The following is a 57,671-nucleotide window of genomic DNA, read 5'->3' as shown; positions in this document are numbered from 1 at the left end:
CAAAACAAAAAAAAGAAGGGGGTTATTTTTCAATAGCTATATTTTAAGGTATTGATTTTTACGTTTTTAGCATTGTTTTTAGCAAAACGATCCCCTAAATTTAAGTTCTGCTAAAAACTCAACTAACATGGAAACAACCAACATCAACCGAAGAGACTGGATACGAAAAAGCATGCTCACCGCAGGTGGAGCAATGGCCCTGCCCTATTTTGGCTTGGCCGAGTCCCCAAGGGCCCCATTACAATTGGATGCCAAAGGAAATGCCATCTACACACCATTTTTCAAGGAATATTTACCAAATATGGAGTCGGGCATGCCTGACCTTGTGGCAAAACTGAATGCAAACGAAAATCCTTATGGTCCTTCCCCTATGGCCTTGGAGGCATTTAAAAATTCGGCTGCCGGGGGCAATAGGTATGCTTGGAAAGAACTGTTCCAACTCGTGGGCAAGATTGCCGATTTTGAAGGTGTCCAGGGCAAGAACATCATGATGGGCCCGGGGTCCTCCGATCTTTTGGAGAAAACGGCCATGGTGCTGTTCATGAACGGCGGCAATATCGTTTCCGCAGATCCTGCTTATATGTCACTCATCAATGTAGCCGAGTCTGTGGGTGCCACATGGAAACCCGTTCCACTCAAAGATGATTGGTCGCACGACCTGAAAGCTATGGAAGAGGCCATTGATGCCGATACCAAATTGGTCTATATCTGTAACCCCAACAATCCCACCGGGACCATCACCGAACACCAAGAACTAGTGGATTTCTGTTCCCGGGTTTCCGAAAAAGTTCCTGTATTTGTGGATGAGGCCTATTTGTGGTTCTTGGAGGACAATGCCAAAAAAAGCATGGTGTCCCTTATCAACGAGGGCAAAGATGTCATCATTGCCCGTACATTTTCAAAGATCCACGGCATGGCCGGCCTTCGCGTAGGCTATATCGTTGCACAGGAATCCACTTTGAACAAGCTCCAGAACATCACCCGTGGAGGAATGGGTATTTCCTATCCTTCCGTGTATGCTGCCATCGCTGCCATGGACGATTCCGCATTTATCGACAAGTCCCGAACCCTCAACGCAGAGTGTCGGGAATATGTTTACAAAAGCTTGGACCAAATGGGCATTGAATATGTGCCCTCATACACCAGTTTCCTTATTTTCCCCATAGAGATGGAAGGAAAAGAGTTCCTTCAAAAGATGACGGAACTCCAAGTAGGTGTGCGGGCCTTTGAGTTTATGGGAAAAAATTGGTGTAGGGTGAGCATGGGTACTATGGACGAAATGAAAATGTTCACTGCCGCGCTCAATAAAGTGTTGGTATAGTGGATATTGGATTTCAAAAAACTGTCGTATTTCTTTTTTTTATCTTCATTGGCATCTTGCTCAAGAGCAAGTTCAAATCCAAGGAAGAAATTACCGGTATTAAAAAAATAATCCTCAACCTGGCCCTGCCCGCTACTATTTTTATTGCACTCTTGGGTATAAAGGTAGAGTCACATCTTTTGATATTGCCCTTGTTGGCCCTTGGGCTCAACCTATTGTTGTTCTTGGCGATGCCCTTCATATTGCCCGTAATGGGTATTGGCAGGGGCACTCCCGAGTTCCGAACGGCCAAATTGTTGGTCCCATCGCTTGCGCCCGGATTGTCCTCCTTTCCTTTCATCTTGGAATTCTTGGGAGAAGACTATTTGGCCAAGGCAGCTATGTCCGATTTGGGAAACAAGGTGTTTGTGCTCTTCTTCCTATATCTAGTCGCCATGAACTGGCATTATGGACTTCAATCCAACGGCAAAAAAAATGAGGGGAAAAAACTTGGCCCCCTGATCAAGGCCATGGTTTCCGAACCGGTGAACATCTTCATCGGAGTGGCATTGGTATTGCTCGCCTTTGGCATGTCCATGGATTCATTGCCGTTTTTCCTCAGCGAAACGTTGGAGAAACTCAGTTTGATCATGACCCCTTTGGTGTTGCTTTTCATCGGCTTGGCCGTAAAGATCAAGAGAAAACAGTTCTTTCAGATTTTTTCACTGCTTTGCACCCGTGCCGGATTGGTCCTTTTGATCTGTGGTGCCTTTGTCCTGATTTCTGGGATACAGGCCCAAAACGAGATACTGCTCATCTTGGCCTTTGGCCTGAGTGCCTGCAGTTTTTGGCCCTATGCCCATATCGCTGCAGTGGACAGTATGGAAATGGAAGTGGAACCTCAGAAAAAAACCTTCAGCAGCAGCTTTGGGGTGGCCGTTTTGGCTCTGTCGTTCCCATTGTCCACCATGCTCATCCTTGCCGTTCTGAACAGTGGTTCCTTCTTTGAGCATTCCTACACTATCTTATTGGTCGCTCTTTTGTTGCTTGCCATCGGATTGTCCATTCCGCTATGTATTGGACTGAACAAAAAATGGTCTATCCAAAGGATAGTCGGGTACAAATTAAAGTCGGCCACGGAGAATGCTTGATCCTACCCTTTCTGTTTGGTGACAAGGTAAGTCGCATTGGCAATCAGGGCTATGCTGAGCCAATAGGTCCCTAAAATAACCAAGCTGGACAGATAGAAGGGCGATTTGAACTTAGCTATGGCTATCAGGGTGTCGGAGAACATGAACAACAGCACCGCCAAGGCAATCCATTGGTAGGGTTTTCCGCGGTCCCTTAAAAAAGTTCCTATGCCCTGCCACGCCATGAACGAGATAACAAGGACATAAAGTGCTACGGGTACCATGAATGCTCCCAAATCAGGTTTCAACCAAAAAAACAGGGCCGTTGCTATTCCGAACAGGACCACAAAAGAGCCCCAATGGAGATAAAATCCCTTGTGCCTGATGAATGCAAGGGCAAAAAGTACATGACCCACCAGAAAAGTGGCCAAACCATAAACGAAATATGCCTCAAAGAGCAATAACACATCCCCCACCAAGCAGAAAAACAGCGCTACCAAAATCCCATTTCTGAAGGAAGCATTGGGAAGAAAAAAGAGATTGGACATGATCAATATAGTGGTCAGAGGTTTCAGGAAAACATAGATTTCCCTGTTTCCTGCCATCTCAAAATAGATGGCCAAACTGGCGGAAACCAGACACAATAAGTTGATGAAAACCGGTCTTTTGAGTGCTGTTACCATTCCTTGAAAGGTGTTTTGCTCAATTGGGAATTGTAATATTTTTTTTTGCCCGTGACCTCTTCCCCAAGCCATTGGGGTCTTTCAAAAGGTTCGTCCTCGTGTTCGAGTTCCACTTCCGCCACAATGAGGCCCTTGTTCTCCCCCAAAAACTCATCCACTTCAAAAATGTGTTTCCCGCAGGGCACTTCAAAACGGTATTTTTCCAATATCCCAGTTTCACATAGATCGATCAAATTGGCTGCCTCTGCCGTACTGATTTCTATTTCCCATTCAAAACGGGTGGTGCCCGAATCGTTGGAAGCTCCCTTCACCGTCAAAAAGCCCTTTTCCCCCATAATCCTGACCCGTACGGTACGGCTTGGATCGGTGTTCAAGAATCCCTGTGCTATTCGTGTCTGGGATGTGGCCTCTTGCTTATAGGCATCCGAGCTGACCAAAAATTTCCGTTCTATTTCCAGATGTTCCATCAAACTAAATATACCCTAAATTTGGGTATGGATTTGGATTTTCCCCTCAGAAAAATCATTCATGTGGACATGGATGCGTTCTATGCTTCCGTGGAACAGCTGGACAATCCAGAACTGAAGGGGAAACCTGTTGCCGTTGGCGGAGGTTCTCCTCGCGGGGTGGTCTCTGCCGCTAGTTATGAGGCCAGGAAGTTTGGGGTGCGCAGTGCCATGTCGGGCTATTTGGCCCAACGAAACTGCCCGGACCTCATCTTTGTCAAACCCCGTTTTGAGCGCTACAAAGAGGTCTCCAAACAGATCCGCCGCATTTTTTTGGAATATACGGATCTCGTGGAACCACTTTCCCTGGACGAGGCGTATTTGGATGTGACCGAAAACAAGGTCGGGAATCCGTCCGCGACCCTCATTGCCAAGGAAATCCGTCAAAAAATATGGGACAGAACAGGTTTGACGGCTTCTGCTGGAATCTCCATCAACAAATTCATCGCCAAGGTGGCCAGTGATTACAACAAGCCCAACGGCCAAAAGACCGTGAACCCCGAAGAGGTGATCCAATTTTTGGAGGAGCTCGATATCCGAAAGTTCTATGGGGTGGGAAAGGTCACTGCCGAAAAAATGTACAAACTGGGCATTTTCACGGGAAAGGACCTCAAAGAAAAGTCCTTGGAGTTTCTGGACGGGCATTTTGGCAAGAGTGGGAAATTCTACTACAACGTGGTCCGTGGCATTCACCACAGCACCGTGAAACCACACCGTATCCCAAAATCGGTGGGGGCCGAGCGTACCTTTTTCGAAAACCTGAGCAGTGAGGTCTTTATGCTGGAAAAGCTGGATCATATCGCCCAAGAGTTGGAAAGAAGGCTTCAAAAATCCAAAATAGCAGGTAAAACGGTCACTTTGAAGATCAAATACAGTGATTTCACCCTACAGACCCGTAGCAAGACACTCCTCTACTATGTGGCAAGCAAGGATCTTATCCTCGAAACGGCCAAAGAACTCCTATACCAGTCCGCTTTGGAAAACTCAGTCCGATTGTTGGGTATTTCGCTGGCCAACCTCAACACCGAAAAAAAGAAGAAGGAAGAGCCCAAAAAGGAAACGGTCTCGGTACAACTCAAATTTGACTTCTAAAAAAGAAGAGGCTGTCTAAAAAGCTGGTTCTCTGTCAGTTCGAGCGCAGTCGAGAACTTAAAATGTGTTGATAGTCAATTGGTCGACTGCGCTCAACCTGACAAAATCAAAATTTTGCCGCTTTTTAGACAGCCTCAAGTCTTTAATTTTTAATATCCTTTTCCATCGGTTTGACCGTCGGGGTCTTCGGATTCCCATCCGCATCGATTTCCACGATGTTATCAAAACCGAGTGCATCGAGTTTAGTGATGATCTCGGCCCTATCCCCCACCATGAACCAATTGACATTTTCAGGTTTCACCACTTGGTTGCTCACTTGCTTGATGTCATCCACCGAAAGATTTCTCACATTTTGATCATACTTTTGGTAATAATCATCAGGCAGGTTATATCGGACCAAATTCCTGATGGAGCCGTTCACGGAGCTATTGGTCTCCCATTGACCGGGAAGTTTCAACACTTGGTTGGTCTTTACTTTTTCAAGCTCTTCCTTCGTTGCTGGCCGTGTGGAGGTAAATTCTGAAATTTCCTTTCTGATCTCCGTCACGGATTCCGCGGTCTTATCCGTCTGTACCGGCGCATATACGATAAACGGACGCGCTTCTTTGGAACCGATCACAAAACCTCCCGCTCCATAGGACCAGTGCTTGTCTTCCCGTAAGTTCATGTTGATCCTTGAAGTGAAGTCCCCACCAAGAATGCTCACCATTTGCTCCAACGCAATCTCGGAAACATCTCCATACTTTTCGGTCAAGTGCCCTGCCAAGATCACCGATTGTTGCGACTCTGGCCTATTCATCAGGTAAAGGGTGTTCTTGGAATCGGTTTTGGGCGCATTGAAGGTAATCTTGGGCACATCGCCCTTCTTCCATTTGCCCAATGTTTTTTCCAATTTGGATTTCAACTCGTTCATCTCCACATCCCCTGTCACGATGATCGTAGAGTTGTTCGGTTTGAACCAGGTGTTGTAAAAATCAACCACATTTGCCCTGGTCAGTTTTGAAACAGTGTCCTCATACCCTGTTCCGGTATAGGGGCTGCTGTAGGGATGGTCTTCCCCATAAAGGTACTTGTTCATCACCCTCAAAGCCATGGTGATGGGTTGAGATTTTTCCTGTTTGATGTCGTTGATCTGCTCGCTGCGCAACCGTTCAAATTCCTTTTCGGGGAACACAGGGTTGAGCACCACGTCCAAAAAGAGATCCAAACTGGCATCCAAGCTGGGTTTCAGGGTGGTCATGTACACATTGGATTCGTCCTGACTGGAAAACGTATTCAACGATGCTCCCAACAATTGGAGTTGCTCATTGATCTCCAAGGCATCTTTGTCCTTGGTGCCCTCATCCATCAAGTTCATGGCCAACTTGGCCGTGCCGGGACTGGAAAGGTAATCGGTCTTGTATCCTGCATCGGCGACCAAATTGATCACAATGGTCGGTACTCCCTTGCGTTGGGCCAGGATCACATTGAGCCCATTGGAAAGTTGGGTGCGCTGCAATTCCGGGAATTGGGAATTCTTCTGGGGTCCCAATTCTGGCAATTTGCTTCTGTCCACAGAGGATTCCACAATGCCATATTCTGGGAATGGATTGCAGATCAGGACGTGTTTTCCTTTGGAAAGCCATTTGGCTGCCGTGTTCTTCAGATCGGCAATAGTGGCCTCTTCAACATATTTCAAGGTTGTTTTATAATAGGCCGGATCTTTGTGATAGGTTTGGTTGGAGGCCAGGATATCGGAAATGCCCCCAAATCCTCCTATACGCTCCATACCTTTGATGAACCCCGAAAAATAGCTGGCCTTTACCCTTTTGAGCTCTTCTTCGGTCGGGCCTTCCTTGATGAACCTGTCAATTTCTGCCCAAAGTTCCTTTTCCAATTTTGCGGGGTCTTGACCCTGCTTTACGTTCACCCATGTGATGAACTCGCTGGCTATTTCACTGGAGGATTGGAAAGAGACCGCTGCACTGGCCGACTGGTCCTTGTATATGAACTTTTGGTACAGTCTCGAATTCTTCCCACTGGAGAGAATGGAGGATATGAGATCAAAATGAAGGTCTTCCCTCGATCCAAATTGTGGGGTGTTCCATGCAAACAGCACCCTGGTTTCTGGAACACGATCCTGATATACCTGCCGGGAATCATTCACCTTATTGGGAATGTTCACTTCTTGTCGTTCCACGGTAGGGCCTGAAGGAATGTCCCCGAAATACTTGATCACTTTTTGATGGACTTCTTCCGCATCGATGTCCCCAGCTACGGCAACTACGGCATTGGCCGCCCCATAGTATGATTTGAACCAGTCTTGCACATCTTCCAGGGAAGCTGCGTTCAGATCTTCCATTTCCCCGATCACTGTCCAGGAATAGGGGTGCCCTTTTGGGTACATCGCCTTGGTCAAATAGTCCCACTGCATCCCGTAGGGTTGGTTCTCGCCCTGTCTTTTTTCATTTTGTACAACACCTCGTTGCTCATCCAGTTTTGCTTGGTCGATGGCACCTAGCAAATGTCCCATTCGGTCGGACTCCAAAAACAGTACTTGGTCTAGCGCAGATAGAGGTACATTCTGAAAATAATTGGTCCTGTCCGTGTTCGTGGTTCCATTAAGATCGGTTCCACCGATACTCTCCAAGGCTTGGAAATAGTCGGTGTTGTAGTTCTCACTTCCATTGAACATCAAATGCTCAAATAGGTGGGCAAACCCACTTTTACCCGGTTTTTCGTTCTTGGACCCCACGTGGTACCAAACGTTCACGGCCGCTATGGGCGCTTTATGGTCTTCATACACCAAAAGGGTAAGCCCATTCTCCAAGGTATACTTTTTGTAAGCGATGTCTATGTCATCCGCTTTGAACTGAAAACTCTGCCCATAGTTCATTGGACAGAACAATAGGCCCATGATCAGGGCCAGAAGTAATTTTTTCATTGAAAAAGTTTTAATTGTTTGATTGATAAAATTGAATACAACAAGATATGAAATTGTTTGCAATACACACGATTTTAATCAGTTAGCTTACCTATAAATGAAGTGAATGCCATTAGAAACCTCATTTATGGCACAATCTCCCCGGCAAACAGGTATCAACACTTTTGGTATCTTCCTTTTCGTTAAATTTGTAAACATGCAGCGTCCTGAATTGCACCAACATATCATTACCACGGCCGGCAACCTGTTCTATGTACAGGGTTACAATTCAACGGGGATCAATGAGATCATAGAGAAGTGTGGCATAGCCAAGGCCACGCTTTACGGGCACTTCAAGTCCAAGGAGGACATCTGTGTGGCCTATCTGGAGCAACGGCATGATGCCTTCATGCATTCACTGAAGAGTTTTGTGGGTAGAAAAAGTCGTGGAAAAAACCAGTTGTTGGGTATTTTCGACCTCTTGCAGGATATGTATCGCGAAGAAAACTTTCAAGGTTGTTGGGCCTTGAAAACCCTAGGGGAGCTGTCTCCCGATCAAAAAAAGATACTTGGCGTCATCCAGAAACAAAAAAAAGACCTGTTGCTGTTCCTGGGCGAAGTTGTTGGGGAGAACATTCCCAACCTGTCCCGTGCCGAAATGGAAAAGACCTCGGGAGGGCTTTATTTGCTGTACGAGAGCGCCATCACCGAAAGCCATTTGTTCAAGAACGATTGGCCCATCTACATGGCCAAGAGCATCGCTCCTTCTTTGTTCACGGAGCTGGAATAAAAAAACCCTTCCACAACACTGAAAGGGTTTTTTCTTTTTAGCTGTCCTACCTATTCTTAGGCTTCCACTTCTTCCAAAGCTTGAACTTCGGGAAAATCGATAGGCGTGTCCACCACATTGTTGATGTAGTTGGAGATGGTCTTGTCCCCCACCAATACTATGGTGTCGATCAGGTTTTCCTTGGTCCAACCCGCTGCAAAGAAATTATCCACAACTTCAGGACTGGCGATTCCCCTGTTCTCGGTGATGTTCTTGGCCAGTTTTGCCAAGGCATCCAATCTGTTGTCAAAAGAGGCTTTACCGGCCCTTAGTTCCAAGATCTGGCTGTCGGTGTATCCGTTCAATTTGCCAATCGCCGTGTGCGCTGCCAAACAATACAGACAGTCATTGACCTGGCTCACCGCCAAGTTCACCACTTCTTTTTCTTTGGCCTTGAGGGAAGTCTTGGCATTGGCAAAGGTCAAGTAGTTCCCCAATGCATTTTCCGAATGGGCAAAGGTGGCATACAGGTTGGGGACAAATCCCAACGATTTTTTAAGGTTGTCAAAAATGGCCTGGTTGGCCGGACTTACTTCTTCTCTTGTGGGTACATTGAATGTGTTCATGATTTTCAAATTTTAACTGTTAATACTTATTATGATTTTTGTATGAAGGGTTTTTCCGCATCACAGTAGTAATCGTGATGGTGTTTTTGCTCGCAGTGTTCTGCAACACTTACAGCTGGCGGTGCACTTCTACGCATCTCCCGAAAAATCTCAATGAGATTAAAAATGGGTCTGTCCATTGCTTTCATCTTTTACCTTGATTTGAATTACATGGCAAAGATGCTGCGAAAGAAGAGGTAAGGGTTAGGAACGATTTCCCGATGGCTTGCCCAATTTTCCCTTAAGCGCCCAAAATGGGGTTTCCGCGGTATTCGGAGGGAGTCATTTGGGTCATTTTCTTAAAAAATCGGCTAAAATGGGCCGGATCATTGAACCCCAATTCAAAGGCAATTTCCTGATTTTGCTTATCGGTGTAGTTGATCAGCCGCTTTGCTTCCAAGGCAATGCGGTCCAAAATGATCTGCTGTGGGGATTTTTGGTTGTAGATGGCAAACAGGTTGGAAAGTGTCTTGGGCGACTTGAAGAGCATGTCGGCATAATCGCTGACCCTTCTTTTGGTCTTGTAGTGCAGGTCCACCAAAAAATTGAACCTCCGGATGGTATCTATCTGTTCATTGTCCAGTGTTTGGACGATGAGTTGTTCCTTGGCCAACCGGGTACCCATGATGATGAGGCGTTTCAATAGCATCTGGAGCATATCGCCCTGGATATTGTCGGGGGTGGAAAATTCTTCCACGAACATATCGTACAACAAATTGAACTTGGAAAGTTGCTCCTTGGGCAAAGTGATGATGGGCACATCCTGTGTGCCAAAGAACAAAATCCCATTACAGGAAACCTCACTGTCATGGTCAAAAACGCAATAAAATTCCCTATTGAAAAGAATGGCCGAAAGCGGCAAGGTGGTCTTGGCAAGGGACACATGCTGCAAATAGGTGACCGTGATCAACTGGTTGGGCAAGAGCTCCAAGGGCACTCCGTCCACCTCAATGGTAAGGGCTTGGGCGTTCCTGTTCCATAAAAACTTGATGGTCTTCGAAGTATCGGAAAACCGTTCCTGGTCATTTTTAAAGTCTTCGGTAAGACCCAGAACAGCTCCTAATTTCTGGTCAGTGTACTCGTATCTCATGCGTGGTTTGGTATCAGTTGGAAAATTAGTCTTGCCGTCGCCACTAAACTTACAGCTGCACTGGACACAAAAAAACGGGACCCAAGTTCCCAAAAGAACTTATGGCCCCGCTGTTATGTATGGTGTATTGTAACCTTAAAAGTTACAACTCGTAATCTCGGTCACCCTAAGGGTGTTCACCATTCCTTTTGCCTTGATGGGCATAGCCGCCAAGCTGACCAACATGTCCCCAACCTCTAAGTAGCCTTTTTTACAGGCCAACTGGTTCACATCTTCTATGGTCTGATCGGTGGACACAAACTTATCATAATAAAAGGCCTTGACCCCCCAAAGCAGGTTCAACTGGGTCAATATCCTTTTGTTGGAGGTAAACACCAAAATATGCGCACTGGGTCGCCAAGCCGATATCTGAAAAGCGGTATATCCACTGTTTGTAAGTGTGGATATGGCTTTTGCCTCGATTTCATTCGCCATTAGGGCTGCGTGGTAACATACCGATTTGGTAATGAACCTATTGGTCCTGACATGTGGCGGTGTCTGTGGTACTTTGATCAAGCTTGAGTTTTCCACACTGGTCAGAATACTGGACATTCTTTCGATGACCTGTACCGGATAGTTCCCTACCGAAGTCTCTCCGGACAACATCACGGCGTCGGCCCCATCCATGACCGAGTTGGCCACGTCGTTCACCTCTGCACGGGTGGGCGTAAGGCTGGTGATCATCGTTTCCATCATCTGGGTGGCGATGATTACGGGTATCCTGCCTTTTTTGGCCCTCAATACAAGTTTTTTCTGGATCAAAGGAACCTCGTGGGCGGGTACTTCCACACCCAAATCTCCACGGGCCACCATAAGCCCATCACAGTGTGTGACAATTTTGTCAATGTTCTCCACCGCTTCGGGTTTCTCTATCTTGGCAATGATCGGAATTTTATGATCGGAGTGCTTCTTGATGAGTTCTTGTAGGTCGATAAGATCCTGACCATGACGCACAAAGGAAAGTGCCATCCAATCCACTTTGTGTTCTATGGCAAAAATGGCATCCTTGATGTCCTTCTTGGTGAGTGCAGGAAGGGAAATGTCCGTATTGGGCAGGTTTACTCCCTTCTTGGATTTCAAGGGGCCTCCTTGGATTACGGTTGCCTTTACCTCGTTCTCCCCGTTGGTGGACTTTACCTCGAATATGAGTTTTCCATCGTCCAGAAGAACACGTTCCCCTGGCTTTACATCCTTAGGGAAGTTTTGGTAGTTCATATACACCCTTTGTGCATTCCCTTCAAAAGGCTCCCCTGTAACAAAGGTCACTTCGTCGCCCGGGGCAACAACGGCTTCCTCGCCCATCACACCTACTCTCAACTTGGGCCCTTGAAGGTCCGCAAGGATCGATGTGTTCACCTCCAACTCCTCATTCAGTTCCCGTATCATTCTGATCCTTTCCGCTACATCATCATAAGACGCATGGGAAAAGTTTATCCTAAAAACATCCACACCTGCCTCGATCATCGCCTTGAGGGTTTCCTTTTTACTGGTGGCAGGTCCCAAGGTTGCTACAATTTTAGTCTTCTTTCTAGTTGGCATTGTTAAAAGATTAAGTTTCTTTTTGATTTTAATGTCTGTGTTTCCAAAGGGTATGCTGTTATCACCTTGTCTATCTTTTTGATATCCCTTAGTTTTTGGGAAAGTGTGGCCTCGTCGGCCGCTTCCACTTTTAGGAAGTAATCGATCTCTTTTCGTTCTTTGATCAAATGATCGGTCCTTGCGGAAATGTTGTTCTCAAACAGACCTCCTGAAGGTATAACTTCCTCGACCACACATTTGTTCGAGATCAGCGTCCAATAAATGTCGTTCATCCCATCGTCCCAATCAAACACAGAAAAAGATAGATTTTCATCCAGATGAAGGTCTATTTTCATCCTTTTCAAATACAATCCGCATTTGGAATTTATGGCATAGGTCATGGCATAATCCTCCAAATCACTGTGTATGGCGATGAGCCTGAAACTATCGTCATATAAGTCTGCCGATATCCGATGTGTTGTCATCATGCCCTTAACACGAACTGTAAATATACTCTTAATCCAATTGAATGCCTAGCCAATCCGACACAATACACTTCTTAAGCCCTCGAAAACGATTGAGTTTACCTTTATTTAATGTCATTGGTTCTCCATTCTGTTCTGTAGGGCAAAATAGGCTCGCTTGGATGCCTTTTCCTCGGCCTTCTTTTTGGATGTTGCCCTTGCCTTGGCCAAAATTCGACCTCCAATGGTTAGTTTTACCGCAAAATGTTTCAGCTCGTCATTGCCCGTGTCCTCATACACGTTATAGCTGAACGGCGTCTTTTGCTTTTGGCACCATTCGATTACCAAACTCTTGTAACTGATGACTTTACCTTCCAATTGCTCGATGTCCACATAGGGCTCTATGACCCTTTCATGGATGAATTTTTCACAATAGGGATAGCCTCTGTCCAGATATATGGCCCCAATGAGTGCCTCGAATACGTTGCCATGGATGTTCTCCCCAAAATGGGTCTTCGGTATCCTGCTTTCTACAAAGCGTAAAAGTCCCAAATCCTTTCCCAGCTCGTTCAGGTGTTTGCGGCTCACCACCTTGGAGCGCATTTTGGTAAGGTAACCTTCGTCCCCTTCGGGCACCTCATTGTATAGGTGTTTTGATACGATGGTCCCCAGCATGGAATCCCCCAAAAACTCCAAACGCTCATAGTTCATTGGGTTGCCGTTGGCGTCTTTTTTATTGACGGAACGGTGAAGAAATGCCTTTTTGTAGATTTCGAGATTTTTGGGCTTGAACCCTAGAATCTTTTTCATTCCCAAAAAAAAATCCCCATCCGAGCTAGGATGGGAATTGAATATTTTGGAGGTGAACTTCATGTTACAAAACTACCCCAATTTTTTGAATACAAGACACGCATTGTGTCCGCCAAAGCCAAACGTATTGCTCATGGCTACGTTCACTTCCCTCTTCTGTGCCTGGTTCAGGGTCAGGTTGAGCGAAGGATCGATCTGATCGTCCACCACACTATGGTTGATGGTCGGTGGAACCATTCCGTGTTCCATGGCCAAAATGGAGGCAATGGCCTCAATGGCCCCAGCCGCACCGAGCAAATGCCCGGTCATGGACTTGGTGGAATTGATGTTGATGTTGGGTGCATGCGCACCAAACACCTTGGAAATGGCCTTGAGCTCGGCCACATCGCCCAACGGGGTGGATGTTCCGTGCGTATTGATAGCGTCTACGTCCTCAGGTTTCAAACCTGCATTCTGTAGACAGTTTTCCATTACTTTAACCACACCGATACCTTCTGGGTGTGGGGCGGTCATGTGATAGGCATCGCTGGAAAGGCCTCCGCCGAGTACTTCGGCATAGATCTTCGCCCCTCTTGCCTTGGCGTGTTCGTATTCTTCCAAGATCAGTGCCCCTGCACCTTCTCCAAGAACAAAACCGTCACGTGTGGCATCAAAAGGTCTGGATGCTGTTTCTGGACTTTCGTTTCGGGTGGAAAGGGCATGCATGGCATTGAAACCACCCATACCTGCCATGGTAACGGCAGCTTCACTTCCTCCGGTCACGATGACATCGCAATGGCCCAAACGGATATAATTCAGCGCATCGATCATGGCGTTGGCTGCCGATGCACAGGCCGAAACCGTAGTATAGTTTGGCCCCATGAACCCATGCTTGATGGAAATGTTCCCTGGTGCGATATCCGCGATCATTTTTGGAATGAAGAAGGGGTTGAAACGGGGTGTGCCATCTCCTTCGGCAAACCCGATCACCTCATTTTGGAAGGTTTCCAATCCGCCGATACCGGCTCCCCAGACTACACCTACCCTGAACTTGTCCACTACATTGAGGTCGATTCCAGAGTCTGCAATGGCCTCATCCGAAGAGACGAGGGCATATTGTGCGAACCTATCCAGTTTTCTTGCCTCCTTGCGATCAAAATAATCTTCGGGGTTATACCCTTTCAGCTCACAGGCAAATTTTGTCTTGAACTTCTCGGTATCGAAATATGTGATGGGTGCAGAACCACTCTTTCCGGTCCGTAGTCCTTCCCAATAAGCCTCCAAATTGTTGCCTATTGGAGTAAGTGCCCCCATTCCGGTAACCACAACTCGCTTTAACTGCATTGAACTATTTTTTACCCTTTAGACCTAAATTATAAAAAAAATTATCCATGCGATAATCACCACATGGATAATTTAAAATCTTTAGCGATATATCATAAAATTATTTAGCTTCTTCTATATAGCTAATGGCCTGACCAACAGTGGCGATGTTCTCTGCTTGATCATCTGGTATTTGGATATCAAATTCTTTCTCAAACTCCATGATAAGTTCAACAGTGTCCAAGGAATCCGCACCTAGATCGTTGGTAAAGCTAGCTTCAGCTACAACCTCATTCTCATCAACACCCAGTTTATCAACGATAATAGCCTTTACTCTTGATGCAATGTCTGACATAATTATTGTGGTTTTAAAAATTTAATCGTTGGCAAAAATATAAAACTTTGGATTAAATACACTATTTGTCGATAAAATGTAACCCAAATTAAACATCTTAAGATTCAGTATCTTACTTTAGCCGCCTGAAGTTAGTCCAAAATCATATCAATTCCTAACAGATGAAACAAATTGTCATCTTGGCATCGGGAAGTGGGTCAAATGCCGAAAACATTATCACCTATTTCAAAGAAAAACCCTTGGCAACTGTCTCAGCCGTGCTCTCCAACAAACATACCGCCAAGGTTTTGGATCGCTGTGATCGCCTGGAAGTTCCTGCATTTTATTTCAACAAAATCGCTTTTACTAAATCTGATGCTGTTGTTGAAGCCCTAAAAAGTCTTCAGCCCGATTTAATTGTATTGGCTGGATTTCTGTGGAAAATTCCTTCCAATATCATAGAAGCATTCCCAAATAAAATTATAAACATACACCCCGCCCTTCTTCCAAAGTATGGTGGAAAAGGCATGTATGGCGCAAAAGTGCATCAGGCTGTTAAAGAAAATGGTGAGACGGAAACGGGTATTACCATACATTATGTGAATGAGCATTATGACGAAGGCGCCATCATCTTTCAGTCAAAAACTGCTGTGGAACCTTCCGACAACCCCGATAGTATTGCCGAGAAAGTACACCAATTGGAATATGAGCATTTCCCGAAGGTGATCGAAAAACTCCTTATATAAATGGCGAAGAAGAAGTTTTATGTGGTCTGGAAGGGCAAGCACCCCGGAATTTTTGAGACTTGGGCCGATTGCAAGGCACAGATAGAGGGGTTCAAGGGTGCACAATACAAATCGTTTCCCACCTTCGCCGAGGCCAAAAAGGCCTATAATGGCAACTACTCGGACTATAAGGGAACCTCAAAAGGCAAATTGGAACTTTCGCCACAAGAGTTGCTCAAAATAGGCAATCCCAACTACAACTCCATTGCTGTGGATGCAGCCTCCAGTGGCAATCCTGGCAAAATGGAGTACCGCGGCGTGGACACCAAGACCAAAAAGGTACTGTTCCACCAAGGCCCCTTTGAGCAGGGAACCAGTAATGTGGGCGAATTCTTGGCATTGGTGCATGGTCTTGCTTTTTTAAAGCAGAAAAAAAGTGATCGGATCTTGTATTCCGATTCCAGGATTGCCATCGGTTGGGTCCGAAAGGGCAAATGTGGCACCAAATTGGACAAAACCGCCAAGAACGCACAACTTTTTGAACTCATCCAAAGGGCAGAGGACTGGCTGAAAAAGAACAGGTACACCACCCCCATCGTGAAATGGGAGACCAAGGCATGGGGTGAAATCCCCGCAGATTTTGGCCGGAAATGAAGTTTGAGACTTCAGACGAAAGACGTAAGACATAAGATTTGGAAAAATCTGTCCTTAAAAACATCCTTGAACTGAATTTGAACTTAAGCTTGGGTTGAACGTGTACCCACCCTCTTTTCTTAAATCCTTCACCAATGATTCCAATATGGAATATCAAAACGTATATTTGCACCAAATTTTAACGAATGGGCAAATTGCTGATCGTGGGAAGCATGGCCTTTGATGCCATTGAGACCCCATTTGGAAAAACAGGCAAAATCTTGGGAGGTGCCGCAACGTTCATCGGTCTGGCCGCAACCCAATTCAAGGTAAGGTCCGCCATCGTCTCCGTGGTGGGCGAGGATTTTCCCGACACATACATGGATATTTTGAAGGATAGGGACATCGACCTTTCCGGCGTAGAGGTGGTCAAAGGGGGCAAGACCTTCTTTTGGCAGGGCAAATACCATAACGACCTTAATTCGAGGGATACGTTGGTGACCGAGTTGAACACCTTGGCCGATTTTGACCCCATAGTCCCCGAAGGTTTTACCGATGCGGATGTGGTCATGTTGGGAAATCTGCATCCCAATATCCAAATGAGTGTAATTAATCAGATGGAAGAACGACCAAAGCTCATCATACTGGATACCATGAACTTTTGGATGAACCATACCTGGGACGAGCTTATGGACGTTATCGCCAAAATAGACGTCATCACCATAAATGATGAGGAGGCCCGACAAATGACCAAGGAATATTCTTTGGTGAAGGCCGCTGCCAAGATCCAAGAGATGGGCCCCAAGTATGTGGTCATCAAAAAAGGGGAGCACGGAGCGCTTTTGTTCCACGAAAACAATATTTTCTTTGCACCCGCCCTGCCCTTGGAGGAGGTCTTTGACCCCACAGGAGCTGGGGACACCTTTGCCGGTGGTTTTGCAGGCTACCTCACCATGACCGGGAACATTTCGTTCGAGAGCATGAAAAATGCGATCATACACGGTTCCAACTTGGCTTCCTTTTGTGTGGAACGCTTTGGCACCGAACGCATGGTGGAACTGAAAAAACATGAGGTGGAGGCCCGTTTAATGCAGTTTAAGGAATTGACACAGTTCAATATTGAATTAACATAAATACCCGCCCTGAGATTTTCGGGGCTTTTTTTATTTGGTTTGTTATGAGTGATGCCATTAAGCACGAATGCGGAATATCACTGATCCGTTTGCTTAAACCCCTGGAATACTACAAGGAAAAGTACGGTACAGCTTTCTATGGAGTGAACAAAATGTACCTGATGATGGAGAAGCAGCACAACCGCGGACAGGACGGTGCCGGCTTTGCGAGCATAAAGCTGGACATGAATCCTGGAGAGCGCTACATGAGCCGGGTACGTTCCGCCAACCAGCAGCCCATTCAGGATATTTTTGACCAGATCAATTCGCGGATCAACACCACCCTTGCCGAAAATCCGGGGCATAAAGAAGATGTTGCTTGGCAGAAAAAGAACATCCCTTACATCGGAGAACTTTTGATGGGGCACGTGCGCTATGGCACCTTTGGAAAAAACAGTATCGAGAGCGTTCACCCCTTTTTGAGGCAGAACAACTGGATGCACCGTAACCTTATCGTAGCGGGCAACTTCAACCTCACCAACGTTGATGAACTTTTTGGCAACTTGGTAGAACTTGGACAGCATCCCAAGGAACTGGCCGACACCGTGACCGTTATGGAAAAGATCGGACACTTTTTGGACGATGCCGTGGCCAAACTCTACAAACAGGTCAAAAAGGAAGGATACAACAAACGAGAGGCTTCCCCTTTGATCGCTGAACGCTTGAACGTGGCCAAAATATTGAGAAAGGCTGCCAAAAACTGGGACGGTGGCTACACCATGGGTGGACTTTTGGGTCATGGCGATGGTTTTGTGGTCCGTGACCCCGCAGGTATTCGACCCGCCTATTATTATAAGGATGATGAAGTAGTGGTGGTGGCTTCGGAACGGCCCGTGATCCAGACCGTTTTCAATGTGAGATTTGAAGATGTCATGGAGTTGGACCCCGGACACGCCATCATCGTAAAGAAGAACGGATCCGTCTCCATCAAGGAGATTTTGGAACCCCTGGAGCGTAAGGCCTGCTCCTTTGAGCGCATCTATTTTTCCCGTGGCAGTGACAAAGAAATCTATCAGGAACGAAAAATGTTGGGGAAGTTGGTCTTCCCCCAGATTCTGAAATCGATAAACGATGACCTGCCCAACACCGTGTTCTCCTATATCCCCAACACCGCCGAGACTTCTTTCTTTGGATTGGTAAAAGAGGCCCAGAGCTATCTCAACAAAAAGAAGGAGGAACAGATCTTAGCTCTTGGACCCAATATCACCGGAGAACAGCTGCATGAAATCTTGGATGTACGGCCAAGGATTGAGAAAGTGGCCATAAAGGATGCCAAGCTGCGCACCTTCATTACCCAAGACAGCAACCGTGATGATCTGGTGACCCACGTTTATGACATTTCTTATGGATCGGTCAAAGAGACTGACAACCTTGTCATCATAGATGACAGTATCGTAAGGGGAACCACCTTAAAAAGAAGTATCCTAAAAATATTGGATAGGCTCTCGCCCAAGAAAATCATCGTGGTCTCATCGGCACCGCAGATCCGTTATCCGGATTGTTACGGTATCGACATGGCAAAATTGGAGGACTTTGTGGCCTTCAAGGCTGCCCAGGCCCTGCACGAAGAGCAGGGGACCACACATAAGATCAAGGAGATCTACGAAAAATGCCTTACGCAGTTGAAATCCAAGGACAAGGACGTTGTCAACTATGTGAAGGAATTCTATGAGCCGTTCACACCAGAGCAGATTTCCAAAAAGATTGCCGAGATCTTGAGCCCAGAAGGCATAAAGGCCGAAGTGGATATCATTTACCAGACCGTGGAAAGCCTGCACGTGGCCTGCCCCAAAAATTTGGGTGACTGGTATTTCACTGGGGATTATCCCACTCCTGGCGGCAACCGCGTGGTGAACCGGGCCTTCATCAACTTCTTTGAGGGCAAGAACGAAAGGGCTTATTGATTCTATATATCCATCGGCCCGTATAAGAGTGTGCATTTCATCGATGAAACGAGTAGATTAGCGGCTTTTTATACGATGGGCAGGACACAATCCTACTTTAGTATTGCCATAGCATAAGTAGGTTAAGTTCATGGTAAGATTTGGGGCAAAAAAGGTGGAATCTCTTCCACCTTTTTTATTTTCTACCATCCCCGATCTGAAAAATCACTTCTTTTCTTGACAAATGTCAATTATTGGCCCAAGTTGTACACTTCAACGCATTTAAGCGAGTTTCATCCAAAAATTTATCAGGCCAGCTGCCCCTTGGTGTACATTTGGAGGACCATAGCATAAGTAGGTTAAGTTCATGGTAAGATTTGGGGAAAGAAGGCGGAGCATGCTCCGCCTTCTTTATGTTTGACTACCAAGGATTTATCCATTTCATCGACGAACTGCACGTTTTCTTTTTTCCACAAAAAGCAAAAATTTCCCCAAAAGCCTTTGTTATTTTACACAATACCAGTATTTTAGTCCCGCCATAGCATAAGTAGGTTAAGTTTATGGTAAGATTTGGGACGAAAAGGGCGAGGGCTTCCTCGCCCTTTTCTATTTACCAATGGTTTGGAAACAAAAAAGCCGAGCACAAGTGCTCGGCTTTTCTTTTTAAGGAATGCTTTTCCGCTATTTGGCGGCCTTGTAGTTTTCTGAAACCTTGTCCCAGTTCACCACATTGAAGAAGGCCGAAATATAATCGGGTCTCCTGTTCTGATAGTTCAAATAATAGGCATGCTCCCAAACATCCAATCCCAAAATGGGTTGTCCTCCACAGCCTACATTGGGCATGATGGGGTTATCTTGGTTGGGCGAGGAACAGATTTCCAATTTTCCACCCTTGTGCACACATAGCCAAGCCCATCCGGAACCAAAACGGGTTGCGGCAGCTGCGGCAAATTTTTCCTTGAAAGCATCAAAAGAGCCAAAAGCATCGTTGATGGCCGTGGCAAGGTCTCCGCTTGGTGTGCCACCTCCATTGGGGGACATTACCTCCCAGAAAAGCGAGTGGTTGTAAAAACCTCCACCGTTGTTTCGCACGGCACCGTTGTTCATGTCCAAATTGGACAGGATATCAATGATGTTCTTTCCTTCCAAATCGGTGCCTGCAATGGCATTGTTCAGATTGGTGGTGTAGCCATTGTGGTGCTTGGTATGATGGATCTCCATGGTCCTAGCGTCTATATGTGGTTCCAGCGCATCGTACGCATACGGTAACTTTGGTAATTCAAAAGCCATAATACTTGTGTTTTTATGTTAGTACTTAATTCCCGTAAAAATACGGGTTTTAACAAACATATTCCGCTAAATCCCTGTTAACTTAAAGCTCGGAATCCGTATTTTGCAACAAAAATCTCCTTGGAGGCATCACATTTTAAAATATATAGTGCGTCGGCAGGTTCGGGCAAAACCTATGCCCTGGCCAAGGAGTATATCAAATTGTTGCTGTCCAACGATTCTCCTTCCAAGTTCCGGCAGATTTTGGCCATTACCTTTACCAACAAGGCCGTGGACGAAATGAAGACACGGATCTTGGACAATCTCTATGCTTTTGGTCAGGACCCCGTGCCCGAAAAACAGCAAGGCCTGTTCTTGTCACTTTGTGATGAACTTTCCCTGAGCGAAGACCAATTGCGAAAAAAGGCCTCGCTGATCTTAAAGCGCATTCTTCATAATTATTCTTTTTTTGAGATATCGACCATTGACAAGTTCAACCACAAGATCATCAAGACCTTTGCCCGGGACCTACAACTATCGCAGAATTTTGAGGTAGAGCTGAATCTGGACCTGCTTTTGGAAGAAGCTGTGGGGAGATTGTTGGAACGGGCCGGTGAAGATGAAAAACTGACCGAGGTCCTGATTGCCTTCTCCCTCGAGAAAATCGATGACGACAAAAGCTGGAACATTGCCTATGACCTTGTGGAAATCGGGAAACTGCTGTTCCAGGAAAACCATGCGGAACACATAGGGCCATTGCGCACCAAGACCATCGGGGATTTTCAGGACATCCAAAAACGACTCGCATCGGAAAGCAGTACCATCGAGGAAAAGATAAAACAATTGGCCCAAAATGTGCTTCAGGAAATAGAACACCAAGGGTTCGATATGGGTGATTTTCCCCGACAAACACTGCCCAACCATTTCCAAAAAATGGTGGATGGCGAATGCAGCCCCAAAAACATCTATACAAGTAAAACCCTGGAAAGCAATCTTGCTGATGGCAAATTGCTCAAAGCAGCGGATAAAAGAGATGTATCAAACCTGTCTGCTTTCATTTTGGAGCACTATCTGGCCATCAAGCAACTCATCTATCGGCATAGCTATCTGAAAAATGTATATGGCAATATCGTACCCATGACAGTCTTGAACGAAATTGCCAAAGAGATCAAGAACATTGAGCTGGATCGGGACATTGTTCCCATTTCCTCCCTCAATTCCATCCTCTCCAAAGAGATCAAGGACCAGCCCGTGCCTTTCATTTATGAACGGATGGGCGAAAAGTACCGGCATTATTTCATAGATGAGTTTCAGGACACCTCCAAAATGCAATGGGACAATTTGGTGCCACTGATCGGCAACGCATTGGAGAGCGAGACCGAAAGGCAGGAGCGTGGCTCCCTATTTTTGGTAGGCGATGTGAAACAGGCCATTTACCGATGGCGGGGCGGACGGGCCGAACAGTTCCTCGACCTGCTCACTGGTAAGGCACATCCCTTTGCCGTGCAGCCCAGCATCCATTCCCTGGACACCAACTGGAGGAGCTGTGATGAAATTGTGAACTTCAACAATGGTTTTTTTTCAGAAGTGGCGGCCGTCCTTGGCAATGAGGACTATCGAAACCTCTTTTTGAACGACTCCCACCAAAAGACGAACCATCGCCCCGGCGGCTATGTGCAACTGTCCTTTTTGGACAAGGACATGGAAAACAAGGATGAGGCCTATTGTGCCCAAGTATTGGAAACTATCCAGAACATTACTTTGGAAGGACACGTGTTCTCGGACATCTGCGTGTTGGTTCGGGACAATAAAAAAGGAATGGTACTGGCCGATTTCTTGGCACAACAGAACATCCCCATCATTTCTTCGGATGCGCTGTTGCTGGACAACAATGAAAAAGTGACTTTTTTGATCTCCATTCTCCGGATCTTTGAAAATATACAGGACCGGGATGCGGCATACCATATCCTATTATATCTGTCCAAAGGAAATACGGAAAGGCACCAGATCATTTCCGAAAACCTGGACCAAGTGGCCCATTTTCTGGCCAGCGGGTATGGCTTTTATATAGATCGACTAAAAGGTGAGTCCGTTTTCAATATCTTGGAGCAGGCCATCATACATTTTGGGCTCTCCGAAGGCTCCGTGGCCCACATTTCGTTTTTGATGGACGAGGTCCTGGATCTTGAAAAAAGGGAAGGCCCCAGCATCTATGCCTTCCTTACTTATTGGGAGGTAAAAAAAGAATCGTTGTCCATAGCTGCACCCGATGGTGTGGATGCAGTGAAGATCATGACCATCCACAAGGCCAAGGGCCTGGAATTTCCCTTTGTGATCTTTCCTTTTGCCAATGCCCTGCTGGACGATAAGCGGAAAAAAAAGAAATCGTGGGTGCCCGTTCCCCAAAATGAAACGGTTTTGGGTCTGGATGAATTTCTCATCAACAACAATAAGGATATGTTGGAGTACAATGAGATTGCCCAACTTAAATATATGGAGGAAGAGCAGAAAACCTTGTTGGATTCGATGAACGTGCTCTACGTGGCCCTGACCCGTCCGGTAAAAGGACTCTTCGTGATCACGGAAACAGCCAAGACCATTCCTGCCATTGAGTCGGCCGCTTCATATACTGACCTTTTTCTGTGGTATCTACAGCAAAATGACATTCCTGAAAACGATTCCGGTGTATATACCATAGGAACGTTCCCCAAAAAAGAACAAGGCAGCACCCCTGCCAGTTCCAAGGATAACCATATCCCCTACATTACCCGACCCAAAGCGGATACGGCATTCACCATTTCCACCAAATCGGGCCGTATGTGGGACGATGGGCGCATGGAGGCCATTGAGCTGGGGAACCTCGTCCATTTTGCATTGAGCCAAATCCGAACGGCTGTCGATGTTGACCCTATTCTGGAGCGCCTAGAGCGGGAAGGGCATTGCTCAAAAGAGACCGCTGTTGACATCAAACAAAAAATCATGGCCGTGGTGGATCATCCCAAATTGCAGCCATTCTTTCAGGAAGGTCCCCAAATATGGAACGAGCAGGAAATCCTCACGGTAAACGGGCCTTCGCTACGCCCGGACAGGATGGTCATTTCTGGAAACGAGGCGACCATCATCGACTATAAAACAGGGAAGCCCTCCCCGTCACATAAAGAACAGATTGCCCAATATGCGGATGTCCTGAAAGAAATGGGCCATACCATCAAACATTCCATTATTGTTTATATTGACCAGCAAATAGAACCTATTTTTGTCTAAACGAATTAAAGATATGTACGGTAACATCAAAGAACATTTGGCCCAAGAGTTGAAAGAAATTGAAGAAGCGGGCCTGTATAAAAAAGAACGGGTCATTACCTCTCCACAGGGGGGCGTTATCAAAATTTCCACAGGGCAGGAGGTGATCAACTTCTGCGCCAACAACTATTTGGGACTGTCCTCCCACCCCGATGTGATCCAGGCGGCCAAGGATGCCATGGACACGCACGGCTTTGGGATGTCGTCCGTAAGGTTCATCTGTGGCACGCAGGACATCCACAAGGAACTGGAACAAAAGATCGCCGATTTCTATGGCACGGAGGATACCATATTATATGCAGCGGCATTCGATGCCAATGGCGGGGTGTTCGAACCGTTGCTGACCGCGGAGGATGCCATCATTTCCGATTCACTGAACCATGCTTCCATCATAGACGGGGTGCGGTTGTGCAAGGCCATGCGCTACAGGTATGCCAATAACGACATGGCCGATCTGGAAGAGCAGTTGAAGCAAAGTGTGAAGGACGGGGCGCGGTTCAAGATCATTGTGACCGACGGGGTCTTTTCCATGGACGGGCTTGTGGCACCATTGGACAAGATCTGTGACCTTGCCGATAAGTATGATGCCATGGTGATGATCGATGAATGCCATGCTGCAGGTTTCATTGGCCAAACAGGGCGTGGAACATTGGAAGAAAAAGGTGTCTTGGACCGCATCGACATCATTACCGGAACCTTGGGCAAGGCCTTGGGTGGGGCCATGGGCGGCTATACCACGGGAAAAAAGGAAATCATTGAGATACTTCGCCAGCGTTCAAGGCCCTATTTGTTCTCCAATTCATTGGCCCCCGCCATTGTGGGAGCGTCCATCAAGGTCTTTGAGATGTTGGACAAGGACACTTCGCTGCGCGACAAGCTCCAGAGCAATACGGAATATTTTAAAAAAGGAATGAAGGAAGCCGGTTTTGACATCATTGACGGGGATTCCGCCATTGTACCGGTAATGCTCTACGACGCCAAACTATCCCAAAAAATGGCCGATATGCTTTTGGATGAAGGGATTTATGTCATCGGTTTCTTCTACCCGGTGGTCCCCAAAGACAGGGCAAGGATACGGGTACAATTATCGGCCGCCCACGAAAAGCATCATTTGGACCATGCAATAAAAGCATTTACGAAAGTTGGAAAATCTCTAAAAATCGTTTAAATGCTGCAAAACTTCCATGTAATGCGTTAAAAAAAAAGAATATTTGATTTTGTTAATAGTTTTTAACAACTTACATTTGCAGCTGATAAACACTTAAACTTAAAATTTTGAGCATGAAACATCTTAGCAAATTATTGGTTGTTGCCCTAGTATTTGTAGGGTTTAACAACATACAAGCGCAAGACGAGAATAATCCATGGCAAGTGAGCATTGGAGTGAATGCAATAGATGCTTATCCTACCAATGATGAAAACAACCCGTTTTCTAGCACCACATTGTTCGATGAGTACTTCAACGTCTCTGACCACTGGAACATCTTGCCTTCTGTATCTTACGTTGGTGTGTCCAAGTACATCGGTGACGGATTCTCTGTTGGAGCTAGAGGTTCCTTGAACAGAATCGAAAAAATCGGTGACGTTTCTGTTGATGACCTTTCACACTACGCTATAGATGGTACCATCAAATATAACTTCCTTAAGAACACAACCATCGATCCTTTCGTAGAAATTGGTGGTGGTTACACTTGGGTTGATGAAATTGGTGCCGGTACTGCAAACGGAGGTATTGGTTTGAACATCTGGTTTTCTGAAAACATTGGTTTGACCCTTCAAACCCAGTACAAGCACGCTTTCGAAGATTACTTGGTTAAGCATTTCCAACACTTGGCTGGTCTTAGCATCAAATTTGGTGGTACTGACACTGATGGTGACGGTATCTATGACAAAGACGATGCTTGTCCAGAAGTAGCTGGTTTGGAAGCTTTCAACGGATGTCCTGATTCTGATGGTGATGGTATCGAAGATTCCAAAGATGCTTGTCCTAACGAAGCTGGTTCCAAAGAAATGAACGGATGTCCTGATTCTGACGGTGACGGTGTTGCCGATAAAGATGACGCTTGTCCTAACGAAGCTGGTCTTCCTGCTCTAGGCGGATGTCCCGATGCTGACGGTGACGGTGTTGCTGACAAAGATGACGCTTGTCCTAACGAAGCTGGTCCTTCTGCCAACAAAGGTTGCCCATGGCCTGATACCGATGGTGACGGTGTACTTGACAAAGACGATCAGTGTCCAGAAGTTGCTGGTACTGTTGCCAACAAAGGTTGTCCTGAAGTAACTGAAGAAGTTCAGAAGCAATTGAACGATTACGCTAGAACCATCTTGTTCGATACTGGTAAATCTTCCATCAAAGCAGAGTCTACTTCTGTAATGGTTGACATCATCCAAATCTTGAACGAGTATCCTAACGCTAAGTTCACTGTAGAAGGTCACACTGACAGCGTAGGTAGCGAGAGCTTGAACCAAAAACTTTCTGAAGAAAGAGCCAACTCAGTAAGAAGCTTCTTGATTGACAAAGGAATCTCTTCTAGCAGATTGACAGCTATCGGTTACGGTGAAGCTAAGCCTATCGCCACTAACAATACTGCTGCTGGTAGAAAGCAAAACAGACGAGTTGAAATCAACTTGGTAAAATAATAAGGAAACCTAAAGTTTTCTTTTCAAAAGGCTCCCGTTCCGGGAGCCTTTTTTATTTTTATACATGCACACAACATTCCTTGAACATGTCCTGGACGACCTTGAGAAAAAGCAATTGGACATTGCTTCATGCATCTTCGTGCTGCCCAGTAAACGTTCGGGGACCTTCTTAAAAAAACACATTTCAAAAAGGCTGACCAAAAGTGTGTTCAGCCCACAGACACTATCCATACAGGAATTCATAGAAGACCTCACCGGACTCTCACAATCCAGCAATGTGGATCTGCTGTTCAACCTATATGCCGTTTATAAGGAGGCCGACATCCACCAACATGAGGATTTTTCATCCTTTATCAAATGGGGTCAGACGCTTCTTCATGATTTCAATGAGATCGATGGTTATCTGATTCCCGCCAAGGACATCCTCAACTACCTTTCCGCCATCAAGGAACTGAACCACTGGTCCCTGCAAAAGGAAAAAACGGAACTTGTTGAGAATTATCTGCAGCTTTGGGGGAAATTGGAGAGCATGTATGGGAAATTCACCTCTGCTCTTTTAAACCAAAAAACGGGCTATCAAGGGCTCATCCAAAGGATTGCTGTTGAAAATTTGTCCGAACAGTCAAAAGCATCAAGTGCCAATCCGGTCATTTTTGTTGGTTTCAATGCCCTCAACAATGCAGAGTCCAAAATCATTCAGCATTATCTGGAACACGGAAATGCATACATCTATTGGGACATCGACGCTTATTTCCTGAACGACCCCATACACGATGCCGGACTTTTTATCCGAAACTATCAGCGTGAATGGCCCTATTTCAAAAACCAAAACCGAATAACGACGCAGGACAGTTTCCTGTCACCCAAAAAAATATCCATTACCGGGGTTCCCAAGAACATCTCACAGACCAAATATGTGGGGCAACTGCTCCAAGAATTGGCCTTGAACAAGGAGACTACCTTAAAAAACACAGCCCTTGTGCTCGCTGATGAAAGCTTGCTGGACCCTATGCTCAAGGCTGTTCCGCCATCGATTGGTGAGGTGAACATCACCATGGGCTACCCATTGCACAAAACCGTACTGCATTCATTCTTCCTTACCTATCTGGAACTCTGCCTGAACAGTTCAGAAAGAGGTTGGTTCTATAAAAATGTTCTGGAATTCATTTCCAACCCTTACGTCTCTGTCCTTTCGGCTTCCGGAGAAACCGATTTTGCCAAAACATTGGCACAGGACATCAAAGAAGGTAATTGGCTGTATGTGTCGCCAGATATGCTTTCCGCTTTTGATGGATCCAAAGAACTCTTGGCCCTGCTGTTTCCCAAGAAATCCATTACCCCAAAAGAATGGGTAGAGCATTGCCTGATGCTCATACAGCGCTTGAAAAATAGCTATCAATCCCAAGAAAATGCCTTGGAACTGGAATACCTCTACCGCTTCCATACCCTTTTCAATCAATTGGAGCAATACTTGGAAAAAGTGGATTTTATGGCGGAACTGAAGTCCATCAAAAATCTCTTCAAACAGTTGTCATCCGTAGAAACCTTGGATTTTATTGGCGAGCCGCTTACCGGGCTTCAGCTCATGGGGATGTTGGAAAGCAGGAACCTCGATTTTGAAACCGTGATCATCACCTCCGTCAATGAAGGCATTCTTCCATCGGGCAAATCCAACAATTCTTTCATTCCTTTTGATGTAAAGCGGGATTATGGGCTGCCCACCTACAAGGAAAAGGACGCCATTTACACCTATCACTTTTATCGGCTCATACAACGGGCAAAGAATGTGCACATCATCTATAACACGGAGCCAGATGTCTTGGAAGGCGGGGAAAAGAGCAGGCTCATCACCCAATTACTGACGGATGCGAACATCCAGCCCTATGTGGAACACACCATTGCGGCCCCGGAAATCAAAATAGATGCCAGGCCACTTTTGCATATCGATAAGGATACTGTGTTGGTGGAAGACCTAAAGGCCTTTGCCGCAAAGGGATTTTCTCCGACCTCTTTGACCAATTACATCAAGAATCCGATAGATTTCTACAAAAGGAACATTCTGAAAATCAATGACCTGGAAGAAGTAGAGGAAAACATTGCCGCAAACACCTTCGGCACCATCGTGCACGACAGTTTGGAACAATTGTACACCCCACTGATCAATTCCGTCCTGACTTCAGAAAATGTCTCGGCCCTTAAGGCCAAGATTCCAGAAACCGTGTCCCAACACTTTCAAAAAAGCCTTGCAGGGGTGGACATTTCCAAAGGAAAGTTCCTATTGGTGTACAATGTCATCATAAAATATCTGCAGAATTTCATTGACATGGAACTGCAAAACCTGAAAAGGCACAACATCAAAATACTGGCCTTGGAGGAAAAATATGAAGTGCCGCTCAACATTCCCGGGCTGGACTTTCCCATAGTACTCAAAGGCACTTTGGACCGTGTGGATGAAATCGATGGGACTGTTAGGATCATTGACTACAAAACAGGCAAGGTGGAGCCTAAGAACGTCAAAATAACGGACTGGGAAGAACTCATCACCGAATACGACAAGAGCAAGGCCTTTCAGCTGCTTTGCTACGCCCACATGTACCGAAAAAAACACACCGCGGGACCACTATTGGCGGGTATCTATTCCTTTAAAAATCTAGGACAGGGACTGTTCTCCTTTGTGGAGGACAAAACTCCGTTCATTGATGAAAACACACTGGCTTCCTTTGAGGAGAAGCTCCATCAGCTCATACACGACATTCTAGACCCCAATATTCCTTTCACCGAAAAGAGGGACTGATCATTTGAGGTCCGGGCGCGTTGGCCTTACTTCAATTTTGCTAGGCAATGTTCTTGGATGCATCAACAGCAGGTCCACCACCAGTTTTCCAATGTCTTCTGGCTGGATTTTCCAGGCATCCTTTTCCGATGGCTCATGGTCGTTGAAATGGGTCGCCACCGAACCGGGCATTATGGTCGTAACCTTGATATTGTATTGTCTAAGGTCCAACATGGCCGCTTGGGTGAAACCGACCACACCAAACTTGGTGGCATTATAGCCCGCCCCATTGGCAAAAAAGTTGGTGCCGGCCAAACTGGCCAAGGTCATATAGTACCCTTCCGATTTTTTCAGGGCCTCCACAGAAGCTTTGAGCGTGTGGAAAACCCCACTGAGATTGATATCTATCATTTGGTGCCAATCTTGTTCCGACATTTGATCGATGGGCGCAAAGTGGCCCACACCAGCATTGGCCATCACCACGTCCAATTGCCCCCACGCAGCAATAATGGCCTCCACGGCCCTTTTCTCGTCCTCTGATCGGGACACATCCGAAACAAGTCCAATCACTCGGTCCTTATCGCCAAGTTTCTTAATGGCTGCGTCCACACTTTGGGTGCTTCTTCCACTAATGGCCACTTTCATCCCCTGCGCCAGAAGACTTTCCGCTATTCCATATCCTATTCCTTTGGTGCCTCCCGTGATGTAGGCCACTTTACCTTTCAATTCCATAATCATTGTTTTTTTAATATTTCAAAGTTGGGAAATGAAATGGCCCAAAGCAAGAAAACCATCCTAAAGGATGGTTAATTTTAGTGTATGCACACAGTACATCGGTATACGGTCCAAAAGTGCTACATTTATGAAACTCCTGCAGATTGATAAAATTTGACAAGACACATTGATTTTCAACCTTTCAAGGGAAAACAACTCTAAAATTATGCTCAAAAGAATCGGAATATGGATACTTTTCGTTTTGATGTCCGATGGGATATCAGCTCAAAATGAAATTGTCCAGTTTAGCAGCACACTCAACCAATTCCTGAATGTCCGTGATTTTTGCATTTCCGAAAATGGCGAGGAGGCCTATTTAACCCTCCAGAGTCCATTTCAGGAAATATCCCAAATTGCCCGTGTCAAAAGGGTAAACAAAGAGTGGACAACACCCGAGCTGTTGCCGTTTTCCGATGTTTATATGGATCTCGAACCTTTCTTGTCCAGTGATGGAAAGCGGCTGTATTTTGTTTCCGATAGGCCTTTGGACGATTCAACCCAAGAGAAAAAAGATTTTGACATTTGGTATGTGGAACGAAATGGCCCAGAGGAGGAATGGTCAAAACCAAAGAACCTAGGATCTCCTGTCAACTCCACCCTTGACGAGTTTTACCCAACCCTCAGTGAGAACAACAATCTGTACTTCACCTTGGAATCCCCCAATGGACTGGGGAAAGATGACATCTATTTTTCACGCTGGGAAAATGGCACCTATTCCACGCCAGTTTTGTTGGACGAAAACATCAACAGTTCCGGATATGAATTCAATGCGTTTATTTCGAAAAAGGAAGATTACCTCCTATTTACCAAATATAATGAAGAGGGGGGCCTTGGAAGTGGCGATCTTTACATCTCCAGAAAAGATGCCAATGGCAACTGGACAAAAGCAGAAAACATTGGGGCGCCCATCAACACCAAATACATGGAATATTGCCCGTTCTATGATGAGAAAAACCAACTTTTGTACTTCACCAGCAGAAGGAACGATTTGGCGCCCAGAACTTTTGACTCTGTTTCAGAATTCCAGGAATACATCCATGGCAGCAACAATGGCCTGAGCAAGATCTACATGACCAAATTTGTAATCGAATGAAATTGAAACATCTGTCCTTACTATTTGTATTTGTCGTTTCCATATCCGTTTGTGGACAAAAAAGCGAAAAGACTACCGAGTTCGTTGTAAGCGGACTGGTAAAAAAAGAACTGAGGTTTACCGTGGCCGACATTGAAAAACACCCTTCTAAACCTATTGGGGATGTAGTGATCACCAACCACATGGGGGAACCCCGTGGGACTGCCAAACAATTAAAGGGAGTTTTGATAAAGGAATTGCTGATCGATATGGAACTGCAAGAAGAAAGTCCAAAGCGGTTCAGCGAGTTCTACCTGACCTTTGTTGCCGTCGATAATTACAAAGTGGTCTACTCTTGGAATGAAATATTCAATTCCCCGACCGGTGACCAATTGTTCGTGATCACCTCAAGGGACGGGAAAGGCATCAAGGACATGCAGGAAAGCATATTGGTCCTGACCCCAACCGATTTCAAAACGGGACGAAGGCATATCAAAGGCTTGAGCAAGATTCTCGTGGAAAGGGTGAAATGACCTAAAATAGCGTCCGGCCAAAGAAAAACTATTTCCATAAAAAGTACCTTCGTTCGAGGCGATTGTCGTTATAGAGGGGAATGCCATTTAGATAACATTGGTGGCCTTTCCGAAAGCCTTCGGAACGTTCTGGCCAATTTATAGTACAAAAACTCGAACAATCCTATTCCCCATTTGACAAACGGCCATAAAAAAAGCACCTCGTTTGAGGTGCTTGTTCGTTTTGGTGGAGAATACCGTCCCGATAACCATCGGGAGAACCGGTGGCCTTTCCGAAAGCCTTCGGAACGCTCTAGACCCTGTTGCTCTGTTCAATCAAAAACTCTACATATTTGCGGCTCTTCTTTCCCTTTATTTCCTTTTCCCTTGCCATCGCCTCGCTTCTCGTGGCAAAGCTTTCGGTCCATTTCACCTTCCAATCACAGGCCATTTTGGTATATTTTGACCGCCCACCATTGTGCCGCTCCAATCGATCCATCAAATCTTGGCAATGGCCCACATAGTAGCGATCAACGGACGGACTAAAAATAATATAGACAACAAATTCCATAAAAAGTACCTTCGTTCGAGGCGATTGTCGTCATAGAGGGGAATGCCGTCCAAAAGACATTGGTGGCCTTTCCGAAAGCCTTCGGAACGCTCTAGCCAATTTATAGTACAAAAACTCGAACAATCCTATTCCCCATTTGACAAACGGCCATAAAAAAAGCACCCCGTTTGAGGTGCTTGTTCGTTTTGGTGGAGAATACCGGATTCGAACCGGTGGCCTCTTGCATGCCATGCAAGCGCTCTAGCCAACTGAGCTAATCCCCCAAAGCGTGCGCAAAGGAAACACTTTTTCCAAAAGTATCAAAATTTATGGGCCTTCCTTAGTCTTTTTTAACGCTCAGGACCAATACGGGAATCGGCACGTAAAACTCGGACTTCCGAATGGTGTTCTTTTCCCAAAGCTTTTTGAAGAACCCTCTCTTTCTTCTAAATACGCACAGCACATCGGGATGTTCTTTCTGGAAATACTCCATGACACCCAAATAGGTCGTGGCATTCTCGGTGATGGTCAGTTGTTTGCTCAGGTCCATAAGGGCCGTGTTCACCTTCAGATCGGCTTCGGAATAGCCCGGTCTTTTGACCAATAGTAGGCTTACCTCCGACTTGAACTTGCTCTTTATGGTGATCAAAGGGTTCAAAATGCTCCTTCGCTTCAAAATTCCCGAGCCAAAAGCGGTCAATATTTTTTTGATGGGGCTGAACTGGCTGCCTTTGGGAACAATCAATGCAGGAATATCGGTCTGTTTGATGATTCTTCCGGAAGTGTTGCCCAAATAAAGCTCTTCTTGGATATCGTTGCTCTTGGGGGAAATGATGATCAAATCAATCCCAAGCTCCTTGTTGATGCCCTTCAAGCCATCCACAATGTCCCCGTTATAGGTCGCGATCTTGATGTCGATCCCTTTCGTATCCACCTTGTCTATCACCTCCTTCAATTGTTCCTTGCTGCTCTTGGCCACTTTTTCCTCTACGTTGGCCAAACTCCCTACCGCAGAAGTGACCGAAAAAACATCCATCACAAAGATCTTGGCGCCAAAATGCGAGGCAAAGTCTATCGCATATTGCAATGTTTGTGATGAATCAGGAGAAGTTCCAATAGGTACAAGGATGTTATTCATGGTTTGGTGATTATGATTAAACCTTAAATTTACAATTAAATTGAAATCAATCAATGATACGACCCGCAAAGATATCTGAAATCCCCGATATCTTATCCATCACCCGCGCATGCGCCCAAAAAATGGAGCAAAATGGCATCCATCAATGGAACGAACATTACCCTTCCGAGGCCGCTTTCATAAATGATGTGGAACGGGAAGAACTTTACGTTATTGTGGAAAACGGAAGCATTTTGGGCACTATTGTGGTTTCCACGTTTATGGACGACGAATACCGCCCCATTCAATGGCTCACCCCAAATGGCAACAGCACATACATCCACCGGCTTTCCGTACATCCCGACCATCAAGGCAAAGGCTTGGCGCAACAATTGATGGATTTTGCCGAAACCTATTCCAAAAACCGCCAATTTGTTTCCGTTCGGCTGGACACATTTTCACAGAACAAAAGAAACCAAAGATTTTACGAGCAAAGGGGCTATCAAAAATTGGGGGACATCTTCTTTCCCAAACAAAGCTTCCATCCCTTTCATTGTTACGAATTGGTGCTGTAACTTGCATCCGATTTGAGTACACAGGTAAACTTCAAGAGCATCAACCGCCTCGCCATCCCAGCGACCATATCCGGCATCGCCGAACCCCTGCTCTCCATCACGGATACGGCCATTGTGGGCAACATCCCAACGGATAGTTTGGAGTCCTTGGCTGCCGCGGGTATCGTGGGTTCCTTTTTATCCATGCTGATTTGGGTCTTGGGACAGACCCGAAGCTCCATTTCGGCCATCATCTCGCAATATTTGGGTGCTGGAAAACTGGAAGAAGTGAAAAACCTGCCCGCCCAGGCCATTTTCTTCAACATTTTGCTCAGCATCGTAGTGTTGTTGTCCACCGTTTTTGTGGTCGAGGAAATCTTTATACTGTTCAACGCCTCAGGGAAAATCCTGGACTATTGCATCTCGTATTACTCCATCCGGGTCTGGGGCTTCCCGCTCACCTTGTTCACCTTTGCGGTTTTCGGTATTTTCAGGGGATTGCAGAACACTTTTTACCCTATGGTGATCGCCATGCTGGGGGCAGGTCTCAATATTTTGTTCGACTTTGTCCTTGTGTATGGGATTGACGGATGGATTCCCGCTATGTATCTGGAAGGCGCCGCATGGGCCAGTTTGATTTCCCAAGCCATCATGGCCGTTTTGGCCTTCATCCTATTGCTGAAAAAGACAGAAATCAGTATGAGGTTGGTCTTTCCGCTTAACAAAGAACTGAAACGGGTGGTTTTTATGAGCCTCAACCTTTTTGTGCGGGCCATTGCCCTCAATGTGGCCTTGATACTGGCCGTTCGTGAGGCCACAACCTTGGGCGATCGTTTCATTGGGGCACACACCATCGCCATCAACCTATGGTTGTTCGCGGCATTTTTTATTGATGGCTTTGCTGCCGCAGGCAATAGTATGGGCGGCAAACTATTGGGGGCAGGCGATTATGACGGACTTTGGAAACTGGCCAAAAAAATAGTGCTCTACGGGATGGTGGTCAGCCTGGTCTTGATGATGGGTGGTTTTCTGTTCTATCGCCCCATCGGATATCTGTTTTCCAATGATACTTTAGTGTTGGATACCTTTTACGGCATATTCTACATAGTGATTTTGGGACTTCCCATGAACACGTTGGCCTTTGTGTTCGATGGACTGTTCAAAGGGTTGGGCGAAATGAAATATTTACGGAATGTGCTGCTCACCGCAACCTTTTTGGGGTTTGTGCCCTGCCTCTATTTCAGTAAGTTCATGGGATGGGGCTTTTATGCCATCTGGGTGGCCTTTGTGGTCTGGATGCTGATCCGGGGATTTGCCCTGCTCTGGAAATTTGATAGAAAATTCAGGCCCTTGGTCCAAAACCCGTAATTTAGCAATATCAGACGTCGGACATCAGACATCAGATGATTGTAAATTGCTAATTGTTCATTGTAAATTGAAACATGTCCACAGATAGAATCAACGGAAGTTTATATACCAAAATTGAAAACAGGATCGCCACCATTGAGTTTGGCCATCCTGCCAGCAATTCCTTTGTTTCTGAGTTGTTGGAACGTTTGGCCAAGGAGTTTGACCAATTGGCCACGAACAATGAGGTAGCTGTTGTTGTCCTAAAGTCCGAAGGCGACCGTGCCTTTTGTGCCGGTGCTTCCTTTGATGAACTGGTGGCCATTTCCAATTTGGAAGAAGGCAAACAGTTTTTTAGTGGATTTGCCAACGTGATCAACGCCATGCGCAACTGTCCCAAACCCATCATCGGGCGGGTACAGGGAAAGACCGTTGGCGGAGGTGTCGGTCTGGCCGCGGCCTGCGATTATGTCCACGCCACTGTGGAGGCCGCCATCAAATTATCGGAGATTTCCATTGGGATCGGTCCTTTTGTGATCGCCCCTGCCGTGGAGCGCAAGATGGGCAAGGCCGCACTGGCGGAGCTCTCCCTCTATCCCACGGAGTGGAAAAATGCCTATTGGGCCAAGGAAAAGGGATTGTATGCCAAGGTCTATGACTCCATCCCCGAAATGGACAAGGAGTTGGACATCCATCTTCAAAAGTTGGCCACCTATACCCCTGAGGCGCTATCACAAATGAAAAAAGTGCTTTGGGAAGGTACAGAGCATTGGGACAAGCTCCTTTTGGAGCGAGCCGAAGCTTCCGGAAGATTGGCCCTGTCCCCAAACACGAAACAAGCACTGGAAAAGTTCAAAAAATAAATGTCGAAAAGATGAGAAGTATATTCCCCATTTTGGCCTTGGTCGTAGCCGTGATCTACGTGGTCAACAAAATGCGAAACAACAGGAAGTTCAAACGATAGATGAAGGATATTACCCTGCCCGAAGGCAAAAAAGTCTATTTCACCAGCGATAACCACCTTGGGGCACCCACCCGAAAGGACAGTCTGCCACGGGAAAAAAAGTTCGTGGCCTGGCTGGATTCCATCAAACACGATGCTCATGCCATTTTCTTGATGGGCGATCTGTTCGACTTTTGGTTTGAATACAGGACCGTAGTGCCCAAAGGTTTCACCCGCACCTTGGGAAAACTGGCCGAGCTTTCGGACATGGGCATTCAAATCACCTATTTTGTGGGCAACCATGATCTATGGATGAACGGCTATTTTGAGGAAGAACTCAACATTCCGGTGTACCACAAACCGCAACAGTTTTTGATCAACAACACTTCCTTTTTCATCGGTCATGGGGATGGCCTTGGACCACACGACAAAGGTTTCAAGCGGATGAAAAAGGTATTCACCAATCCCGTAGCCAAATGGTTCTTTAAATGGCTGCATCCGGATTGGGGGGTTCGTCTGGGACAGCACCTGTCCGTGAACAACAAGATCATTTCCGGGGAGGCCGACGCCAAATTCTTGGGAGAGGACAAGGAATGGCTCATCCTATATGCCAAGCGGAAGTTGGAACAACAGCATTACGATCATTTTATCTTCGGACACCGACACCTTCCGTTGGAGATCCAACTCAATGAAAAATCAACCTATACCAACCTCGGGGATTGGATTTCCTATTTTACCCATGCAGTTTTTGATGGAAAAAATTTGAGTTTGGAGAAACTGGAGGGTTAATCCTTTTCATGTTCATCAATATCCTTCTGAAGGTCCAGCCTTCTAAACGTAGGTGAAGCAATGGCCGTTGCACTTACGGTGAGCAAGGTCATACAACCCCCGAACACTACTGCCGTCACAGTTCCCATCAATTTCGCGGCCAGCCCACTTTCAAAAGCGCCCAACTCATTGGAAGAACCTACGAACATGGAATTTACCGAAGCCACCCTGCCACGCATGTTGTCCGGTGTTTTCAATTGCAAAATGGTCTGACGAATGATCATGGAAACCCCATCCACCGCTCCACTGAGAAACAGGGCGACCACCGATAGCCAGAACAGTTCGGAAAGTCCGAACACGATGATGCAGATACCGAATGCAAACACGGCCAGCAAAAGTTTTTTACCCGCATTCTTGTGCAGCGGAAACCTAGTGGACCCCAACATGGTTATGGATGCGCCCACTGCCGGCGCTGCCCTGAGAATACCGAATCCTTCGGAGCCCACATGCAAAATATCCTGTGCATACACGGGCAAAAGCGCCACGGCCCCACCAAAAAGTACCGCGATCATATCCAAGGTGAGTGCCCCAAATATCGCCTTGCTGCCAAAAACGAACTTGAGACCATCCTTCAAACTTTGAAAAACAGGCTCACCAATTTTGGGGTTCAAAATGGGTTTTTTAGGGATCTGGAGCAGGAAGATCAGAGCCATCAACGAGAAACCAAAAATGACGCACATGCTCCAGTGTACCCCTATCCAGCTAATGGAAAATCCTGCCAGAGCCGGACCCAAAACTGCCGCCAATTGCCAAGTGGAACTGCTCCATGTGGCCGCATTGGGATAAATTTTCTTGGGCACGATCAAGGCGATCAGCGAGAAAATCGTAGGACCTAAAAACGAACGGACAAAGCCGCCCAAAAATACCAGGGCATAAATGGAGTACAGGATGGTTTGGGAAGACCAAGAGTCTTCAAGCCCCGGCCAGCTCAACAGAAACAGTCCCAGGCTGATCACCGAAAATCCTGCAATGCAGGTAACCAATAGGTTCCGCTTTTCTTTTTGGTCTACAATATGTCCAGCAAAAAGGGCCATTCCAACGGCGGGAATCACCTCCATCAACCCAATGATTCCCAAGGACAAAGGGTCTTTGGTCAACGAATATACCTGCCACTCGATCACAATGAACTGCATGGACCAGGCAAACACCATGGCAAAACGAACCAATAAAAAAATGTTGAACTCCCTATATCGGAGTGCTGCGTAGGGATCCATAGATGTCTAGCGAATATCTCTTAGTTTCAGTTGAAGGCTCACCGTTCCGTTCCATTCATTTTCATCCAACGAAAATACGGCATCGAAAGGTTTTATCCGCTTGACCACTTCCATTTTGTTTCCCAAATTGAAGCCAATGGCCCCAATGGGGGTTGTGCCATTTTGATATAGGGCCGCCTTCAAGTGTTTTTCACCCTCTCCCACTCCCCGGGCATATCCAGAATCCTTGAGGCCTTCGGCCATAAAAACCGGGGTCATGTTGCCCGGACCAAAAGGCGCGAACTGTTTGAGGATGCGCATCAATTTTGGGGTGATCTCTTCCAGACCAATCTGGGCATCAATACTTATTTCAGGCTGCAAAAGGTCTGGGTCGATGGTCTCCCTGACCACTTTTTCAAATTGCTGTTTGAAGGTTTCATACTGTTCTTCCAAAAGGGTGAGTCCGGCAGCATACATGTGCCCTCCGAACTGTTCCAAACAATCCGAGCAGCCTTCCAGCGCATTGTAGATGTCAAATCCCTTTACCGAGCGGGCCGAGGCGGCCAATTTATCCCCACTTTTGGTGAAGACCAGTGTGGGCCGGTAATAGGTTTCGGTGAGCCGGGAGGCCACGATGCCTATGACGCCTTTGTGCCAGTTCTCCTTATAGACCACGGAGGTAAACCGTTCTTCTTCCTCATTTTCTCGGATCTGCACCAAAGCTTCTTCCGTGATTTCTTGGTCCAGTCCCCTTCGCTCCGTGTTGAACAGTTCAATTTCTGAAGCAAACTGCTGCGCCGTGGTAAAATCCGTCTCGGAGAGCAGTGTAACGGCATGTTGCCCATGCTTCATCCTGCCCGCCGCATTGATCCGTGGCGCTATGATAAACACCACATCGGTGATGGTGAGTTCCCGTTTCTTGGTCTGATCAATGAGGGCCTTGATCCCTATTCTTGGTGAGGAATTGATCACCTTCAACCCATAATGGGCAAGCACCCTGTTCTCTCCAGTGATCGGGACAATATCCGCCGCAATGGCCGTTGCCACCAAATCCAAATACGGGACCAGATCTTCGATGGTCCTTCCCTGTTTTGAGGCCAAAGCCTGGATCAATTTAAACCCAACCCCACAGCCGCAAAGCTCTTTGTACGGATAGCCACAATCTTCTTGTTTGGGATCTAGGATGGCGACTGCTTGGGGCAAAATGTCTCCTGGTCTGTGGTGGTCACAAACGATGATATCGATTCCTTTTTTCTTCGCGTAGGCTACTTTTTCCACTGCCTTTATTCCACAGTCCAAGGCAATGATCAAGGACACATCGTTGTCCTCGGCAAAATCGATTCCTTGGAAAGAAATGCCATACCCTTCAGCGTAGCGGTCGGGAATGTAGGTGGCCACGTTGGGGTAAAACTCCATCAAAAAGGAAGACATCAGGGCGACGGAAGTGGTGCCATCCACATCATAATCCCCATAGACCAAAATATTCTCTTCGTTTTCCATGCCCTGTTCAATCCGCGCCACGGCCTTTTCCATGTCCTTCATCAAAAAAGGGTCGTGCAGGTGGTCCAGTTCTGGCCGGAAGAATGCCTTGGCTTCGTCGTAATTGGAAATCCCCCTTTGCAATAGCAACTGGGCAATCAACTTTTCAACATTGAGTTCCGCAGAAAGCCGGTCGATATCCTCTTGGGTAGGTTTTGGTTTTAGGGTCCAGCGCATAATCTTGGTTTTAGGTGTTGTCAGTTCGAGTGTTTCGAGCTTGTCTCGAAATGTATCGAGAACCAACTATTGAAACTTCTTTTTGGCAAGATTGGGCAACGCATCATACTGACCGTTTATGAGGATTTCTTTTTGGCTTTTTCTTTTGTATAGTCAAATCAATATGTGTAAACTTAGCATAAAAAATCAATTCTATAGGTCTTCCTGAAAAGCCCAACCAGTTGAATTCTTGTCTCTAATGCGCCAGTTCTTTTCTCAAGATTAGGTTTTACACTTTGTAATATGTTCCATCAGAACATTTTAGAGTATAGGCAAAGAATAATTTAACGTGTTTGACACTTCTCGATACAATTCCGATTACATCAGAATCACTCGAAGTGACACAGTTACCGATGATGGAATATGGTCTTGATCTCCAATTCAGCAAATTTTCGGAACATTTCCATCACTCCACAGTATTTTTCCACAGAAAGGGCCACTGCTTTTTTTAGCTTTTCTTCATTCAGATTGGAACCGGTAAAGTGATATTCAATGGTAACGGCATCGTAATATTTGGGATGCTCTTCCGTAAGATTGGCTATGGTATCGATTTTGAAATCGTCCACTTCCAATTTCATTTTTTTGATCAGTGAGGCCACATCCAGTCCGGAACACCCTGCCAAAGCGGAAAGCATCAGTGCCTTGGGGCGCAGTCCTGCCCCAGACCCACCATCGTCCGGCCCTGCGTCTATTCGGACGGTATGTCCGGAGGGGTTATTACTTTCAAAGGCCATTTCGCCCAACCATTTGGTAGTGATATGATTTGTCATAAAGTCAATTTTTTGTTTCTTGTATAGTTCAAAAATACGATTTAAATGCCTCTCCCAATTATCAACTCGACCAAGTTGCTTATGACAGGGGCAAGCTTTCCAACACTCTGGCCTTTAAATTGGGCAGTACCTTTTCCTCAAACCACGGATTATTGCTCAACCAAAACCGGTTTCTGGGAGATGGATGGGGCAACACAAAATATTGGGGCAAATACGCTTTGTAGTTTTTGACGGTCTCCGTTAAATTCTTCCCTCTTTTATTCCCCAGATAATATTGCTGTGAATACTGCCCTATCAACAGTGTCAATTTCAAATTGGGCATATTCTCCAAAAGTGCTGCATGCCATTGGGGGGCACATTCGGGCCTTGGGGGCAAATCGCCTGTTTTTCCCTTTCCGGGATAACAAAACCCCATGGGCATTTGTGCAATTTTGGTCCCATCATAAAACTCTTCATCCGTAACACCCATCCATTTCCGCAATTGTTTGCCACTTTGATCGTCCCACGGGATGCCTGATTGGTGGACTTTCGTCCCTGGGGCATGCCCGATAATGAGGATCCTTGCTTTTGGGTTGGCCACCACGATGGGCCTTGGTCCCAAGGGCAAATGTTCCTTGCAATGTGTGCAGCTTCGAATTTGGGAAAGCAATTGTTCCATGGTTCTTTTAGGTCGAAAAACAGGGGTGCAACTAACAGGGTTATTTCTTCCCGCCCACGATGACCACAAATTCCCCTTTGGGGGCTTTTTGGGTGAAATGCTCCAAAACCTCGGAAAGGGTACCACGAACAGTCTCCTCGTAGAGTTTGGTGAGTTCACGCGATACCGAAACCGGTCTGTCCGCTCCAAAATAGTCCACAAACTGCGCCAATGTTTTCAACAATTTATGGGGAGATTCATAAAAGACCATGGTTCGGGTCTCTTCGGCCAGTTCTTGCAATTTGGTCTGACGACCTTTTTTTATGGGGAGAAATCCTTCGAACACAAAACGGTCGTTGGGTAGGCCACTGTTCACCAAGGCCGGTACAAAAGCGGTGGCTCCGGGCAGGCATTCCACCTCGATACCGTTTTCCACGCAGGCGCGCGTGAGCAAAAAACCAGGGTCTGAAATCGCAGGGGTGCCCGCATCAGAAATGAGTGCATAAACGGCCCCTCCCTTTAGTTTTTGCACAAGTGCCTCCACTTGTTTGTGCTCGTTGTGCATGTGGTGGCTCTGCAGGGGAGTCGCAATCTCAAAATGCTTTAGGAGCTTGCCACTGGTGCGGGTGTCCTCGGCCAAAACTACATCGACCTCTTTCAGCACCTTTATGGCGCGAAGCGTAATATCTTCAAGATTTCCTATTGGTGTCGGTACCAGATATAACTTTCCCATAAACCAAAGTTACGGTCTTCCTGTCAAAATGAAATTGGAAAATTGGGATTTAGGAGAACCTTCTTTCAATCAAGGTGATAAGACGGGTCTCATACTCTTCCTTGCCGTCCCAGTTGTTGTACTCTGGCTTCACCATATTGTTGATGAAAGCGATGGAGCGCTCCTCGGTATCAATGGTGTTGAGCTGTGACAAGACCCGGGTATAGTCTTCCATACTGTTGTTGAAAAGGTGCTTTACAAAGGCCAATTTGTCATTCAGCCCAATCTGAAAGTCCTTTCCCAATCTATCGTTCAACGATTTTGGAAGCACGGCCTGCCCTTGTTTGATCTCTTCTTTCAATGGCGCAAGGTTTTCCTTGTCGTTCTTCATGAAATCGGGCTTTGCCACAAACTCGGCAAATATTTGGTCCAAGGCGGTTTCGGTGGGCAGTTCGGATACAATGTCCTTGATGGTGTCCATTCCCGGCGTCATGATGTCCTCCTCATGTGGGTTGCTCTCCGGCACCGATGTGTTTCCGCTCATTACGGCACTGGCCACTTTTTCGAACCGAGAGGCCACTACGTTCTTCGAAACATCTACCTGTACATCGTTCAGCTTTTCCTCTATGAACTTGAGCACGGCCAATTTCTCATAGATGATCCTGGCCTTATCGTACAGCTCCACAAGCTCCACATCTTCCTTTGCTGTTATGATCTCCGTGGACAGTTTTATCAGTTCTTCCCTTAATTTCTTCATCATAGCTATACTCTTTACTATAAAAATAAGGCCATTTTGTAAAATCTACTGCTTACAAAAGGTTAAATTTCAACCCTCGATCGGGGGCACATTTTTTTAGTAGCTTTGTGCCTTGTCCCAATATAACGGAAAAACACAAAGTTTCGTTCAAAAATACGGTATGTTTCTCGAAAATACGGTCAACCCTAAAGAACAGTTTGGATGGATAGAGGTCATCTGCGGCTCCATGTTTTCGGGAAAGACCGAAGAACTCATCCGAAGGCTGAAACGGGCACAGTTTGCCAAACAGAAAGTGGAGATTTTCAAGCCCATTGTGGACACGCGTTACCATGAGGAAATGGTGGTCTCCCATGATGCCAACGAAATACGTTCCACACCCGTTCCCGCCGCGGCGAACATCCGCCTTTTGGCAGATGACTGTGATGTAGTGGGCATTGACGAGGCACAATTCTTTGATGATGAGATTGTTACTGTTTGCAATGACCTCGCTAACCTAGGTGTGCGCGTTGTGGTGGCAGGCCTGGACATGGACTTCAAGGGCAATCCCTTTGGCCCCATGCCCGCCTTGATGGCCACAGCGGAATACGTCACCAAGGTACATGCTGTCTGTACCCGGACCGGGAACCTCGCCAACTACAGTTTTCGGAAATCCAGCAACGACAAGCTCGTGCTCTTGGGGGAGACCGAGGAATACGAACCGTTGAGCAGGGCCGCTTTCTACAAGGCCATGTTGCGGGAAAAAATCAACCAAATGGACGTGGAATCCGAAGAAGTGGATACCAAAAAGAAAAATGCAGATGGACAAGGTAGGTGAGACCACTCTGGTGCTGGACCTATCCGCCATGGAGCACAATTATCGCTATTTACGGTCCAAAATAGCCCCCAACACTAAGTTTTTGGGCGTTGTAAAGGCATTTGCCTACGGAAGTGACATGGTCGCCATTGCCAAAAAACTGGAGATTCTTGGGGCCGATTATCTGGCCGTGGCCTACGTGAGCGAGGGCGTACTTCTCCGTAATGCAGGCATAAAAACCCCTATTCTCGTCCTTCATCCCTTGGCTTCCAATTTTGACGAAATGATAGATCGTTGTCTGGAGCCCAGTCTCTATTCCCAGAACATCCTGACCCAGTTTTTGGAGGCGGCCCGTGCCAAAAAACAAGTGGCCTACCCAGTGCATATCAAATTCAATACGGGGCTCAACCGGCTTGGGTTCAAGGAAAATGAGATCGCATTTATCGCAGAGCGGTTCAAGGCAAGCCTAGAAGCAAAGGTCGTCTCAGTTTTTTCCCATTTGGCCGCCTCGGAAGATTCCAGTGAACGTACTTTCAGTTTGGGCCAGATCGATACTTTTAAAAAACGGAGTGCCGCCTTGGCCCAAAAGTTGGGATATATCCCCATGCGGCACATGCTGAACACTTCCGGCATCATCAATTATTCCAATGAGGCCCAGTTCGAAATGGTCCGGAGCGGCATCGGACTTTATGGGTATGGGAACGATGCCCTGATCGACCCAAACCTAAGGCCTGTGGCCACACTAAAGACCATCATCTCCCAAATCCATGAGATAAGTGACGGGGAAACCGTGGGATACAACAGGGCGTTCCGAACGGAGGGCACCACAAAGACGGCAACATTGCCCATTGGCCATGCCGATGGTATCAGCAGACAGTACGGTAAGGGAAAAGCCTCAGTGCTCATCAATGGAAAAGAAGCTACGCTGATCGGCAATGTCTGCATGGACATGATCATGGTAGATGTGACCGGCGTGGACTGCAAGGAAGGGGACGAGGTCCTTGTTTTTGGACCGCAGCGATCGGCCGAAAATTTCGCATCGGGAGCGGGCACCATTTCCTACGAAATCCTCACCGCCATATCGCAACGGGTAAAAAGGGTCATCATCGACCGCTGATTTTTCTTCTTTTTGGTGAAATAAAACTCCTTTTTTGCTTAATTTGTTTCCTATTAACCAATACTACACTATAAAATGGGCTTTATAAAAGAATTTAAGGATTTTGCAATGAAAGGAAACCTGGTGGACATCGCCGTAGGTTTCGTCATGGGTGCCGCTTTCAACAAAGTGGTTTCCTCATTTACAGGGGGAATTGTTTCCCCTTTGGTGGGACTTTTGTTCAAATCAGATTTCAACGACCTCAAATATACGATCAAGGAAGGCACTGTGAACGATGCCGGAGAGGTCGTGGGGGATATCACGGTGCTCTATGGGGAATTCCTCACCAATGTCATCGACTTTTTGATCGTTGCCTTTGTGATGTTCATGATCGTAAAAGGCGTGAACCGTATGAAGAAAAAAGAGGAACCCGCTCCAGAAGCTCCAAAAGGCCCGACCCAGGAAGAGTTGTTGGCAGAGATTCGCGATTTGTTGAAGAAATAAGAATCGTACGTATCGAAATTATCGGTACGACCGCTATACCACAATAACCCTAAAACCATCAATCTGTTTCGCTGACAGGTTGGTGGTTTTTTTATTTATAACATTTTGTTATTTTTTGATTATTCATTGGAAAAAGTCTTGTTTAACTCGTTGACTGGACTACCTTTGCATCAAGAAATTATTTTATAAATGAAAGTAGCAGTTGTTGGAGCCACCGGAATGGTCGGCGAAGTCATGTTGAACGTACTGGAGGAACGCAACTTCCCCATCACCGAATTGTTATTGGTCGCCTCTGAGCGTTCCGTGGGCAAAAAGCTCAGCTATAAGAACGAGGAACATACCATAATAGGCTTGGCCGATGCTGTGGCCGCCCAACCTGATATTGCCATTTTTTCGGCAGGAGGCGACACATCACTGGAATGGGCCCCAAAATTTGCGGAGGTTGGTACCACTGTCATCGACAATTCATCCGCTTGGCGCATGGACCCTACCAAAAAATTGGTGGTTCCCGAAATCAATGCGGACACTTTGACCCCGGAGGACAAGATCATTGCCAATCCCAACTGTTCCACCATCCAATTGGTGATGGCACTGAACCCATTGCACAAAAAATACCAAATGAGGAGGGTAATCGTCTCCACCTACCAATCCGTTTCGGGTACCGGTGTGAAGGCTGTACAGCAAATGGAAAACGAGGCCTCCGGTATTGAGGGTGAAATGGCCTACCCATACCCCATCAACCGTAACGCGCTGCCCCATTGCGATGTGTTCTTGGATAACGGCTACACCAAGGAAGAGATGAAATTGGCCCGTGAGCCACAAAAAATATTGGACGACCGTACGTTTTCCGTTACCGCGACCGCAGTGCGTATCCCAACCGCTGGCGGACACTCAGAATCTGTCAACGTGGAGTTCCACAACGATTTTGACCTTACGGAGGTACGTAAACTCCTCAGTGAGACCCCTGGCGTAGTGGTGCAGGACAATCCGCAAACCAATTCCTACCCCATGCCGATGTTCGCCAATGGCAAGGATGAGGTGTTCGTGGGACGCATCCGAAGGGACGAGACCCAACCCAACACCTTGAACATGTGGATCGTTGCGGACAACCTAAGAAAAGGGGCTGCTACCAATGCCGTACAGATTGCGGAGTATTTGGTGGAGAACCATCTGGTTTCCAACGCCTCCAAGGTCGTTTCATAAAATACGTTAAAGCTTAGGCCCCAGCCAAGAGATTGTCGGTTTTTATGGTATTTTTATCAGAATCAATCTGAAAAAAAATGAAAAACGCAAGTCTTTTGGCTGTTGTCGTTCTATTTGCGGCCTGCCAAGAAACAACAAAAAGAGAACCTATTGTGGTGAACTATCCCACTACCAAAAAAGTCGATACCGTGACCAATTACTTCGGTACCGATGTACAAGACCCTTACCGTTGGCTGGAAGATGACCGAAGTGCAGAGACCGAGGCCTGGGTGAAACAACAAAATGCCGCCACTTTTGGGTATTTTGATCAAATTCCATTCCGGGAAGACCTCAAAAACCGTTTGGAAAAACTCTGGAACTATGAAAAAGTAGGTTCCCCGTTCAAGGAAGGTGACTACACCTATTATTACAAGAACGACGGACTGCAGAACCAATATGTGGTCTATCGGAAAAAGGGGGAGGGCAAAGAAGAGGTCTTTTTGGACCCCAATACCTTCTCCGAGGACGGCACCACTTCGTTGATGGGCCTTAGTTTCACCAAAGATGGTTCCTTGGCCGCCTATCTCATCTCCGAAGGAGGAAGTGATTGGAGGAAAGGAATCGTGATCAATGCCGAAACCAAGGAAATTGTGGAGGACACCTTGGTCGATATCAAGTTCAGTGGCATTTCGTGGAAGGGGAACGAAGGGTTCTTCTACTCGAGCTACGACAAGCCCGAAGGCAGCGAACTTTCTGCAAAAACGGATCAGCATAAACTCTACTATCATAAAGTGGGCACCCCACAATCCGAGGACAAGATCATTTTTGGTGGCACTCCGGAGGAAAAGCACCGCTATGTGGGTGGTTCTGTTTCCGAAGATCAAAAATACCTGTTCATTTCGGCCTCTATATCCACCTCGGGCAACAAATTGTTCCTTTTGGACCTGACCGACCCGAATGCAAAATTGGTCACTATTTTGGATGATACGGATTCCGACACCTATGTGATCGACAATGTGGGTTCCAAACTGTACTTGGTCACCGACAGGGACGCCCCCAATAGAAAAGTGGTCATGGTGGATGCCGCCAACCCGACCCCGGACCAATGGGAGGACTTGATCCCCGAGACCGAAAATGTGCTCACTCCGGGCACCGGCGGAGGTTATTTCTTTGCCGAATATATGGTGGATGCCATTTCCAAAGTAATGCAGTACGATTATGAAGGGAAACTGGTCCGCGAAGTAAAACTTCCTGGTGTGGGAAGTGCAGGTGGCTTTGGCGGCAAAAAAGAGGACAAGGAATTCTACTTCTCCTTCACCAACTACAATACCCCCGGATCTCTCTATAAGTACAATGTGGAAACTGGCGAATACCAACAATATTGGAAGCCCCAAATCGATTTCAACCCAGACGATTATGAGTCGAAGCAAGTGTTCTTCAACTCCAAGGACGGCACGAAAGTCCCCATGATCATCACGTACAAGAAAGGGTTGGAACTCAACGGTAAAAATCCCACCATGCTGTATGGTTATGGCGGGTTCAACATTAGCCTTACCCCTTCCTTCAGCATTGTGAATGCCGTTTGGATGGAACAGGGCGGAGTCTATGCCGTTCCCAATCTAAGGGGCGGGGGCGAATATGGGAAAAAATGGCACATAGCGGGTACCAAGCTCCAAAAACAGAACGTTTTTGACGATTTTATCGCCGCAGCCGAATATTTGATCGCGAACAACTACACCTCCAAGGAATACCTCGCCATCCGTGGCGGGTCCAACGGAGGGCTGTTGGTGGGTGCCACCATGACCCAGCGTCCGGATTTGATGCAAGTGGCCCTTCCCGCTGTGGGTGTAATGGACATGCTCCGCTACCACACCTTTACGGCCGGTGCAGGTTGGGCCTACGATTATGGCACCTCGGAAGACGATGCCGAAATGTTCAACTATTTGAAAGGCTATTCCCCCGTGCACAATGTGAAGCAAGGAACGGAATATCCCGCTACTTTGGTGACCACGGGCGATCATGATGACAGGGTAGTGCCCGCGCACAGCTTCAAATTTGCAGCGGAACTCCAGGAAAAACAGGCCGGGACCAACCCTACCTTGATCCGCATCGAGACCAATGCCGGCCACGGAGCGGGAACCCCTGTGAGCAAGACTATTGAACAGTATGCCGATATTTACGGGTTTACCTTCTTCAACATGGGGTATGATGAGCTCCCCAACCAAGCGGTGCTCAAGGAATTTAAGGATTAGAGAATTGATAAAGAGGCTGTCCAACATCATCATTCGGACAAAGAAATTGGACAGCCTCCATTTAAATGTATGCTGAAAGTCCATATCGGGTCCTTTGGTTATAATGACCGGGACATTTTAAAGAACATTTTTTTTGAAGTCGCCAAAGGCGAGCATGTGGCATTGATGGGTGAAAGCGGCTCGGGCAAGAGCACCTTGCTGAAGGTCATCTATGGAATGCTGCACGTGGAGGACGGTTCCATTTTTTGGGGAGACCAACAAGCGCTTGGGCCCAACTACAATCTGGTTCCGGGCGAGCCTTACATGAAATACCTGGCCCAGGATTTTGACCTGATGCCCTACATTACCGTGGAGGAGAACATTGGGCAGTTCCTATCCGTTTTTGAAAGGGAGACTCACCGACAACGCATCGATGAGCTTTTGGATCTCATCGAAATGGAGGCTTTTGCGAAGACGAAGGTGCAACAGCTCAGTGGCGGACAACAGCAGCGGGTGGCCCTCGCCCGGGTATTGGCACAGGAGCCCGAGATCCTGTTATTGGACGAACCTTTTGGCCATATCGATAATTTCAAGCGAAATGGGCTGCGTAGAAAATTATTCCCCTATCTGAAGGAAAAAGAGATCACGGTGCTCACGGCCAGCCACGATCCCAACGATGTGCTTCCCTATGCCGAACGGACCATCATTCTGGAGAAAGGGGAGATCATTGCCAACCAAAAGACCAGGAAACTGTACAAAACCCCTCCCAACCATTACACGGCCTCCCTTTTTGGCGAAGTGAGCGAGGTACCCATCCGACTTTTGAAATCCTATGCCAAAATAGAACGGTCGGTGCTGGTCTATCCCCACGAGTTCAAGGTTTCAAGCACGAGCGGTGTGCGGGCGGAGGTACAACATTCTTTCTTCAGGGGAGAGCATTACCTCAATGAGGGAAGGGCGGACGATGGGACCCTTCTGTACTTCAACACCCAAAAAAAACAAACCAAGGGACAATTTGTTTTCCTTAACATATCTTTGAAGACCATCAATAAGCGCCTTCAGGTTGAACAAACAGCAAGTACATAGCGAACTGGCATTCAAGGCCGTTCGGAGTGGCGGAGCTGGAGGACAGCACGTGAACAAGGTTTCTTCCAAAGTGGAGCTTACCTTTAACATCCCTACCTCCGAAGGACTCTCCGATGCCGAAAAGGAACGCTTGCTGCTCAAACTTTCCTCCCGATTGACCAACGAGGGTACGCTATTGCTGCAATGTGACGAGGCGCGGAGCCAGCACAAGAACAAGGAACTGGTGGTAAAACGCTTTTATGAGGTACTGAAAAAAGCCTTGGAGGTACCCAAAAAGCGAAAAGCGACCAAGCCGACCAAATCTTCAGTGGAAAAAAGGCTACAGTCCAAAAAGAAAGCTTCGGAAAAAAAGGAGGGACGGAAACCGCCTGATTTGGGGTGATTATCCCTCTTGTCTATCCTCAATCTTCCAAATTGGTTCTCTCCTACTGGCGCGAACCTCTTGGCTTGAGCCATTCATCAACAAAAACAATTTTTTGGGACACAAAACATGTGTTAAAAAAACACTTATATTGTATGTTCCAAAAAGGGCTTCATTTTGTCGAAGACATACATTTTGGTCTAATATTAATATCATGTCCTTAACGTTAATTCGCTGGAATCGGATGGGTTCCTTTCTTCAAATGGCTCACAAAAAGGGGGCCATGACCCTTTTTTTAATGCTCTTCATCCTTTTTTGGGGGAGCGCACAACACAAGAAGGCGCACAACCCCATCATTTTCGCTGATGTACCGGATATGTCCATGGTACGCGTCGGGAACAATTACTATATGAGCAGTACCACCATGCACATGAGCCCCGGGGTTCCCATTATGAAATCCACAGATTTGGTCAATTGGAAATTGGTGAATTATGCCTACGATACCTTAGCCGATGTGGACGCCCTTACTTTGGAAAACGGAAAAAATGCCTATGGCAGAGGGTCTTGGGCCAGTTGTATCCGGTATCATAATGATACGTTTTACGTGTTCACCTTTGCGGCAACCACAGGGAGAACCTACGTGTATTCCACAAAGGATATCGAAAAAGGTCCATGGGAGGTAAAATCCTTTGAACCCTCTTACCATGATCTTACCGTGCATTTTGATGATGATGGCAAGGTTTATATGATTTGGGGCAATGGAAAGCTGATGATGGCCGAGCTAGAACCTGATCTGTCAGGCGTAAAGGAAGGCACGGAAAGGGTGCTCATTGAGAATGCCAGTGCCCCGGCAGGTGATGATATCATGTTGGGAGCGGAAGGGTCACAATTGTTCAAGGTCGATGGTAAATATTACCTGTTCAACATCACCTGGCCCCGCAACGGGATGCGCACCGTTTTAATCCATAGGGCCAATGCCATTATCGGTCCGTATGAAGGCAAAGTGGCCCTACAGGACAGGGGAATTGCCCAAGGTGGGCTGATAGACACCCCTGATGGTGACTGGTACGCCTATCTTTTCAGGGATTATGGCTCAGTGGGAAGAATACCCTATCTCGCCCCGGTCACATGGGAAGATGGTTGGCCTATTTTAGGTGTTGAGGGCAAGGTCCCCGACACTCTGGATCTCCCAGCAGGTAAGGGGCCCATTCCCCATATTGTGGCCAGTGATGAGTTCAACAGAACCGAAAACGATCCCAAATTGCCCTTGGTCTGGCAGTGGAACCATAACCCCGTGGACAGTCTGTGGTCCTTGACCGATAGGAAAGGGCATCTAAGATTGACCACGGGGCGCATCGATGAAGATTTTGTGCAGGCACGAAACACCTTGACCCAAAGAACCATTGGCCCGGTCTGTTCGGGAACAACCGCACTGGATGTATCAAACATGAAAGAAGGCGATTTTGCCGGATTGGCATTGCTTCAAAAGAAATACGGACAGATTGGGGTGAAAATTGAAAATGGGGCAAAAAAATTGGTGATGGTAAGTGCCGAGAACGACCAACCCAAAGAAATGGAAAGCCTGACCCTACAGCAGAATATAGTCTATCTAAGGGCCGAATGCGATTTCACCGACCTCAAGGACACGGCCAAGTTCTACTACAGTTTGGATGGAAAACAGTGGTCCCAACTCGGAAGCCAGCTGAACATGTCCTACACCTTGCCCCATTTTATGGGGTATCGTTTTGGTCTCTTCAATTATGCAACCAAGAAAATAGGCGGCCACGCAGACTTCGATTATTTTAAAATAGCGGATTCATACTGAGCTAGACCCAAGGCAAAAAGAAAGGGTTTCGGGCATTTAAAAATCTCCCTTACCCCACCTCCAAAACGGTATGGGAATTGCCATTGAACACAAAGGTTTCGTCCTTTTTCTTGCCCATCAACAGTTGCGCAATGGGCGCTTCCTGGGAAATGCAGTAAATGGGCTTCCCCTCTTGTTTGAAGGCTCCCGCTGATATGGCAATGAAATAATCGGCCGCATTGGTCCTTACCAAACTGCCCAGACCAATGGTCTCCGATCTTTTCCGCACATCCACGCGTTGCAGAATACTCTTGGTCCTTTCCAGTTCCGTAAACTGCTGGGCCAGTTTTTCCTGTTCCAACTGCACCATGGCCCTGCCTGTCTCGTGCTTGTCCCCTGTGGAGTTCTTGGTCTCGGAATCCAAGGATTCCTGAAGGTCCGCATTGCTGTTCTTTAATCTTTGGGCCTTTTCACCAACGTAGTCCCAACAGAATTTCAAAAGTTGTTCCTTTATCACAATCTGCAAATATGATCACACAAATGTCAATCTAAAAATAGTTTCTTGATTTTGTAAGGAACGTACTTGTATGCCGCCGCCGTGCAATTGCACTATCCTTTTGGAAAGGCTCAGCCCAATACCGGTTCCCTCACTTTTGGTGGTAAAAAAAGGCACAAAGATCTCCTCCATGACCTCTGGTGGTATGCCCGGTCCATTGTCCTGTACCTCAATATACTTGGTGCCGTTCCCATCCTGCCCTGCCACAATGCGCACCTTTCCCTTTTCAATGCCCTCCACGGACTGTAGGGCATTCTTGGCGAGGTTGATCAGCACCTGGGCAATCTGCTTTTCGTCAATGAAGAACTCTAAGTCCTCCGGATGGCAGCCCACTTGAAAATCCACTTCGGTATCGTGCAGCCTTGCGGACATGAGCACATCTATCTTGTCCAAAAGTTCCTTGCCCCTCACAATGGTCTTGTTGGGCTCCGGTACATGCAGCAGGCTGCGGTACGATTGCACAAAATCCATGAGGTTGCCCCCTTGTTCCTTGATCACCTCCAATCCTTTGAGGGTATTCTTGATCTGGTTTTCCTCCAATTCTTCCAATGGGGTTATCCTACCATGGTTGCGGTAATACCTGATGATGGAATCCGAAATGGAGGCAATGGGCGTGATGGTGTTCATGATCTCGTGGGTAAGCACCCGAATCAGCCGCACCCAGGATTCCGTTTCCTTTTCGTCCAGTTCCTTGTGGATGTCCTGCACCACTACCAACAGCAGCGACTTTCCGTCCAGCGTCAAAGGTGTCGATTTCAATGCCAGTTGGGTCTGTTCCCGTTCATTCGAAAGTTGGAACAGTTTCCGTTCAAAAGGTTGGAAGTCCTTAAAAACGTGGTACAGTTTTTCGTCCACCTGCATCAATTGTTTGATGTGGTTCAATGGCGAATGGTCCAAAAGTTTTTCCAGCGTGGGGTTGGAGAAAAGGATGTGCCCCTTTTCATTGTAGGTCATGATCCCAATACTGGCCTGCTTCAAGATCTCTTGGTAGTACTGCTCCCTGATCTGAAGCTGCAAGTGCACTTCCTGGATGAGCCCGTTCACCCGGTTCAGGCTCTGGTTGAGCTCTTTGAAGGACTTTATGGTCACCCTTTCCGGAAAACGGAGCGTAAAATCCTCGTTTCGGATGGCGTCAAAAAAATAGGCGATCTTTCTGTTGGTGCTGTTGATAAATGTGATCAACGCATAGACCTGCGCCCCAAAAAGGATGGTGCAAAACGACAGGGCAAGATACTTCTGCCATGCCACCGAAAAAGCCAATCCCAATGCAGTAAGCGCAATTAGTGCCACCCTGATGATGAGCTGGAAATAAAAGTTGCGACTGGCCATTAGGGGTTCTTTTTCTTCAACTTGTTGTAGAGCGTCTGTCGTGAAATGCCCAATTGCTCAGCAGCGGCACTATAGTTTCCTTCGTTCTGGTCCAATGCCCTATAGATCATCTGCTGCTCCATCTCATTTAAGGTCAATAATTGCCCATCAAAAGACTGTGTGGGTTTGGCATGCAATAGAAAATCCGTGGGTTTGAGCACATTGCCATCGGACAAGATCACGGCCCGTTCCATGGTGTGCTGCAGTTCGCGCACATTGCCCGGCCAGAGGTATTCCATCAATTTTTCCTGTGCCAGATTGTTGATCTTCAACCCAGGTTTATCATACTTGTGGGCAAATTTTTTGAGGAAAAACTCGGCCAGCACCAAAATGTCCTCACCACGCTCCCTTAAGGGAGGCACCTCTATGTGGATGGTGTTGATCCTGTAGAGCAGGTCTTCCCTAAAAAGTCCGTCCACCACCATTTGTTCCAAGTTGCAGTTTGTGGCGCATATCAATCGGATGTCCACATTGACGGGTTTGTTGGAACCCACCCGGACCACCGAACGGTTCTGAATGGAAGACAGGAGTTTTGCCTGCATCTGCAAGGAAAGATTGCCTATCTCGTCCAGAAAAAGGGTGCCCTGGTGAGCTGCCTCGAACTTGCCCGCACGGTCTTCCTTGGCATCGGTGAACGAACCCTTGGTGTGCCCGAAAAGCTCGCTTTCAAAAAGATTTTCCGCTATGGAACCCATGTCAACCCCAATGAATACCTCATCCTTTCTGGCTGACAAACGGTGCAGTTCGCGGGCGATAAGTTCTTTTCCAGTGCCGTTTTCCCCCGTAATCAATACGTTGACGTCCGTTTTGGCCACTTTGGCCGCCAGATCCAACACGGAGCCCAAGGCTTTGGATTGGCCTATGATAAAATTCTTCCCTTCATTGATCACCTGCTTCAGGCTGCTCTCCTTCTTTTTGAGGTTATGGATTTCCTGCTTCGACTTTCTGAGTTCGTAGGCCGATCTCACCGTGGTCATCAACCTTTCGTTGTTCCACGGTTTGAGTACAAAGTCAGAGGCTCCTTGCTTTATGGCGGTCACGGCCAGGTCCACCGCTCCGTAGGCGGTCATCATGATCACGGAGGTGTTCGGTGATTTTTTTTTGATCTCGTTGAGCCAGAACAACCCCTCATTGCCCGTGTTCACCCCTGCCGAAAAATTCATGTCCAGCAGCACAATGTCGATTTCTTCCATGTTGGGGAACGAGGAAATCTGGTTCGGGTTGAAAAGTGTCTGGACGCTTTTGTACTCAAACTGTAGCAAAATCTCCAAAGCGCTCAACACGCTCCTGTTATCGTCTATGACCAAGATCTTGGCGTCAACCATTGGATTCTTATCTATCGTCCAAAGCTACAAATTGGAACCATATCCTCCGGCAATGTGTAAAATATTTGGACGTTTTTTGTACAATTTTTTTACACCAAATTTTAAATAAGTACTTTTAAATAAATTTATATTATTGATTTTCAGATATTTAAATATTTGGCATAAGAATGGTCTCTATTTTTGGCACAGGATAAAACTATGAACCTTAAAACATACATTGTCAGTCTGTTCTTCTTGGCCTCCCTGGTCGGGTTTTCGCAAGAAACCTGGAACTTGGATGAATGCGTGGCCTATGCCATTGAGCACAATCTCCAAGTGAAGAATACCAATTATGACAAAGATTCGAGCAAAGAGAGCTATCGGCAATCCATTCGGGACCTGCTCCCATCGGTAAGTGGATCCACCAACTATACCATCAATTATGGTAGATCTGCGGATCCGAACACCAACGATTATGTGAACACCGAGTTTTTTAGCAACAACTATTCCTTGGGGGCCAATCTGGATCTGTTCCAGGGCTTTCAAAAAATGAATACGATCAGGGCGTCCAAATTTATCTACAAGGCCACCCAAGAGGATGTGCTCCAACAAAAGTTCCTTTTGGCCTTTAGGGTAATGAACGCTTTTTATGACATCAAGTTCAACGAGGGCCTTGTGGCGAACAGTCTGGAGCAGTTGGAAATATCGCAGGCCAACTACGACCTTGTGAAAAAACAGGTAGATCTGGGAATGATGGCGGGTGCCGACCTCTACGAAGCCGAGTCTATTCTATTGGCCGATAAACTGCTGGTGACCCAGAACAGGAACAATTTGGCCAATGCCAAACTGGTCTTGTTGCAGGAAATGAACCTACTCGACCAAAACGACATTGTGCTCCAAGAAACCTTGGACCCCATTGCCGAAGAGGCCCAGGACAGTATTTCCCTAGACACGCTTTACCAAACAGCAAGGAGCTTTGTGCCACTTGTGAAATCGCAGGAATATCGGGTAAATGCCGCCAAGAAACAGCTACAGGCCACGCGGGGCACCCTCTACCCTTCGCTTTCACTGACCGCCGGGTATGGGACCAGTTATTTTGAAACCAATGTGGACGACAACGGCAACATTATTCCCTTCAAGACCCAGTTCAACGACAATGCCTCAAAGTACATGGGCGCCCAATTGAACATTCCCATCAGCAACGGATGGTCTGCCCACTCCAGGGTAAAGCAGCAAAAAATTGCTTATCTGCAGGAAAAGAACAACCTTGAGATACAGGAGCAGGAACTGTTCCGATTGTTGCAACAGCTTGTGCAGGACAACCTTTCGTTCAATGTGGAATATGAACAGAGCAACCAAAAAGTGAAGGCACAACAACTGGCCTTTGACATTGCACAAAAAAGGTACGAGAAGGGATTGATCAATGCCTTGGACCTCTTTCAGGCCAAAAACCTTTTTGCCGTTGCACAAAATGAAAACCTGCAGGTAGGGCTGAAATTAAAAGTCAACCAAAGCACCATAGACTTCTACAGCGGACTGCCCATTTTTAACATCAACTAAAACGAACCATGGATATACAATTAGAAAAAAAGAAGGGACTCAAACCAAAACATTACGGATACATTGCCTTGGGCGTGCTCCTATTGTTCGTGGGCTGGAAATTGCTCTTTGCCACTACCATGTCCACCTTCAGGACCGAAAAGGAACGTCTTTCCATTTCTGGTGTGACCGCTGGCAAGTTCGATGATTACATTACCATCAACGGGAACGTGGCGCCCATTGCCACCATCTATATGGATGCCTACGAAGGCGGTCGTGTTTCTGAAAAATTGATCGAGGAAGGGTCTATGGTGCAAAAAGGGGACATCATCCTCAAATTGGAGAACATGAACCTGTATGAGCAGATCTTGGCCAGCGAAAGTAATCTGGCATTGAAACAGAACGACCTCCGTTCCACCAAACTTACTTTCGATTCCAGACAGGTCGAAGGGAAAAAATCCCTTGCCAATGCGGAATATGACCTTGAGCGCCTGAAGCGTAATTATGAGCAGAACAAGGCCCTGTATGAAGATGAGTTGATCTCCAAGGAAACCTACCTCCTCTCCAAGGCGGATTATGAGCTGGCCCAAAAACAGTTCGAGATCGTAAAGTTGCAAACGGAGCAGGACGACCAAATGCGTGAGACTTCCCTCAAAGGATTGGATACGGACCTTTCCCGCATGCACAAGACCCTTTCCATGGTGTATGAGCGATTGGACCACCTCAACGTGCGTGCCCCTGCAGATGGGCAATTGGGTTTTCTGGATGCAGAGATTGGGCAAAACATAGCTCAGGGGCAGCGCATCGGGCAGATCAATGTCCTCACCGATTTCAAGATCGAGGCCGATATCGACGAACATTATATCGACCGTGTGAAACGCGATCTTTCGGCCATACTGGAACGCAATGGGAACGAATACGGTCTCCGCCTGCGCAAGGTGTACCCCGAAGTACGAAATGGAAGGTTCCGGGTGGATTTGGTGTTCACCGGAGAAAAACCGGAGACCATCCGTGCCGGACAGAGCTATAACATCCGATTGCAATTGGGTGAATCCAACGACGCCCTACTATTGCCCAAGGGCGGGTTTTTCCAGAGCACCGGCGGACAATGGGTGTTTGTAGTGTCTCCCAATGGAGAGGAAGCCATCAAGCGGAATGTTCGGTTGGGCAAACAAAATTCAAGATACTATGAGGTCCTGGAAGGGCTTCAACCCGGGGAGCAGGTCATTACCAGCAACTACGACAGTTTTGGCGAAGCGGAACGCATTGTCCTAAAATAAACGTGAAGTGTAACACCAATCGAAGTATATCAGTCTTTAAAAAA

At 46.8% G+C, this 57,671-nt stretch carries 51 protein-coding genes and 1 tRNA gene; 28 read left to right on the top strand and 24 right to left on the bottom strand.

Going from position 1 to position 57,671, the window contains the following annotated elements:
• Positions 1 to 127 precede the first annotated feature (127 nt).
• Positions 128 to 1,321 carry a pyridoxal phosphate-dependent aminotransferase gene (locus DB398_RS00425; RefSeq protein WP_108422431.1) on the top strand — a complete coding sequence of 398 codons (1,194 nt, stop codon included), beginning with the start codon at positions 128 to 130 and terminating at the stop codon, positions 1,319 to 1,321.
• A 56-nt stretch (positions 1,322 to 1,377) separates the two neighbouring features.
• Positions 1,378 to 2,451, top strand: coding sequence for an AEC family transporter (locus DB398_RS00420; protein WP_234415970.1), 1,074 nt, complete (start codon positions 1,378 to 1,380; stop codon positions 2,449 to 2,451).
• A gap of 2 nt (positions 2,452 to 2,453) precedes the next feature.
• Here the strand turns inward: DB398_RS00420 and DB398_RS00415 are convergent, their stop codons facing one another.
• Together DB398_RS00415 and DB398_RS00410 are read right to left on the bottom strand one after the other, a co-directional pair.
• On the bottom strand, positions 2,454 to 3,113 hold the full coding sequence (locus DB398_RS00415) for a lysoplasmalogenase (protein WP_159076273.1): 660 nt from the start codon (positions 3,111 to 3,113) through the stop codon (positions 2,454 to 2,456).
• Entirely contained in the window at positions 3,107 to 3,580 is a 474-nt protein-coding gene (locus tag DB398_RS00410; protein ID WP_108422804.1) for a CYTH domain-containing protein, read from the bottom strand. Before DB398_RS00410 ends, DB398_RS00415 begins: the two co-directional genes overlap by 7 nt.
• Before the next feature lie 27 nt (positions 3,581 to 3,607).
• On the opposite strand from DB398_RS00410, the gene dinB reads away from it, so the two are divergent.
• A complete protein-coding gene (gene dinB, locus DB398_RS00405; RefSeq protein ID WP_108422428.1) occupies positions 3,608 to 4,711 on the top strand; it encodes a DNA polymerase IV in 1,104 nt (367 codons plus the stop codon).
• A gap of 142 nt (positions 4,712 to 4,853) precedes the next feature.
• Here dinB and DB398_RS00400 read toward each other — a convergent pair whose 3' ends face one another.
• The gene (locus tag DB398_RS00400) at positions 4,854 to 7,634 is read right to left on the bottom strand and encodes a M16 family metallopeptidase (RefSeq protein ID WP_108422427.1); all 2,781 of its coding nucleotides are present in this window, start codon (positions 7,632 to 7,634) and stop codon (positions 4,854 to 4,856) included.
• 196 nt (positions 7,635 to 7,830) lie between these two features.
• Between DB398_RS00400 and DB398_RS00395 the strand changes: the two genes are divergently transcribed.
• Positions 7,831 to 8,403 (top strand): TetR/AcrR family transcriptional regulator, encoded by a 573-nt coding sequence (locus DB398_RS00395; protein WP_108422803.1) that lies wholly within the window; start codon positions 7,831 to 7,833, stop codon positions 8,401 to 8,403.
• A 56-nt stretch (positions 8,404 to 8,459) separates the two neighbouring features.
• On the opposite strand, the gene DB398_RS00390 is transcribed toward DB398_RS00395, so the two are convergent.
• The 7 genes from DB398_RS00390 to DB398_RS00360 form a co-directional block, all read right to left on the bottom strand.
• Entirely contained in the window at positions 8,460 to 9,008 is a 549-nt protein-coding gene (locus tag DB398_RS00390) for a carboxymuconolactone decarboxylase family protein (protein WP_108422426.1), read from the bottom strand.
• Between the two features lie 280 nt (positions 9,009 to 9,288).
• Positions 9,289 to 10,137 carry a helix-turn-helix domain-containing protein gene (locus DB398_RS00385; RefSeq protein WP_108422425.1) on the bottom strand — a complete coding sequence of 283 codons (849 nt, stop codon included), beginning with the start codon at positions 10,135 to 10,137 and terminating at the stop codon, positions 9,289 to 9,291.
• 135 nt (positions 10,138 to 10,272) lie between these two features.
• Complete coding sequence (gene pyk, locus DB398_RS00380) at positions 10,273 to 11,715, bottom strand: pyruvate kinase (RefSeq protein ID WP_108422424.1); 1,443 nt, start codon at positions 11,713 to 11,715, stop codon at positions 10,273 to 10,275.
• A 2-nt stretch (positions 11,716 to 11,717) separates the two neighbouring features.
• On the bottom strand, positions 11,718 to 12,182 hold the full coding sequence (locus DB398_RS00375) for an IPExxxVDY family protein (RefSeq protein WP_108422423.1): 465 nt from the start codon (positions 12,180 to 12,182) through the stop codon (positions 11,718 to 11,720).
• Positions 12,183 to 12,293: 111 nt separating this feature from the next.
• On the bottom strand, positions 12,294 to 13,031 hold the full coding sequence (rnc, locus tag DB398_RS00370) for a ribonuclease III (protein WP_108422422.1): 738 nt from the start codon (positions 13,029 to 13,031) through the stop codon (positions 12,294 to 12,296).
• Positions 13,032 to 13,040: 9 nt separating this feature from the next.
• On the bottom strand, positions 13,041 to 14,291 hold the full coding sequence (gene fabF, locus DB398_RS00365; protein ID WP_108422421.1) for a beta-ketoacyl-ACP synthase II: 1,251 nt from the start codon (positions 14,289 to 14,291) through the stop codon (positions 13,041 to 13,043).
• Between the two features lie 100 nt (positions 14,292 to 14,391).
• Complete coding sequence (locus DB398_RS00360; RefSeq protein WP_009778413.1) at positions 14,392 to 14,625, bottom strand: acyl carrier protein; 234 nt, start codon at positions 14,623 to 14,625, stop codon at positions 14,392 to 14,394.
• A gap of 161 nt (positions 14,626 to 14,786) precedes the next feature.
• Between DB398_RS00360 and purN the strand changes: the two genes are divergently transcribed.
• The 4 genes from purN to DB398_RS00340 all read left to right on the top strand — a co-directional run bounded on the left by purN (position 14,787) and on the right by DB398_RS00340 (position 19,038).
• Positions 14,787 to 15,350 carry a phosphoribosylglycinamide formyltransferase gene (gene purN / locus DB398_RS00355; RefSeq protein WP_108422420.1) on the top strand — a complete coding sequence of 188 codons (564 nt, stop codon included), beginning with the start codon at positions 14,787 to 14,789 and terminating at the stop codon, positions 15,348 to 15,350.
• Positions 15,351 to 15,983: a ribonuclease H1 domain-containing protein gene (locus tag DB398_RS00350; protein ID WP_108422419.1), complete on the top strand. Its 633-nt coding sequence runs from the start codon at positions 15,351 to 15,353 to the stop codon at positions 15,981 to 15,983.
• A gap of 185 nt (positions 15,984 to 16,168) precedes the next feature.
• Entirely contained in the window at positions 16,169 to 17,095 is a 927-nt protein-coding gene (locus DB398_RS00345) for a PfkB family carbohydrate kinase (protein WP_108422418.1), read from the top strand.
• A gap of 44 nt (positions 17,096 to 17,139) precedes the next feature.
• Positions 17,140 to 19,038 (top strand): amidophosphoribosyltransferase, encoded by a 1,899-nt coding sequence (locus DB398_RS00340; protein ID WP_108422417.1) that lies wholly within the window; start codon positions 17,140 to 17,142, stop codon positions 19,036 to 19,038.
• A gap of 660 nt (positions 19,039 to 19,698) precedes the next feature.
• On the opposite strand, the gene DB398_RS00335 is transcribed toward DB398_RS00340, so the two are convergent.
• Entirely contained in the window at positions 19,699 to 20,307 is a 609-nt protein-coding gene (locus tag DB398_RS00335; RefSeq protein ID WP_108422416.1) for a superoxide dismutase, read from the bottom strand.
• A gap of 120 nt (positions 20,308 to 20,427) precedes the next feature.
• Here DB398_RS00335 and DB398_RS00330 point away from each other — a divergent pair, with 120 nt between their 5' ends.
• From DB398_RS00330 to DB398_RS00315, 4 genes are all read left to right on the top strand, one after another.
• Positions 20,428 to 23,550, top strand: coding sequence for a UvrD-helicase domain-containing protein (locus DB398_RS00330; protein ID WP_108422415.1), 3,123 nt, complete (start codon positions 20,428 to 20,430; stop codon positions 23,548 to 23,550).
• A 13-nt stretch (positions 23,551 to 23,563) separates the two neighbouring features.
• Positions 23,564 to 24,757 carry a glycine C-acetyltransferase gene (gene kbl / locus DB398_RS00325; RefSeq protein ID WP_108422414.1) on the top strand — a complete coding sequence of 398 codons (1,194 nt, stop codon included), beginning with the start codon at positions 23,564 to 23,566 and terminating at the stop codon, positions 24,755 to 24,757.
• Between the two features lie 113 nt (positions 24,758 to 24,870).
• Entirely contained in the window at positions 24,871 to 26,229 is a 1,359-nt protein-coding gene (locus DB398_RS00320) for an OmpA family protein (protein WP_108422413.1), read from the top strand.
• A 64-nt stretch (positions 26,230 to 26,293) separates the two neighbouring features.
• Positions 26,294 to 29,023, top strand: a complete 2,730-nt coding sequence (locus tag DB398_RS00315; RefSeq protein ID WP_108422412.1) for a PD-(D/E)XK nuclease family protein — start codon at positions 26,294 to 26,296, stop codon at positions 29,021 to 29,023.
• Here the strand turns inward: DB398_RS00315 and DB398_RS00310 are convergent, their stop codons facing one another.
• On the bottom strand, positions 29,024 to 29,734 hold the full coding sequence (locus DB398_RS00310; protein WP_108422802.1) for an SDR family oxidoreductase: 711 nt from the start codon (positions 29,732 to 29,734) through the stop codon (positions 29,024 to 29,026). It abuts the gene before it with no gap.
• Positions 29,735 to 29,942: 208 nt separating this feature from the next.
• Here DB398_RS00310 and DB398_RS00305 point away from each other — a divergent pair, with 208 nt between their 5' ends.
• Positions 29,943 to 30,869 carry a TolB-like translocation protein gene (locus DB398_RS00305; protein ID WP_108422801.1) on the top strand — a complete coding sequence of 309 codons (927 nt, stop codon included), beginning with the start codon at positions 29,943 to 29,945 and terminating at the stop codon, positions 30,867 to 30,869.
• Positions 30,866 to 31,381, top strand: coding sequence for a molybdopterin-binding protein (locus tag DB398_RS00300; RefSeq protein WP_108422411.1), 516 nt, complete (start codon positions 30,866 to 30,868; stop codon positions 31,379 to 31,381). Before DB398_RS00305 ends, DB398_RS00300 begins: the two co-directional genes overlap by 4 nt.
• Positions 31,382 to 31,673: 292 nt before the next feature.
• Here the strand turns inward: DB398_RS00300 and DB398_RS00295 are convergent, their stop codons facing one another.
• From DB398_RS00295 to DB398_RS00285, 3 genes are all read right to left on the bottom strand, one after another.
• A complete protein-coding gene (locus tag DB398_RS00295) occupies positions 31,674 to 31,931 on the bottom strand; it encodes a GIY-YIG nuclease family protein (RefSeq protein ID WP_108422410.1) in 258 nt (85 codons plus the stop codon).
• 186 nt (positions 31,932 to 32,117) lie between these two features.
• Positions 32,118 to 32,194 (bottom strand) — tRNA-Ala (locus DB398_RS00290).
• A gap of 56 nt (positions 32,195 to 32,250) precedes the next feature.
• Entirely contained in the window at positions 32,251 to 33,048 is a 798-nt protein-coding gene (locus DB398_RS00285; RefSeq protein WP_108422409.1) for a universal stress protein, read from the bottom strand.
• A 53-nt stretch (positions 33,049 to 33,101) separates the two neighbouring features.
• Here DB398_RS00285 and DB398_RS00280 point away from each other — a divergent pair, with 53 nt between their 5' ends.
• The 4 genes from DB398_RS00280 (at position 33,102) to DB398_RS00265 (ending at position 36,660) form a co-directional block, all read left to right on the top strand.
• Positions 33,102 to 33,602 (top strand): GNAT family N-acetyltransferase, encoded by a 501-nt coding sequence (locus DB398_RS00280; RefSeq protein WP_108422408.1) that lies wholly within the window; start codon positions 33,102 to 33,104, stop codon positions 33,600 to 33,602.
• Positions 33,603 to 33,614: 12 nt separating this feature from the next.
• On the top strand, positions 33,615 to 34,949 hold the full coding sequence (locus DB398_RS00275; protein ID WP_108422407.1) for an MATE family efflux transporter: 1,335 nt from the start codon (positions 33,615 to 33,617) through the stop codon (positions 34,947 to 34,949).
• Positions 34,950 to 35,023: 74 nt separating this feature from the next.
• On the top strand, positions 35,024 to 35,791 hold the full coding sequence (locus DB398_RS00270; RefSeq protein ID WP_108422406.1) for an enoyl-CoA hydratase/isomerase family protein: 768 nt from the start codon (positions 35,024 to 35,026) through the stop codon (positions 35,789 to 35,791).
• A gap of 101 nt (positions 35,792 to 35,892) precedes the next feature.
• The gene (locus tag DB398_RS00265; protein WP_108422405.1) at positions 35,893 to 36,660 is read left to right on the top strand and encodes a UDP-2,3-diacylglucosamine diphosphatase; all 768 of its coding nucleotides are present in this window, start codon (positions 35,893 to 35,895) and stop codon (positions 36,658 to 36,660) included.
• On the opposite strand, the gene DB398_RS00260 is transcribed toward DB398_RS00265, so the two are convergent.
• The 6 genes from DB398_RS00260 to DB398_RS00235 form a co-directional block, all read right to left on the bottom strand.
• The gene (locus DB398_RS00260; RefSeq protein ID WP_108422404.1) at positions 36,657 to 37,913 is read right to left on the bottom strand and encodes an MFS transporter; all 1,257 of its coding nucleotides are present in this window, start codon (positions 37,911 to 37,913) and stop codon (positions 36,657 to 36,659) included. The two genes, DB398_RS00265 and DB398_RS00260, sit on opposite strands and share 4 nt — an antisense overlap.
• A 6-nt stretch (positions 37,914 to 37,919) precedes the next feature.
• A complete protein-coding gene (gene recJ, locus DB398_RS00255; protein ID WP_108422800.1) occupies positions 37,920 to 39,608 on the bottom strand; it encodes a single-stranded-DNA-specific exonuclease RecJ in 1,689 nt (562 codons plus the stop codon).
• A gap of 386 nt (positions 39,609 to 39,994) precedes the next feature.
• Complete coding sequence (locus tag DB398_RS00250) at positions 39,995 to 40,417, bottom strand: OsmC family protein (protein ID WP_108422403.1); 423 nt, start codon at positions 40,415 to 40,417, stop codon at positions 39,995 to 39,997.
• A 79-nt stretch (positions 40,418 to 40,496) separates the two neighbouring features.
• Positions 40,497 to 41,075, bottom strand: coding sequence for a uracil-DNA glycosylase family protein (locus DB398_RS00245; RefSeq protein WP_108422402.1), 579 nt, complete (start codon positions 41,073 to 41,075; stop codon positions 40,497 to 40,499).
• 40 nt (positions 41,076 to 41,115) lie between these two features.
• Positions 41,116 to 41,787: a 16S rRNA (cytidine(1402)-2'-O)-methyltransferase gene (gene rsmI, locus DB398_RS00240; protein WP_108422401.1), complete on the bottom strand. Its 672-nt coding sequence runs from the start codon at positions 41,785 to 41,787 to the stop codon at positions 41,116 to 41,118.
• Positions 41,788 to 41,836: 49 nt separating this feature from the next.
• On the bottom strand, positions 41,837 to 42,526 hold the full coding sequence (locus tag DB398_RS00235; protein WP_108422400.1) for a hypothetical protein: 690 nt from the start codon (positions 42,524 to 42,526) through the stop codon (positions 41,837 to 41,839).
• 157 nt (positions 42,527 to 42,683) lie between these two features.
• Between DB398_RS00235 and DB398_RS00230 the strand changes: the two genes are divergently transcribed.
• The 8 genes from DB398_RS00230 to DB398_RS00195 all read left to right on the top strand — a co-directional run bounded on the left by DB398_RS00230 (position 42,684) and on the right by DB398_RS00195 (position 51,601).
• On the top strand, positions 42,684 to 43,337 hold the full coding sequence (locus tag DB398_RS00230) for a thymidine kinase (RefSeq protein ID WP_108422798.1): 654 nt from the start codon (positions 42,684 to 42,686) through the stop codon (positions 43,335 to 43,337).
• A complete protein-coding gene (alr, locus tag DB398_RS00225; RefSeq protein ID WP_108422799.1) occupies positions 43,321 to 44,433 on the top strand; it encodes an alanine racemase in 1,113 nt (370 codons plus the stop codon). The genes DB398_RS00230 and alr overlap by 17 nt, the downstream gene beginning before the upstream one ends.
• A 75-nt stretch (positions 44,434 to 44,508) precedes the next feature.
• Entirely contained in the window at positions 44,509 to 44,916 is a 408-nt protein-coding gene (gene mscL / locus DB398_RS00220) for a large-conductance mechanosensitive channel protein MscL (RefSeq protein WP_108422399.1), read from the top strand.
• 189 nt (positions 44,917 to 45,105) lie between these two features.
• Positions 45,106 to 46,119: an aspartate-semialdehyde dehydrogenase gene (locus tag DB398_RS00215; RefSeq protein ID WP_108422398.1), complete on the top strand. Its 1,014-nt coding sequence runs from the start codon at positions 45,106 to 45,108 to the stop codon at positions 46,117 to 46,119.
• 77 nt (positions 46,120 to 46,196) lie between these two features.
• Positions 46,197 to 48,350, top strand: coding sequence for a prolyl oligopeptidase family serine peptidase (locus DB398_RS00210; RefSeq protein ID WP_108422397.1), 2,154 nt, complete (start codon positions 46,197 to 46,199; stop codon positions 48,348 to 48,350).
• 69 nt (positions 48,351 to 48,419) lie between these two features.
• On the top strand, positions 48,420 to 49,415 hold the full coding sequence (locus DB398_RS00205; RefSeq protein WP_108422396.1) for a sulfate/molybdate ABC transporter ATP-binding protein: 996 nt from the start codon (positions 48,420 to 48,422) through the stop codon (positions 49,413 to 49,415).
• On the top strand, positions 49,393 to 49,797 hold the full coding sequence (gene arfB, locus DB398_RS00200) for an alternative ribosome rescue aminoacyl-tRNA hydrolase ArfB (protein WP_108422395.1): 405 nt from the start codon (positions 49,393 to 49,395) through the stop codon (positions 49,795 to 49,797). The genes DB398_RS00205 and arfB overlap by 23 nt, the downstream gene beginning before the upstream one ends.
• A gap of 262 nt (positions 49,798 to 50,059) precedes the next feature.
• Entirely contained in the window at positions 50,060 to 51,601 is a 1,542-nt protein-coding gene (locus tag DB398_RS00195) for a glycoside hydrolase family 43 protein (protein WP_108422797.1), read from the top strand.
• Between the two features lie 49 nt (positions 51,602 to 51,650).
• Here the strand turns inward: DB398_RS00195 and DB398_RS00190 are convergent, their stop codons facing one another.
• The 3 genes from DB398_RS00190 to DB398_RS00180 are packed head-to-tail and all read right to left on the bottom strand — an operon-like array spanning position 51,651 to position 54,829.
• On the bottom strand, positions 51,651 to 52,097 hold the full coding sequence (locus DB398_RS00190) for a GreA/GreB family elongation factor (protein WP_234415969.1): 447 nt from the start codon (positions 52,095 to 52,097) through the stop codon (positions 51,651 to 51,653).
• 15 nt (positions 52,098 to 52,112) lie between these two features.
• On the bottom strand, positions 52,113 to 53,465 hold the full coding sequence (locus tag DB398_RS00185) for a sensor histidine kinase (RefSeq protein WP_108422394.1): 1,353 nt from the start codon (positions 53,463 to 53,465) through the stop codon (positions 52,113 to 52,115).
• Positions 53,465 to 54,829 carry a sigma-54-dependent transcriptional regulator gene (locus DB398_RS00180; RefSeq protein ID WP_108422393.1) on the bottom strand — a complete coding sequence of 455 codons (1,365 nt, stop codon included), beginning with the start codon at positions 54,827 to 54,829 and terminating at the stop codon, positions 53,465 to 53,467. Before DB398_RS00180 ends, DB398_RS00185 begins: the two co-directional genes overlap by 1 nt.
• Positions 54,830 to 55,027: 198 nt before the next feature.
• Between DB398_RS00180 and DB398_RS00175 the strand changes: the two genes are divergently transcribed.
• Both DB398_RS00175 and DB398_RS00170 read left to right on the top strand, forming a co-directional pair.
• Entirely contained in the window at positions 55,028 to 56,368 is a 1,341-nt protein-coding gene (locus DB398_RS00175; RefSeq protein WP_108422392.1) for a TolC family protein, read from the top strand.
• Between the two features lie 8 nt (positions 56,369 to 56,376).
• Positions 56,377 to 57,627: an efflux RND transporter periplasmic adaptor subunit gene (locus DB398_RS00170; protein WP_108422391.1), complete on the top strand. Its 1,251-nt coding sequence runs from the start codon at positions 56,377 to 56,379 to the stop codon at positions 57,625 to 57,627.
• The last annotated feature ends 44 nt before the right edge of the window (positions 57,628 to 57,671 follow it).

This window comes from Flagellimonas amoyensis (genome assembly GCF_003058265.1).
Lineage (GTDB): Bacteria > Bacteroidota > Bacteroidia > Flavobacteriales > Flavobacteriaceae > Flagellimonas > Flagellimonas amoyensis.
This window is presented reverse-complemented; position numbering and strand designations above follow the sequence as displayed.

Coding starts and splice junctions, on each gene's coding strand:
- DB398_RS00425 (WP_108422431.1), top strand. CDS start 128: ATGGAAACAACCAACATCAACCGAAGAGACTGGATACGAAAAAGCATG.
- DB398_RS00415 (WP_159076273.1), bottom strand. CDS start 3,113: ATGGTAACAGCACTCAAAAGACCGGTTTTCATCAACTTATTGTGTCTG.
- DB398_RS00410 (WP_108422804.1), bottom strand. CDS start 3,580: ATGGAACATCTGGAAATAGAACGGAAATTTTTGGTCAGCTCGGATGCC.
- dinB (WP_108422428.1), top strand. CDS start 3,608: ATGGATTTGGATTTTCCCCTCAGAAAAATCATTCATGTGGACATGGAT.
- DB398_RS00400 (WP_108422427.1), bottom strand. CDS start 7,634: ATGAAAAAATTACTTCTGGCCCTGATCATGGGCCTATTGTTCTGTCCA.
- DB398_RS00395 (WP_108422803.1), top strand. CDS start 7,831: ATGCAGCGTCCTGAATTGCACCAACATATCATTACCACGGCCGGCAAC.
- DB398_RS00390 (WP_108422426.1), bottom strand. CDS start 9,008: ATGAACACATTCAATGTACCCACAAGAGAAGAAGTAAGTCCGGCCAAC.
- DB398_RS00385 (WP_108422425.1), bottom strand. CDS start 10,137: ATGAGATACGAGTACACTGACCAGAAATTAGGAGCTGTTCTGGGTCTT.
- pyk (WP_108422424.1), bottom strand. CDS start 11,715: ATGCCAACTAGAAAGAAGACTAAAATTGTAGCAACCTTGGGACCTGCC.
- DB398_RS00375 (WP_108422423.1), bottom strand. CDS start 12,182: ATGATGACAACACATCGGATATCGGCAGACTTATATGACGATAGTTTC.
- rnc (WP_108422422.1), bottom strand. CDS start 13,031: ATGAAGTTCACCTCCAAAATATTCAATTCCCATCCTAGCTCGGATGGG.
- fabF (WP_108422421.1), bottom strand. CDS start 14,291: ATGCAGTTAAAGCGAGTTGTGGTTACCGGAATGGGGGCACTTACTCCA.
- DB398_RS00360 (WP_009778413.1), bottom strand. CDS start 14,625: ATGTCAGACATTGCATCAAGAGTAAAGGCTATTATCGTTGATAAACTG.
- purN (WP_108422420.1), top strand. CDS start 14,787: ATGAAACAAATTGTCATCTTGGCATCGGGAAGTGGGTCAAATGCCGAA.
- DB398_RS00350 (WP_108422419.1), top strand. CDS start 15,351: ATGGCGAAGAAGAAGTTTTATGTGGTCTGGAAGGGCAAGCACCCCGGA.
- DB398_RS00345 (WP_108422418.1), top strand. CDS start 16,169: ATGGGCAAATTGCTGATCGTGGGAAGCATGGCCTTTGATGCCATTGAG.
- DB398_RS00340 (WP_108422417.1), top strand. CDS start 17,140: ATGAGTGATGCCATTAAGCACGAATGCGGAATATCACTGATCCGTTTG.
- DB398_RS00335 (WP_108422416.1), bottom strand. CDS start 20,307: ATGGCTTTTGAATTACCAAAGTTACCGTATGCGTACGATGCGCTGGAA.
- kbl (WP_108422414.1), top strand. CDS start 23,564: ATGTACGGTAACATCAAAGAACATTTGGCCCAAGAGTTGAAAGAAATT.
- DB398_RS00320 (WP_108422413.1), top strand. CDS start 24,871: ATGAAACATCTTAGCAAATTATTGGTTGTTGCCCTAGTATTTGTAGGG.
- DB398_RS00315 (WP_108422412.1), top strand. CDS start 26,294: ATGCACACAACATTCCTTGAACATGTCCTGGACGACCTTGAGAAAAAG.
- DB398_RS00310 (WP_108422802.1), bottom strand. CDS start 29,734: ATGGAATTGAAAGGTAAAGTGGCCTACATCACGGGAGGCACCAAAGGA.
- DB398_RS00305 (WP_108422801.1), top strand. CDS start 29,943: ATGCTCAAAAGAATCGGAATATGGATACTTTTCGTTTTGATGTCCGAT.
- DB398_RS00300 (WP_108422411.1), top strand. CDS start 30,866: ATGAAATTGAAACATCTGTCCTTACTATTTGTATTTGTCGTTTCCATA.
- DB398_RS00295 (WP_108422410.1), bottom strand. CDS start 31,931: ATGGAATTTGTTGTCTATATTATTTTTAGTCCGTCCGTTGATCGCTAC.
- DB398_RS00285 (WP_108422409.1), bottom strand. CDS start 33,048: ATGAATAACATCCTTGTACCTATTGGAACTTCTCCTGATTCATCACAA.
- DB398_RS00280 (WP_108422408.1), top strand. CDS start 33,102: ATGATACGACCCGCAAAGATATCTGAAATCCCCGATATCTTATCCATC.
- DB398_RS00270 (WP_108422406.1), top strand. CDS start 35,024: ATGTCCACAGATAGAATCAACGGAAGTTTATATACCAAAATTGAAAAC.
- DB398_RS00265 (WP_108422405.1), top strand. CDS start 35,893: ATGAAGGATATTACCCTGCCCGAAGGCAAAAAAGTCTATTTCACCAGC.
- DB398_RS00260 (WP_108422404.1), bottom strand. CDS start 37,913: ATGGATCCCTACGCAGCACTCCGATATAGGGAGTTCAACATTTTTTTA.
- recJ (WP_108422800.1), bottom strand. CDS start 39,608: ATGCGCTGGACCCTAAAACCAAAACCTACCCAAGAGGATATCGACCGG.
- DB398_RS00250 (WP_108422403.1), bottom strand. CDS start 40,417: ATGACAAATCATATCACTACCAAATGGTTGGGCGAAATGGCCTTTGAA.
- DB398_RS00245 (WP_108422402.1), bottom strand. CDS start 41,075: ATGGAACAATTGCTTTCCCAAATTCGAAGCTGCACACATTGCAAGGAA.
- rsmI (WP_108422401.1), bottom strand. CDS start 41,787: ATGGGAAAGTTATATCTGGTACCGACACCAATAGGAAATCTTGAAGAT.
- DB398_RS00235 (WP_108422400.1), bottom strand. CDS start 42,526: ATGATGAAGAAATTAAGGGAAGAACTGATAAAACTGTCCACGGAGATC.
- DB398_RS00230 (WP_108422798.1), top strand. CDS start 42,684: ATGTTTCTCGAAAATACGGTCAACCCTAAAGAACAGTTTGGATGGATA.
- alr (WP_108422799.1), top strand. CDS start 43,321: ATGGACAAGGTAGGTGAGACCACTCTGGTGCTGGACCTATCCGCCATG.
- mscL (WP_108422399.1), top strand. CDS start 44,509: ATGGGCTTTATAAAAGAATTTAAGGATTTTGCAATGAAAGGAAACCTG.
- DB398_RS00215 (WP_108422398.1), top strand. CDS start 45,106: ATGAAAGTAGCAGTTGTTGGAGCCACCGGAATGGTCGGCGAAGTCATG.
- DB398_RS00210 (WP_108422397.1), top strand. CDS start 46,197: ATGAAAAACGCAAGTCTTTTGGCTGTTGTCGTTCTATTTGCGGCCTGC.
- DB398_RS00205 (WP_108422396.1), top strand. CDS start 48,420: ATGCTGAAAGTCCATATCGGGTCCTTTGGTTATAATGACCGGGACATT.
- DB398_RS00195 (WP_108422797.1), top strand. CDS start 50,060: ATGACCCTTTTTTTAATGCTCTTCATCCTTTTTTGGGGGAGCGCACAA.
- DB398_RS00185 (WP_108422394.1), bottom strand. CDS start 53,465: ATGGCCAGTCGCAACTTTTATTTCCAGCTCATCATCAGGGTGGCACTA.
- DB398_RS00180 (WP_108422393.1), bottom strand. CDS start 54,829: ATGGTTGACGCCAAGATCTTGGTCATAGACGATAACAGGAGCGTGTTG.
- DB398_RS00175 (WP_108422392.1), top strand. CDS start 55,028: ATGAACCTTAAAACATACATTGTCAGTCTGTTCTTCTTGGCCTCCCTG.
- DB398_RS00170 (WP_108422391.1), top strand. CDS start 56,377: ATGGATATACAATTAGAAAAAAAGAAGGGACTCAAACCAAAACATTAC.